Annotated in this window: 40 protein-coding genes and 1 tRNA gene; 25 read left to right on the plus strand and 16 right to left on the minus strand. The window is 55.6% G+C overall.

The annotated features are described in order from the left end of the window. Positions 1-46: 46 nt before the first annotated feature. From IQ254_RS09050 to IQ254_RS09085, 8 genes are all read right to left on the minus strand, one after another. Positions 47-2053, minus strand: a complete 2007-nt coding sequence (locus tag IQ254_RS09050; RefSeq protein ID WP_193965850.1) for a nitrate ABC transporter ATP-binding protein — start codon at positions 2051-2053, stop codon at positions 47-49. Positions 2054-2260: 207 nt separating this feature from the next. Continuing rightward, on the minus strand, positions 2261-3088 hold the full coding sequence (gene ntrB / locus IQ254_RS09055) for a nitrate ABC transporter permease (RefSeq protein WP_193965883.1): 828 nt from the start codon (positions 3086-3088) through the stop codon (positions 2261-2263). 307 nt (positions 3089-3395) lie between these two features. Continuing rightward, positions 3396-4763 (minus strand): CmpA/NrtA family ABC transporter substrate-binding protein, encoded by a 1368-nt coding sequence (locus IQ254_RS09060; RefSeq protein ID WP_193965851.1) that lies wholly within the window; start codon positions 4761-4763, stop codon positions 3396-3398. 426 nt (positions 4764-5189) lie between these two features. After that, complete coding sequence (locus tag IQ254_RS09065; RefSeq protein ID WP_228040408.1) at positions 5190-5420, minus strand: hypothetical protein; 231 nt, start codon at positions 5418-5420, stop codon at positions 5190-5192. A gap of 61 nt (positions 5421-5481) precedes the next feature. Continuing rightward, the gene (locus tag IQ254_RS09070; RefSeq protein WP_193965853.1) at positions 5482-7230 is read right to left on the minus strand and encodes a diflavin flavoprotein; all 1749 of its coding nucleotides are present in this window, start codon (positions 7228-7230) and stop codon (positions 5482-5484) included. A gap of 188 nt (positions 7231-7418) precedes the next feature. Further along, positions 7419-7943: a phosphate-starvation-inducible PsiE family protein gene (locus IQ254_RS09075; protein ID WP_193965884.1), complete on the minus strand. Its 525-nt coding sequence runs from the start codon at positions 7941-7943 to the stop codon at positions 7419-7421. 155 nt (positions 7944-8098) lie between these two features. Next, positions 8099-9829 (minus strand): diflavin flavoprotein, encoded by a 1731-nt coding sequence (locus IQ254_RS09080; RefSeq protein WP_193965854.1) that lies wholly within the window; start codon positions 9827-9829, stop codon positions 8099-8101. 287 nt (positions 9830-10116) lie between these two features. Next, the gene (locus tag IQ254_RS09085) at positions 10117-10320 is read right to left on the minus strand and encodes a hypothetical protein (protein WP_193965855.1); all 204 of its coding nucleotides are present in this window, start codon (positions 10318-10320) and stop codon (positions 10117-10119) included. A gap of 198 nt (positions 10321-10518) precedes the next feature. On the opposite strand from IQ254_RS09085, the gene IQ254_RS09090 reads away from it, so the two are divergent. Continuing rightward, positions 10519-10698 carry a hypothetical protein gene (locus IQ254_RS09090; protein ID WP_193965856.1) on the plus strand — a complete coding sequence of 60 codons (180 nt, stop codon included), beginning with the start codon at positions 10519-10521 and terminating at the stop codon, positions 10696-10698. 77 nt (positions 10699-10775) lie between these two features. Here the strand turns inward: IQ254_RS09090 and IQ254_RS09095 are convergent. Together IQ254_RS09095 and IQ254_RS09100 are read right to left on the minus strand one after the other, a co-directional pair. Next, positions 10776-10922 (minus strand) — tRNA-OTHER (locus IQ254_RS09095). Between the two features lie 261 nt (positions 10923-11183). Next, on the minus strand, positions 11184-11393 hold the full coding sequence (locus IQ254_RS09100) for a hypothetical protein (protein ID WP_193965857.1): 210 nt from the start codon (positions 11391-11393) through the stop codon (positions 11184-11186). A 296-nt stretch (positions 11394-11689) separates the two neighbouring features. On the opposite strand from IQ254_RS09100, the gene IQ254_RS09105 reads away from it, so the two are divergent. Both IQ254_RS09105 and IQ254_RS09110 read left to right on the plus strand, forming a co-directional pair. Next, positions 11690-11968 (plus strand): hypothetical protein, encoded by a 279-nt coding sequence (locus tag IQ254_RS09105; protein ID WP_228040410.1) that lies wholly within the window; start codon positions 11690-11692, stop codon positions 11966-11968. A 13-nt stretch (positions 11969-11981) separates the two neighbouring features. Continuing rightward, positions 11982-12557, plus strand: coding sequence for a hypothetical protein (locus IQ254_RS09110; RefSeq protein ID WP_193965858.1), 576 nt, complete (start codon positions 11982-11984; stop codon positions 12555-12557). On the opposite strand, the gene IQ254_RS09115 is transcribed toward IQ254_RS09110, so the two are convergent. Both IQ254_RS09115 and IQ254_RS09120 read right to left on the minus strand, forming a co-directional pair. Then, a complete protein-coding gene (locus IQ254_RS09115; protein ID WP_193965859.1) occupies positions 12535-13053 on the minus strand; it encodes a hypothetical protein in 519 nt (172 codons plus the stop codon). The genes IQ254_RS09110 and IQ254_RS09115 overlap by 23 nt on opposite strands. Next, complete coding sequence (locus tag IQ254_RS09120; RefSeq protein WP_193965860.1) at positions 13046-15121, minus strand: DNA phosphorothioation-associated putative methyltransferase; 2076 nt, start codon at positions 15119-15121, stop codon at positions 13046-13048. Before IQ254_RS09120 ends, IQ254_RS09115 begins: the two co-directional genes overlap by 8 nt. Before the next feature lie 266 nt (positions 15122-15387). On the opposite strand from IQ254_RS09120, the gene IQ254_RS09125 reads away from it, so the two are divergent. From IQ254_RS09125 to IQ254_RS09155, 7 genes are all read left to right on the plus strand, one after another. Further along, positions 15388-16320 (plus strand): DUF4007 family protein, encoded by a 933-nt coding sequence (locus tag IQ254_RS09125; RefSeq protein ID WP_193965861.1) that lies wholly within the window; start codon positions 15388-15390, stop codon positions 16318-16320. Beyond that, positions 16317-19826 (plus strand): hypothetical protein, encoded by a 3510-nt coding sequence (locus IQ254_RS09130; RefSeq protein ID WP_193965862.1) that lies wholly within the window; start codon positions 16317-16319, stop codon positions 19824-19826. Before IQ254_RS09125 ends, IQ254_RS09130 begins: the two co-directional genes overlap by 4 nt. Beyond that, entirely contained in the window at positions 19823-20626 is an 804-nt protein-coding gene (locus tag IQ254_RS09135) for a phosphoadenosine phosphosulfate reductase family protein (RefSeq protein ID WP_193965863.1), read from the plus strand. Before IQ254_RS09130 ends, IQ254_RS09135 begins: the two co-directional genes overlap by 4 nt. Before the next feature lie 180 nt (positions 20627-20806). After that, a complete protein-coding gene (locus IQ254_RS09140; protein WP_193965864.1) occupies positions 20807-22417 on the plus strand; it encodes a DEAD/DEAH box helicase in 1611 nt (536 codons plus the stop codon). A gap of 2 nt (positions 22418-22419) precedes the next feature. Further along, on the plus strand, positions 22420-24225 hold the full coding sequence (locus tag IQ254_RS09145; RefSeq protein ID WP_193965865.1) for an ATP-binding protein: 1806 nt from the start codon (positions 22420-22422) through the stop codon (positions 24223-24225). Further along, a complete protein-coding gene (locus IQ254_RS09150; protein ID WP_228040412.1) occupies positions 24212-25195 on the plus strand; it encodes a phospholipase D family protein in 984 nt (327 codons plus the stop codon). Before IQ254_RS09145 ends, IQ254_RS09150 begins: the two co-directional genes overlap by 14 nt. Before the next feature lie 39 nt (positions 25196-25234). Next, positions 25235-26410, plus strand: coding sequence for a cysteine desulfurase family protein (locus IQ254_RS09155; RefSeq protein ID WP_193965887.1), 1176 nt, complete (start codon positions 25235-25237; stop codon positions 26408-26410). A 21-nt stretch (positions 26411-26431) separates the two neighbouring features. Here the strand turns inward: IQ254_RS09155 and IQ254_RS09160 are convergent, their stop codons facing one another. Further along, complete coding sequence (locus tag IQ254_RS09160) at positions 26432-26728, minus strand: hypothetical protein (RefSeq protein WP_193965866.1); 297 nt, start codon at positions 26726-26728, stop codon at positions 26432-26434. 158 nt (positions 26729-26886) lie between these two features. On the opposite strand from IQ254_RS09160, the gene IQ254_RS09165 reads away from it, so the two are divergent. After that, positions 26887-27126, plus strand: coding sequence for a helix-turn-helix transcriptional regulator (locus IQ254_RS09165; protein ID WP_228040418.1), 240 nt, complete (start codon positions 26887-26889; stop codon positions 27124-27126). A gap of 25 nt (positions 27127-27151) precedes the next feature. Here IQ254_RS09165 and IQ254_RS09170 read toward each other — a convergent pair whose 3' ends face one another. The 3 genes from IQ254_RS09170 to IQ254_RS09180 form a co-directional block, all read right to left on the minus strand. Further along, positions 27152-28522: an IS4 family transposase gene (locus tag IQ254_RS09170; RefSeq protein WP_193965867.1), complete on the minus strand. Its 1371-nt coding sequence runs from the start codon at positions 28520-28522 to the stop codon at positions 27152-27154. Positions 28523-28626: 104 nt separating this feature from the next. Beyond that, complete coding sequence (locus IQ254_RS09175; RefSeq protein WP_193965868.1) at positions 28627-29091, minus strand: hypothetical protein; 465 nt, start codon at positions 29089-29091, stop codon at positions 28627-28629. 280 nt (positions 29092-29371) lie between these two features. Beyond that, positions 29372-29800 (minus strand): hypothetical protein, encoded by a 429-nt coding sequence (locus IQ254_RS09180; protein WP_193965869.1) that lies wholly within the window; start codon positions 29798-29800, stop codon positions 29372-29374. 490 nt (positions 29801-30290) lie between these two features. On the opposite strand from IQ254_RS09180, the gene IQ254_RS09185 reads away from it, so the two are divergent. The 14 genes from IQ254_RS09185 to IQ254_RS09250 form a co-directional block, all read left to right on the plus strand. Then, positions 30291-30731: a hypothetical protein gene (locus IQ254_RS09185; protein ID WP_193965870.1), complete on the plus strand. Its 441-nt coding sequence runs from the start codon at positions 30291-30293 to the stop codon at positions 30729-30731. 1 nt (position 30732) lies between these two features. Continuing rightward, positions 30733-31041, plus strand: a complete 309-nt coding sequence (locus IQ254_RS09190; protein WP_190707025.1) for a hypothetical protein — start codon at positions 30733-30735, stop codon at positions 31039-31041. Then, entirely contained in the window at positions 31034-33838 is a 2805-nt protein-coding gene (locus IQ254_RS09195) for a hypothetical protein (RefSeq protein ID WP_193965871.1), read from the plus strand. The genes IQ254_RS09190 and IQ254_RS09195 overlap by 8 nt, the downstream gene beginning before the upstream one ends. Further along, positions 33835-34644, plus strand: a complete 810-nt coding sequence (locus IQ254_RS09200; RefSeq protein WP_193965872.1) for a hypothetical protein — start codon at positions 33835-33837, stop codon at positions 34642-34644. The genes IQ254_RS09195 and IQ254_RS09200 overlap by 4 nt, the downstream gene beginning before the upstream one ends. A 5-nt stretch (positions 34645-34649) precedes the next feature. Continuing rightward, a complete protein-coding gene (locus IQ254_RS09205; RefSeq protein WP_193965873.1) occupies positions 34650-35768 on the plus strand; it encodes a hypothetical protein in 1119 nt (372 codons plus the stop codon). Between the two features lie 3 nt (positions 35769-35771). Continuing rightward, positions 35772-36518 carry a hypothetical protein gene (locus tag IQ254_RS09210; RefSeq protein WP_193965874.1) on the plus strand — a complete coding sequence of 249 codons (747 nt, stop codon included), beginning with the start codon at positions 35772-35774 and terminating at the stop codon, positions 36516-36518. Further along, the gene (locus IQ254_RS09215) at positions 36515-38110 is read left to right on the plus strand and encodes a TrbI/VirB10 family protein (RefSeq protein WP_193965875.1); all 1596 of its coding nucleotides are present in this window, start codon (positions 36515-36517) and stop codon (positions 38108-38110) included. The genes IQ254_RS09210 and IQ254_RS09215 overlap by 4 nt, the downstream gene beginning before the upstream one ends. A gap of 10 nt (positions 38111-38120) precedes the next feature. Continuing rightward, positions 38121-38837: a hypothetical protein gene (locus tag IQ254_RS09220; protein ID WP_193965876.1), complete on the plus strand. Its 717-nt coding sequence runs from the start codon at positions 38121-38123 to the stop codon at positions 38835-38837. A gap of 3 nt (positions 38838-38840) precedes the next feature. Then, positions 38841-40691: a hypothetical protein gene (locus tag IQ254_RS09225; RefSeq protein WP_193965877.1), complete on the plus strand. Its 1851-nt coding sequence runs from the start codon at positions 38841-38843 to the stop codon at positions 40689-40691. Beyond that, positions 40688-41209, plus strand: coding sequence for a hypothetical protein (locus IQ254_RS09230; protein WP_193965878.1), 522 nt, complete (start codon positions 40688-40690; stop codon positions 41207-41209). The genes IQ254_RS09225 and IQ254_RS09230 overlap by 4 nt, the downstream gene beginning before the upstream one ends. Beyond that, the gene (locus IQ254_RS09235) at positions 41206-42927 is read left to right on the plus strand and encodes a type IV secretory system conjugative DNA transfer family protein (RefSeq protein WP_193965879.1); all 1722 of its coding nucleotides are present in this window, start codon (positions 41206-41208) and stop codon (positions 42925-42927) included. The genes IQ254_RS09230 and IQ254_RS09235 overlap by 4 nt, the downstream gene beginning before the upstream one ends. Then, the gene (locus tag IQ254_RS09240) at positions 42924-43259 is read left to right on the plus strand and encodes a hypothetical protein (protein ID WP_193965880.1); all 336 of its coding nucleotides are present in this window, start codon (positions 42924-42926) and stop codon (positions 43257-43259) included. Before IQ254_RS09235 ends, IQ254_RS09240 begins: the two co-directional genes overlap by 4 nt. Beyond that, positions 43256-44818 carry a hypothetical protein gene (locus IQ254_RS09245; RefSeq protein ID WP_193965881.1) on the plus strand — a complete coding sequence of 521 codons (1563 nt, stop codon included), beginning with the start codon at positions 43256-43258 and terminating at the stop codon, positions 44816-44818. Before IQ254_RS09240 ends, IQ254_RS09245 begins: the two co-directional genes overlap by 4 nt. Positions 44819-44883: 65 nt before the next feature. Then, a partial coding sequence (locus tag IQ254_RS09250) for a strawberry notch C-terminal domain-containing protein (protein ID WP_193965882.1) occupies positions 44884-51739 on the plus strand: 6856 nt, incomplete at its 3' end.

A 51739-nucleotide genomic window follows, 5' to 3' on the forward strand; every position in this document is an offset into this window, starting at 1 on the left:
GGCTAACCCACCCCTGCCCCTCCCAGGAGGGGATTGGGTCTGTCTCCTATGCAGCTAAGGCTGCTACCGGCCCATCCAACAGCACCTCGGCGATGGTGATGTCGCGCTTGATAGCGAGGCCATTCAGATAGCCGATCGGGTCTTCGGCGTCGAAGTCGGTGCCGTCGAACAGGTGAATGCTGCCGCGGGTAAATTTGTCGTTGAGCAGACCCAGTTCGCGGGCGGCGGTGCTGTAGACATCGACCCGCACGATGCGCTCCAGAATCTCCACCCAGTTGCGCGGAAAGGGCACGTCGCCCCAGCGGGCCAGCTGAGCCATGTGCCACAGATGTTCGGTGCGGCTGGGCCGGTTGGCGCCGTTGCCGAAGAACATATGGTGGGCGTACTCGCGCATGGGCTGGTCGAGGGTGCAAACCTTGGTGGTAGGACTGCCCAGGTGGATGTACTCCATTGGGGTGCCCAGGTAGGTGCGCTGGGAGAGAATCTGGCGAATCTCGAGCTCGTTTTCGGGGTCGGCACAGTAGCTACAGGCGTCGAGCAGCGCCTTGGTGAGGGCGATGTGGGTGTTGGGGTAGGCGGTGGCCCAGTCTTCGCGCACGCCCAGCACTTTGCCGGGGTGACCGTCGTAGATTTCGCGATCGGTGGCGATGGTAAAACCCACCTCATCCATGGCGGCTCGCAGGTTCCAGGGCTCGCCGACGCAGAAACCGTCGATCGCATTGTTTTGTAGATCCACCACCATTTGAGCGGGGGGAATGGTTTGCAGAGCCAGATCATGGTCGGGGTCAATGCCACCTGCCGCCAGCCAGTAGCGCAGCAGCAGGTTGTGCATCGATGACGGATGCACCATGCCCATGCGGTGCTGGACCTCAGGAGTGCGGCGCAGCATTTCCCGAAAGGCATCCAGGCTGTGGACGCCCTGGTCGTAAAACCGGCGCGATAGGGTAATGGCGTTGCCATTGCGGGTCATGGTCAGGGCACTGACCACCGGTAGCGGGGTGTTTTTGTGGCCGCCGAGGGAAAACCACAGGGGCATGCCCGAGGGCATTTGGGCCGCATCCAGATACCCCCCGGCAATGCCGTCGACAATGCCGCGCCAGCTGGTTTCACGCATCAGGTTGACCTCATCCAGGCCGTGCTTGGCAAAAAAGCCCTTTTCTTTGGCGATCGCCACCGGGGCGCAGGCGGTCAGCGGTACAAAGCCAATGTCCAAATTCACTTTCTCTAAGCCGTGGCGGGCCACCACCGCCGTTTTGAGAGCGCGACGCTTTTTGATTCGCTTTTGCTGGTTGAGGAAATAGATAATCTCGCTGCGCAGGCTGTAGTAGCTGGGGTGCTCGACCACCTCCATGCGCTGACGGGGGCGAGGAATGTCAACTTCGAGAATGTTGCCGATTTCGGCCCCGGGGCCGTTGGTCATCATCACAATGCGATCGCTCAGCAGCACCGCCTCATCGACATCGTGGGTGACCATCACGGCGGTGACGTTATTTTCGTCGCAGATCCGCATCAGCTGGGTTTGCAGATTGCCTCGGGTTAACGCATCCAGGGCGCCAAAGGGTTCATCCAGCAAGAGCAATTTCGGGCGAATGGCCAGGGCGCGGGCGATCGCCACCCGCTGCTTCATGCCCCCTGAAAGCTGGTGGGGCATTTTGTCGGCGGCGGCCTGCAAGCCCACCAGGTTGATGTGCTCTTGCACAATGCCGCGCCGCTCACCCTTGGGTAGGTCGCTGCAGACACTATTGACAGCCAGGGCAATGTTTTCACGCACCGAGCGCCAGGGCAATAGCGAATAGTTTTGGAACACCACCATGCGATCGGGGCCAGGTTTCTGGATTTTTTTGCCCTCCAGGGTCAGTATCCCAGAGCTGGGTAATGACAGCCCCGCGATCATGTTTAAAAGGGTCGATTTGCCACAGCCCGAGTGGCCAATAAAGGAGACAAATTCTCCCTGCTTGATCGATAAATTAATGCCTTTGAGCGCAATATACTCTCCACCATCGGTCAGGGAAAAGACCTTATCGACCTGGTCGACTGCAACCAATAAACTCATAGTTCTATCCTCGCGATCGGTATGATAATGCCGTAAGTTCCCTCCAGGGAGGGGGGTGGGTTAGCCGCGCCCACGCAAATCCTGAGGTATCGAAATCCCAATCTTGGGAGAGGAACAGGTGGGTCAACCCAGACTCCAGAACCCATCCCGCCCTTGCCTGCGGAACGCTCCGCGAACGGGCACCCCTCCCAGGAGGGAAAAGGTTAATTACTTGCGCAGAGGTGCGATCTTCATTTGCAAAAGGGCAATCAGGCGATCGAGCAGGAGACCTACAAAACCGATGTAGATCACGGCCAGAATAATTTCGCTGATGTAGTTTTGTTGGTAGGCATCCCAAATAAAGAAGCCGATTCCCACAATCCCCGACATCACAATTTCTGCCGCAATAATTGCCAGCCAGGCCAGACCGATCGCAATCCGCAATCCGGTAAAGATATAGGGCAGCGCCGAGGGAAACAAAATATTGAAGTAGTAGTCTTTGCGCGACAGTTGCAATACCTGCGCCACGTTGTTGTAGTCTTCTGGAATTTGCCGTACCCCTTCAATGGTGTTGATCAAAATCGGCCATACGGCGGTAATGAAAATCACGAAGATAGCCGCGGGCTGGTTTTTCTGCAGTGCTACCAGGGCGATCGGTACCCAGGCCAATGGGGCGATCATCCGCAAAAACTGAAAGATCGGGTAGGTCGCCTTATTCAGCCAGGGGCTGGTGCCGACTAAAACCCCCACCGAAATGCCAACGACAGCCGCAGCGGTGTAGCCCTGGGCCACTCTCCCCAGGCTGGCCATGGTCTGCCAAAACAGCCCCTTATCTAACCCACCCAGGTCATAAAACGGGTAGAGCAACAGCTCCCGGGTGCGGGTATCGGTCCACAGACTCAGCGGCCCCGGCAGTCGGGTCATGCCCGACCACGACACCAGCTGCCATACCGTTAAGAAAACCGCAATGCCGATAATCGGCGGAATCAGATCAGCCCCGCGCTTTTGCCAAAACTGTTGAACCGAGGAAAGAACTGGGTTAGGACGCACCTGCATCCGAGATTGGGCATTGGTTACCATAGCTGTACCTGTTGTGGATTGATTAACTGGCGAACAGTTTTGAAGAGGAAACCCACCCCGGCCTTTCTTGAGGGAGACTGGCCGAGGTAGGCTTGATTCAGAGACCGAGACAAGGTTGAATGGGGCTGCTGTTGGCGATGGAGGCCGCATTCTCTCGCCTCTGGTCATCTCTCTCTGAACCAAGATTGGAGGGAGACGAGGGAAGTAACTTTGGATTTTGGATTTTGGCAGGTGGTTATCAAATCCAAAATCTAAAATCGCCAATCCAAAATTCCCTCTCTCCCTAGGCCCGCTTAATCTGGAGGCTACTCAAGTACGCCTCGGGGTTGGCGGGGTCAAACTTAATGCCGTCGAAGAAAGTCTCAATACCGCGTGAAGTGTCTTGGGGAATATCGGCGGTAAAGCCTGCCTCGGTGGCGGCTTCGCGCCAGATATCTTCGCGGTTGACCGCATCGACAATGCGCTTAACGGTGTCAAAGTCGGTGAGCTGGTCTTTGTGGAAGCCCCAGCGCATGCTCTCGGTGAGAAACCAGGTGTCATGACTCTTGTAGGGGTACGACACGCTACCCTTGGGGTCTTTCCAGTACAGCGGGCCAGCGTTGAGGTCGTTGAAGGCTTGCTTGCCGTCACCCATGGTGTACTCACCTTTGTAGGGCGGAACCAAAATTTCGGAGGGAATGTTGAAGTAGTTACGTCCAGAGACAATGGTAACCAGTTCATCCCGGTTAGCCACGTCGTCACACCACTGCTGGGCTTCCATCACGGCCTTGAGCAATGCCTTGGTGGCATTGGGGTTGGCATCCACCCAATCAGCCCGAACAGCCAAATACTCCTCCGGGTGAAAGGCCCATATTTCATGGGTCAGGGCTCCCATAAAGCCAATATCGTCGGTGACGATGCGGTAGGGCCAGGGGTCACCGGTGCTAAAGGCGTCCATGGTGCCGTTGCGCATGCCCTGCACTGTTTCTGCGGGGGGAACCGCCAGCAGGTCGATGTCGTTGTCGGGGTCAACGCCACCCGCCGCAAACCAGTAGCGAATCCAAAAGTCTTGGTTCACGTTGGGGAAAGTATGAGCCGCCTTAAACTTACGCCCGTTGGTGGATGCAAACCCTTTGACATACTCTGCTGCTGTTCCAGAAAGATCCAGCCCCAGGCCCTTGCCAGCGTGGAGGCCGGCCACGGCGATGCCGTTGCCCTGGGTGACCAACTGGGCCAGCACATACATCGGCACCTTTTGGCCGTTGGTGATGATGCCTTCGCTGATCAGGTGGGGCATGGGCATTTGCCACTGGCCACCGTCGATGCCGCCGCCGCCGGAGCCGATGGTGACATTGTCGCGGGCCGAGGCCCAGTTGGCCTGTTTCGACACCTCGACTCCGGTCATGCCGTACTTGGCAAAGAAGCCTTTTTCCTGGGCGATAATGAGGGGTGCCGACTCAACAATGGGGATATAGCCCAGTTTGATATTAGGGGTTTCGGGGCTACCGCCCTCGGCCACAGGACCGGGGGCGGCGGTTGCATCAGTGGCTTCCGTCGGGGCTGTAGCCGAGGGGGGATTTCCCCCACAACCCTTGAGCAGCAAGGCACCCGCTGCCGACACCCCAGTCGTGGCCAAAAACTTACGACGGGTGACCCTCGAAAAATCGGACATAAAACCTCCTTTCGGCACCCTCTGGCGAGGCACGCCGGTAGCTAAATGGACAGATGGTGAAAAATAGTCTGCAATTGGGCTGAGTAGCCAAGCCGTAGCCGAGGAACAGCAGGGCTGCAGTTAAGCAGCCCTGCGGAAAATATATTGACTAAAGTCAATTACAATCTCGTGTTCCATGGCAATAAGTCTATACTAATTCGCAGATCAGTGGAATGCCTGAGCGGGCGAGTTTAGAACGTAATTTTCGATTTGAAACATAAGATCAACTTATTTTTATATTTTTCTCTATACGATTGATTAATGTAAGTAGCCTGTTCTCGGCGAGCCCGAGAGCTTAGAACTCCGAGGCAAGGGGCATTCAGCAGGCCCAGCCCAATGCCCTTCCCCCTGAGGCATCGGGCTGCGATATTGAAGACGGCAAAGCGTTTAGTCGATCTGCAAGGGGGCTGTGAGATGTTCTGAGTAGGGGCGGGTAGGCTCTGTTGTCGTCGAGGACTCTGGCAGGTTGTACCCGATGACGGCTACGACTAGACCGAGGGCTAGGCCGGCCATAAACGCCCAGCCGTGGGAGGGTTCGAGGGTACAGAGCAGACGGCGATCGCAGCTGTAGATATGGATCGCCCAGCCTTCTTGGGTGGTGTGTTGGAGCCTATTCATAGCGGTTGGCTTATTCATGGCGGTTGATCGGTAGGGATGGGACAGGCGAGTGAGCGCTGAGCTAGTACTGATGGCCCGATTTCCGGTGGTTGATGGCGGGCATGCCGCTGGCGGCGAGCAGTTCACCCTGCCGCACCGTGGCGTAGACCAGCAGGTGGTCGCCTACGGGAGACTGATCTTCAACGGTGCATTCCACGTAGGCCAGGCCGTCGGTGAGAATGGCGCAGCCGTTGGTCGCTAGCGAAAAAGACAGGTGCTCAAAGGCGGCGGTAGAGCAGTGCCGGGCTGAAAAATGGCGGCGTACGGCGCGCCCCTCCTTGAGGATGTTGAGCACAAAGCCAGTGCCGGGGCGAAGCTGACTGGTTTCAGCGGCATCGGTAGGCAAGGCCAGCATCAGGCCGGGGGGGCTAAAGCTGGCCTGAGCTACCCAGGCGGTGAGTAGCCCACTGTGCATACCGTGGTTTTGGGTGGTGACGACACAGAGGGAGCCAATTACCCGCCCCAGGGCCTGGGCGGTGCGATCGCTGTGGGCTTCGGCGATCGCGGGCCGAGCCCCCTGCTGCTTCTGGCGCTTGCGCAGGCCCTGGGCAAACTGAGCCGCCGCCGTGGTGCAGCTAGCCAGGGCGGTCTGATCAGGGCTAAAGCGCACCCGCAGGGGCTCAAAGCCAAAGGAATAGTTGGCATCCTTGAGCTTGCGCTCCAGCTCATCGATCGCTTCGCCGCTCCAGCCGTAGGAGCCAAACACCCCCACCAGCTTGGTTTTGGGCACATTGGCCAGAATCAAACCCAGGGCGGTTTGAATTTGTACCGGGGCATGGCCACCCAGGGTGGGGGAGCCGATGATGAAGCCGTCGCACTGGTTGAGGGTGTCGATCAGCCCATTGGGGTCGGCCTGTTCACAGTTGATCGCCTCGACGGCAATTTGGGCGGCGTTGAGGGCTTGGGCGATCGCATCGGCCATCTGGGCCGTGTTGCCGTAGGCTGAGGCATAGAGTAGCGCCACCCGCAGCGGCTGCTGGGCCTGCTGCTGACACCACTGGCGGTAGTCTTGCCTGAGTCGGCTGAGGCTGTAGCGCACCAGCGGGCCGTGGCCGGGGGCAATGGTTTTGAGCGGCAGGGGCTCGACTAGATCGAGCGCCGTTTCCACCTGCTTGGCCTGGGGGCTGTGCAGGCAGTCGAAGTAGTAGCGGCGATCGTCCTCGAGCGATCGCCACTGCTCGTCCCAGAGGGCATCGTCGCAGAGATGAGTGCCAAACAGCTTATCGCTGAAGAGAACTTGACTGGCCGGATCGTAGGTGCAGAGCCCATCGGGCCAGCGGGGCGTAGGCACGCTCATAAACTCCAGCACATGGCCCTGGCCCAGATCCAGGGTTTCCCCAGACCGCACCGGGCAGAGGCGGTCGGCCCGATCGGCCAGGGCGATCTTGAGGGTGTTAGCCGCCGCCCGCGAACAGACAATCTGGGCCTGGGGGGCCAGATCCATGAGCTGGGTCAGCGTCGCCAGTCGATTGGCGTTGACGTGGCTGGTGACAATATAGTCAATCTGCGTGAGATCGATCTGGTGCTCTAATGCCGTCAGAAAAAGGGCCGTAAACGATTCTCCAGGGGGGTCGAGCAGGGCAGTTTGATCGGCCTGAATCAGGTAGGCATTGGCGGTGGTGCCCCGCTGGCGGCTATATTCCACCTCAAACTTGAGCCGTTCCCAGGCGCGCGATCGCAGCACCTGAGACTGAAGGCCAATGGTGGCCACTTGCACATCGCGGGGTCGAACCATGGTCGGCAGAGAGGCTGAGGGGGTCGTTAAAGTCATGGAAAAAGCGTGGGTAGGGGTGGGCTTTGTCAATGGCAGATTTTGGAGTCAATGGCAGATTTTGAACCGACGGCGATAGTAGCTAAGGCGGTTTCCGAAAAAGAAGATCCCTGCTTTGAGCTGGCAGGGGAGACTGTTTCCCAGAAGCTACCTAAGGCCAGGCCAGTAGGGCTGGGCCGGTAGGATGGTCAGTCAATCGGGGGCTGGACTGCACCCATTTCGGCGATGTCGTGGGCAAAGCGAATGCGGTGGCGGCGCGAAACCTCCTGCTCTGGGTCAACGCCGTCAAAGGTGGGCGGAATCCAGGCCCGAACGACCAATAGGCCACCCAGCACGATCAAAAACGAGCAGCTGGCCAGCACCTGGGTCCAGGGAGTTTCGAGCACGCCGCGCACAATGATTTCTCGCAGCACCGATACAATCGACACCTCAACCGCTACTCCAATGGAGACCCGGTGCTCTTTCAGATAAATAATCAGCAGCCGAAACAGCTCCACCAAAATCAGCAAAAACAGAATGTCGGAGGTCACCTGGGGAAAATTGAGCGGCGGCAGCAGCGAAAGAAACATCTCCCGCAGCTGCATCACCATAAAGCTGAACAGCCCAATACAGAGCGAGATCACGATCAGGTCTTGAACCAACTCGAGGATACGAACCACATAGTTGCCGTTTAACCAGGTGGCCCAGCGGGAGGAAGCGGGGAGGTTTTGCATGGGGATACCGGAGGTGAGGGGGCAGGGGAGCAGGAGAGTGGGGAGTGGGGAGCCGTAGGGTGCATTAGGCCGCAGATATCTTGGCGAATTGCCGTTGACTTTGGCCTTGGCCGTAATGCACCACCCAAGGATTTCGGCCATTCCAAAATTCAAAATTAATAGTGGTTACTGGCCTTGCGATGGTGCACCGCCGTCAAGCCATCGGGTTTTGCTACCCGCCCGGCCTTGGCGGTGCAGTAGATCACCCAGTGGTCTCCGGCCTCAAGGCGGTGGGTGACGGTGCATTCCAGGTAGGCTAGGGATTCGGCCAAAATGGGGGATCCGTTGGCGGCGGCATAGGTGGCCACGCCCTCGAAGCGATCGGCCCCGGGGGGAAAGCGCTTGAGAAAATGCTTCATCAGTCGCTGGTATTGGCCGTCTTCCAGCACGTTGAGCACAAAGGTGTCGCCCCCGTGTAAAAGCGATTCGATGGCGCGATCTTTGGCGACGGCAATGGCCACACCGGGCGGCTCAATGCTGGCCTGAATTACCCAGGAGGCCAGCATGGCGCTGCTGACATCACCCTTTTGGGCCGTCAATATATAGAGGCCGGTGCTGAGCCGTCCCAGGGCCTGATCTAGCCCCGAGTCGAGGGCTTGGCCTTGCTTTTGGGTGCGATCGCGGTTGACCCACTGGCCCAGGTCGGTGCCTGCTTCTTCGCAGAGTTTGTCGGTGGCCTCGGTGGGGGCCGCCTTGATCAAAATCGGCTCAAAAGCCGACTTCAGGCCCAGCTCCTGAAACCGATTGCGCAGGGGAAAGATCGGTTCATCCTGGCCGCCGCCGGTTTCAAAGAGACCGATCGCCTGCTTGGGGTGAGCGGCAGCGAGAATCGTGCTGAGCATCGGCTCTAGGCCGGGGGCAGCCTGGGGCGGCATGCCCAACACCAGGCCAGCGGCGGTGGTTACCAGTTCCCGCACCGCGTGGATATCGGTATCGAGCAAATCCACCAGCTCTACGGCGGTGGCAGTTTTGAGCAAGCCCTGGCCAATGGCGTGGGCCAGACGATCGCTGTGGCCGTACTCCCCAGCGTAGAACAGTGCCACAAAAGGCTCTGCCTGGGCCTGAGCCTCGCTCCAGGTGCGGTAGCGCCCCGTCCAGTCGGCCAGGTAATGGCGCAGTAGGGGGCCGTGGCCGGTGGCAATTTGGCCGATCGCGAAGGGTTCCATCCGTTTCAACGCCGCCAGCACCGAGCGGGCATTTGGCCTCATCAGGCAGTCGTAGTAGAGCTGAAAATCGGCCTCTAGCAGGGCTGGGGTCTCGTCGTATAGGCTGTCGTCGCAGTAGTGTAGGCCAAACACATCGCAGGTGTAGAGCACCTGGGTACCGCTGTCGTAGGTGAGCATGGTGTCGGGCCAGTGCAGGTTGGGGGCCGAGATAAAGCTCAGCTCGTGGCCGTTGCCCAGGTCGAGGCGATCGCCGCTTTTCACCATCTGGGCCGCAAAGGGGCGGTGAATCTGGTTCTGCAAAAACTGAATCGCCACCTTAGAGGCCATCACCGTAATCTGGGGGGCGAGAGCCAGCAGGTCGCCAATCAGGCCACTGTGGTCGGGCTCGGTATGGTTGACGATCAGGTAGTCGATTTCGGCTAGATTCACTAGCGCCTGCAGCTCTTCCAAATACAGGCTTGTGAATTTGCCGTGGGTGGTATCGATCAGCGCCGTTTTTTCACCCTGGATGAGGAACGAGTTATAGGTGGTGCCGTTTTGTAGCTCAAACTCAATGTCGAAGCGATCGCGATCCCAGTCGAGGCAGCGAAGGGCGGTTGAATCTGGGGCAAAGGACGCCGTTTGCAGGGTGAGTCGTGACGCCGATGGCGATACCTGGAGTGAGTAGCGAGTAGCAACCATGAGATATATCTATCCTCAGTAGAATCTGATTCGATATATTTCAATGATTAACGAAAAAATAGGTTTTGTAAAATGTCAATATTAAAACCAATTCATAAGTTATTCAAATAGATTTTTTTATATTTCATTTGCTATGCAAATGCATTGACTGCACTCAGGGGTAGCCGCACAGGCCTGGAACAGGCCAGCGTTTTCGGTTAGCAACCTCACGGTTTTGCTAGGCTGTACCCTGATTCAGGTAGGTGTCCTAATCGGGTCAAATCCCTAGACCATGCCAATTGCCCAGACTAATCCCACCAATCCCGGCTGTAGTCGATCAAGACGGATTCACTGTGTACCCAGCCAATATGACCTGAGTCGGGGAACTCAACCCGGGCCCAGGTATCGCAGCGGTTGCTAAAGGCCTGCCCAACCACCTGAATCGCATCTCCCACCAGACCGTAAGCGCTGGCGTCATATCTATCCGGTATAGATGGCTGCTGTTGCAGCACTGCTCCCTCAGACGGCCAGCCAGCCCAAGCACGGCCAGATGCATTCCTACTTGGTGGCCTTTAAGCTGCAAAAAAGGAGGCGATCGCGCTAAAACGCCCCTAGATTGTGTGAACTTATCTGGCTATTCCTCGCCCACGCTGCACGATTTTGTAAAATTGAATACACAAATCCCGTGTTTTACAATCTGGAAATCTCCTGTGGCGACGCACCTCAACGCTTCAGTCGATGCCGCAGCAGTTCCCGATGGGCTGGTGCTCCAGATGCCATCTGCAGAATGGCGCAGGGTCTGTTTGATCACCTACACCCGCGATGCCTGGGTCAAGCTGACCTTCTCCCCTCCATCTCCCCCATTCCTCCCCCAAAAAGAGTACAAATGACCTAAACTCAGCTTAATTTTTCCAAGCTGAGTGAGGCAAGGGGAACGCCGAAAATCTTTACGGGAGCTGGATTGCAACGGAGAGGGGGGGATTCGAACCCCCGTGAGGTTTGACCCCCAAACAGTTTTCGAGACAGTTTCATTCGAGCGCGAAAGCATTATTATGAAAGGCTTTTGGATGTTTGAGTTAAAGACTGCCCAAGAATTGCCCAAGCTAGATTTTCCGCATTCAGACGGCTGATGCGGAGAAGTTGCCAGTTGAAGGAGCTGCTGGCTCATCACTGGTACAGCCTGTGATACGTGTCGCCGCAGCGTACGATCAGAGAAATTGCTCACAGAGTCAATCATGATATTTAGCGGCATAAGAGCGCGATCTGGCATCGTGCCATTAACTGTGGGGGGATTGGGGTATATGACAGTAATTCCAAATGGAGTTACCCGAATAGCGATCGCCATTCGGGCAGCACAGAAAACTTGGCGACTAGGCTAGCCTTCGGCAATGCGGCCTTGGTGTTCGTTCAGTTGTAGAAAACCTGGACCATTGCCTTCAGCGTCAGACTGGGCAATGACATAGAAGGAGCGCGATTCGGTGTTCTTGGCGATGATGAGATAGGGATAGCCTTCTTGGCTGATGGCGACTTTGCAAACTTGGCCGCCAACTAGTTGACTGAGATCTTCTGAGTAGGAAAGCGTCATAGGAGTGGTTCTCTAGGTTATGGATATTGGACGTAGGACAGTTTTAAGCCCTGGATGATATCGGAGTTAGCTCTGACTGCTGCGGCATCAACAGAGTCCCTGTACTTTGTGGCTCTGGAGCCTTATTGCTCTCTCTATTCAAATTATACCCCATGTATACGCGGGTTCTTATTGTTTAAGGTGTGAGTTTTAGAGAACTTTGATGATGATTGCTGATAGATAGATGGGAAATCCTGCCTATCCCATAAGTGATGTTGATCGATGGATGTAAGGACTCAATGCCTCGTATACTTGGGATGATTCTGTCTTTCGGCAGCAGTGGAGTATTTCCGGTGATGAGTGATAAGGCTCCCCGCAGAGATTATTTGACCCGCTTTCAGCAGCAGGGGGAAATAGCGATGGCGGAGCGCCCGCTCTGTGTACGGTTGCCGGAAGATATTGACGGACTGATGAGGGAGAAAGAGAACCGCACCGCCTGGCTGCGGGATGCGATCATGGAAAAGCTCTGGCGAGAGGGACACCTGCCGGAACGATATCAGAGCTTGATGGAACAGATGGAACAGACAGCGGATTAAGGGGAGGCGGTTGATGTCAGCGCAACCCTTAGGCAAGTATCTGACGTTAGAGGAATTTTGTACCTGCACGCAGACCCACCAGCGGTTTACTGACCGGATTGACCCGTTTCCTAAGAACTTGGAAGAGACGTTGCCAGCCCTGGAGGCGCTGTGTCAGCACATCATTGACCCGGTGATTGAGGGGTTTGGGCGCGATCGCTTTCAGCTCACCTACGGCTTTTGCTCTGCCAATTTGAAGCGATGGCTGGCAAAGAAAGACCCGCTGACGGGGAAAAAGCACGGGATCGCTACCCCCGGCCTGGATCAACACATGGCTCACGAGGTAGATCGGAATGGGCGGTACTACTGCGATCGCCTCGGTGCTGCCTGTGATTTCCGCATTCTCGACCTGCCTAGCAACGCCCTAGTAGATTGGATTGTGGCTCAGGGACTACCGTTTGATTCACTCTACTTCTATGGGGCAGATCGCCCTATTCATATCAGCTACGGCCCCCAGCACAAGCGCGATATTTGGGCTTTTACCGAATGGGAGACACCAACGCGCCAGCACCCCTGGGCTTCAACGGCTAATCCCACCAATAGCAAATGAGGACGGCTTCGGATTTGTCACCCAAGGTCTCACCCCATAGGCCCCGTCTGAGGCGCATGGCAAAGTATTCACGGAACTCCCAATCTTCCTCACCTTCAGGGATGGTACCGCCATAGACATCGACCACGTCGGCCCGCCATTTCTTGCCTAAATCCATCAGCTGGGCCACGGTAACGTCTCGGTTTTCAGTCAGCAGGTAAAGCGTATCGGCTGGATAGGGTACAAAGTGCATCAGGCTGGTTTCTGGCATGGGGCGGTAGTTGGCCATGGTCAATAGCGTTTCCAACACACCATTGAGACTGAGTCCATCCCTGTCGGGAGCGTAGATAGGCTTGGTGAACAAGAAGCTTTTCCACAGATGGGGTTGTTGAGCCAGGTCGGTAATGACCTCTGGGCCATCGAATTCGTTGAAGCGGCGCTGCCACACCAGGGCCGCCATCAGCTCTTGGGGTGTATTAGCTTGGGCGATCGCCTCAATTTTGTCTATGTCAAGCATCGGTACTGCCCTTCGCTGTTTGCGACCGGAGCCTGGATTGGACTCGCTGCTTCTGAGCATCGCTGGCATCCTTCCGCCAAACCACCCTGTGCCCTTGAAGCTCGGCCCCATGCTCTAGCAAACACTGCTGCCAGCCGCGCCGATCAAAAATTGTTTTTACATCGTCGAGTAGTCCCCATTTTTGCTCTTGCTGGCTGAGCTTGGCGAACTTGGCATAGCCAGGATAGTCGGGTGCGACCACCTGCTCTTTTTGGTGCAGTAGCGGCGGGTTGTCGGGGTCATAGTCGCGGTAACGGACGTGAAGATCGCGCAGGGAGATCGCCATGCTGGTTTTCAACGCCGGGTGGGGCTCTTTGTCGAAGTGGGGAAACGCCAGGTAGGTGATTTGCGGTTTCTGGACATGGAACTTCACCACCGTGGCTTCTTCGGGTCGGCCAATGGTGCGAGAAGCACAACCTTCGTAGAGGCGTAGCAGCGGGTCAAGCTGATCTATCGCCGACACATGCACCCAGAGGGAGTTCGGGCGTTGCTGACCAATGGGGCTCTGCCGACACCGTTCTTCAATCAGCGAAGTTTGCCCTAAGCTCATCAACATCAGGTCAGCGGCGGTGCAGGCTTGCTGGTAGCTGCCGAACAGGGCTTTGATGTCTTGCTGAAGCTGGGGCGAGAGGTCTTTGAACTTGGGGCGTTTGCCGAAGTGGCTGAGGGCTAGGTAAACCAATAGGTCGTTGCGGCGCTTGTCGGCGATCGCATCCCACTCCCCCACATCAGTCGCTTGTAGAACGACCGTAAAGGCTCGCTTAATGCTGCCAAAGGTCTCTTGCAGAGATGTCAGCTCCTGCGCTCCTAGTTCTTCCACCGAGGGCAGCCGACCGCGATCGGTGTAGAAGTCCATCAGGGGTTGGAGGCGATCGCGGTATTCCTCAAACTTGCTGACCTTGAGGCAAATGCGGGGGGCGGTGGCGCGGGAACGGAACCGGGAAGCGCGGAAAGCCTCGGCCTGGGTTTCGTCGCGAAAGACAAAGTAGATGCCCAGGGCGATGGGTATAGCATCGACGCCGAGCACTTGGTCGATGTAGGCTTTGAGTTCTTCTTGCTCGTAGTATTTTTGGAACGTGTTGCGGCTGGTGATGATGCCGTCGCCGTAGGCAATGACACCTCGGGTGCGATCGTCGATTAGCACTTGGGCAGCGACGATGAGCACCTTCTGGGCCAGGCCCCAGGCGTTGATCAGGGCTTCTCGTCGCTCGGCGGTGTCTTCGATGACGTTGATGATATAGCCCAGGTTAACCACATCGGCTGGGGTGTGGGGAATGTCGGGCCGAAAGTGGGGATCCCACCCGGAGCTGGTGAGCCCCATGCGGTGGATGTACTCGATATCGGCCCCGTGGCCGCAGCCGTAGTCGAAGTAGGTGGTGTTAGGCGGGAAGAGGCCCGCTTCGACGGCGAGGCGGACGGGTTTGGATGCGGTGACGCGGGCGATCGCAGCCTTGTGCCGCTGAATCTTTGGCTTGGGCTGGGTTTGCTTAGCCTCTGAGGTCATGGGACAGGCTAGGGCGTGGCCATGAATAACCAGCTTGCACTCTTGCAGGCGCTGCTCCCAGGCATGGCGAAAGCCGATGCCACGAGGATCATCTAGCAACCCCAAGGCTTCTTCTTGCTTGGTCAGCCAGGCGAAGGTGGCGTAGAGCGGGTGGTCAGGGGCAACAAAAGTTTCTTTGCGGTGGAGGACGGGGGGATTGTCGGTGGTGCTGTAGTCGCGATCAGTGGCGGTGAGCGTGTTCAGGTTGACCTGAATGCTGCTCTGAAGGGCAGGGTGGGCCTCTGTGACAAAGTCTGGATAAAACAGATAAGCAATCTGCGACTTGTTGAAGCTGAACTTAATAATGGTCGCTTTTTCAGCTTGAGCGGTTACTGTTTTAGCGAGTCTTTCTAGCTCACACAGGGCTGGATCAAGCTGTGGGAGAGCTGAGCGATGAACATAAAGGGCATCAGGTAGCAGTTTGCCAACCTGACTACGCTGGCAGACCTTGGCTATATCAATCGTTGCGGCGGAGCTACCTGGCATGCTGAAAGGGGTGTAGCGGCGGGCTTAAAGGCTTGACAGCTATCTTATCGGCAAGCGAAGGAAAATGCGCTGGGCGGCAAGATCTCTGGCTGGCGCTACCCATAGAGCCACACAGGACAACTTACTCCACATATAGTATCTAAGCCTGTAAGATGACTCCTACACACTCTATACGCCAGCGTCTACTGCTCAACAGTTGGTTACAAAACTGATTGCATTCAAGGTAATTGACAGATAATTTAGTACAAAAGTTCTGTGCGGAATGTATGGCTAGGCGAACAAAGCGCGATATTGATGAGGTCAAAGCCCCTAGCTTGTCGGTCTTTGCCCGGCACGAGACGTTTCATCCTCGGTTTGGCTGGCTGAAGAAAGGGTTTGACGGCGCTTGCCGGAATGGCAATATCTTTCTGGATGACGACGCCACGGTGCAGCTTGGCGTTGGGAAGAACATGGTGCGCTCCATTCGCTACTGGTGCAATGCTTTTGGCTTGCTAGAAGACGATGAGCCAACTGTGTTTGGTAAGGAATTGTTGGGTAAGTCGGGATGGGATCCTTACCTGGAGGATCCGGCTTCCCTTTGGTTGCTACACTGGCAGCTGCTTCAGCCGCCCTGCTACGCCACAGCTTGGGACGTTGCCTTTAACCGCTTCAATAAGGTGGAGTTTACCTACGATGACCTGTTCCATGACCTGGGGGAGCATCGCGATCGCACCATTACCCGCATTGCCGATTCATCCCTGAAAAAAGATGTGAGCTGCATTCTGCGGATGTACACTGAGCAGCCCGCTAAGGCCTCTGCCGGGGAAGAGTCTCTAGATTGCCCCTTTACAGAGCTACGGCTAATTCAACCGGCTGGGGATACCCGTCACTATGCCTTCCGCATTGGGCCAAAACAAAACCTACCAGCGGAAGTCGTTGTCTACGCGACTTTGGTATTTGCCCATCAGACCTATCCGACGGCCCGCACTATCCCTGTTAGTAACCTGCTGTACGACCCTGGCAGTCCTGGAGTTGTCTTCAAGCTCAATGAGGCCGCTATCTGCGACGCCGTTGACCGGGTGAAATATCTATATAAGGAGCTGAGCTGGTCAGATGCGGCGGGCAAGCTGCAAATTAACTTTCGGACTACAGATGTTGAAGACCTAGCGTTAGATATCCTGGAGACCTATTACGACGAGCAGCAGGGCAAAGCGGCATGACCCAAAAACCTCTCTCCACCTACTTCAGCCTGAACCGCCGCTACTACCGCTCGGTCAACTTGGTGCGGGATCTCGATAAGCCGGACGCAGTGCAGGGCTATGTGCCGACGGAGGCAGCGGCAGGGGCACTGCGGCGTATATTACCTGCCTTTACCAACCTCAGCGCTCACCGCGCCTGGACGATTACCGGAGTCTATGGCACGGGTAAGTCGGCCTTTGCCCACTACCTTACGACTTTATGCGCGGATGATCGCACTGCCGTTAAACAAGAGGCGCTGGCGATCGCCCAACAGGCCTTTGACTCAGATAGCGCAGAATACCAGGCTATCGCCGAGCATATTCCCTCGGCAGGTCTGCTGCGGGTGGTCGCTACTGGCCAGCGAGAACCCCTAAGCTGTACGGTAGCGAGGGCATTAGTTCATACCGCTCAACGATTCTGGCGTGACCAGCCTAAACCAGATTTTTGGCCCCAAATTACTGATTGGGATGTAGAACTCAGCAGTCGGGAGCCCGACATTAGTAATCAGCAGGTGCTCTCTCTGCTCAAGGAGATAGTGCAAGCTGCGGGTGCACCGATGCTTTTGGTTGTAGATGAGCTGGGGAAGACCCTAGAATATGCCTCTCACAACCAGGGCGTCAATGATCTCTACCTGCTTCAGCAAGTCGCTGAACTAGAGCTGCCCGACAGCCAGCAGGTTTATTTTATCGGGCTGCTGCACCAGTCGTTTGCAGGCTATAGCGAGCGCTTGGCGGCGGTTGAGCAGAGCGAATGGGCCAAGGTACAGGGACGATTTGAAGATATCGCCTTTACCGAGTCACCCAGCCAGATGACCCGCCTGATTGGCCAAGCCATAGACAGCTCCCAGGCCGATCCTATCCTTTGTGCGATTCACAATGAGGCTGATGCTTGGTTTGAGGCGTTAGCTCCGGTACTGAATGAGAACGACGTTTCCAGTGAGGTGCTGGCAGCAGCCTATCCGCTTCACCCGATCGCAGCCCTGGTGCTCCCCCTTCTCTGTACCCGCTACGCCCAGAACGATCGCTCCTTATTCACGTTTTTAACCAGCGATGAACCTTACGGTCTACAGGAGTTTTTGGCCAACAACCTGGCTGAAGACGATCATGTACCGACGTTGAAGCTACATCAGCTCTACGACTACTTTGTCGAGTCGGTAACGGGGCTATCTTCTCGCATCAATCTTCAACGCTGGGTAGAGGTACAGGGGTTAATTGAAGATGCCCGCGATCGCGACCCTTTAACGCTTCAGCTCCTCAAAACTATCGGCGTCCTCAATTTAATTACAACCACTGGGGCTCTACGGGCTACCCCAGCCCTGGTGGCTCTCGCCCTATGCGACGACCCCCGAGATAAAGCTCTGAAAAGCTGGCAGAAGGCAATTCAAGACCTCCAAAAGCGCAGTTTAGTTACTTACCGCAAGCAAATGGAAGAGCTGCGGCTCTGGCAGGGGTCAGAGTTTAATGTGGAAGCTGCCATTTATGAGTATCTAGAACAAAATCGATCGCCCCTAGCTGAGCTGATGGCGCAGGCGTACCCCCTCAAGCCCTTGGTCGCCCAACGGCACTATTCGGCTACAGGCACTCTGCGCTATTTTGGGCAGCGCTATGGCGACAGCCGCCTTGATCTAGAGGAGCTAGATAGCTGCTCTGCCGACTACGATGGCACCATCATCTACTGGTTAGATCGAGTGCCCTTTGAGGGTGGCCAAGCCACTACCCGTGAGGGTAAACCGCTGATCGTGGTTGAAATTACCCAGCTAGATTTACTGGCCACCCGTGCCCGCGAGCTGCAAGCTCTTCAGGTCATTTGGAAGAGTGCCCCAGAGCTAACCCAAGACGGTGTTGCTCGAAGGGAAGTCAAACAGCGCCTAGTTGAAGCAGAACGGCTGCTAGATGACACCGTGCGGCAGACCTTTGACTGGGCAAATGGCGAAAATCGCGGCTGGGTTGAGGGGCAACAGAAGTCAATACTCAGTGCTAGGGCGTTTCAGGCCGTGCTATCTGGGGTGTGCGATCGCGCCTACCCTCAAACCCCAATTCTCGACAACGAACTTATTAACCGTCGAGTGCTCACCTCCCAAGGTTCTAAGGCCCGACGAGAACTATTGGAAGCCATGCTGGAGCGAGGCGATCAGCCTCGTCTAGGGCTGGAGGGCTATGGCCCTGAGGTAGCCGTGTACTTCTCGGTATTAGAGGCCACGGGCATCTACCGACAAGAAGAGGGGCTGTGGGGCTTTTACCCACCCAAAGAAACATCAGGAAGCTGGTCATTGTGGGATGCCATTGAATCCTTTTGCCTAAGCGCCAAGCAGCAGCAGCGTTCTCTTAGCGACCTCTACTGCCAGCTAGAGCAGCCCCCCTACGGAGTGAAGCCTGGTATGGTGCCAGTGGTCTTTGCCGCCGTACTGCTGTATCACGTTGATGATGTGGGCTTCTATAAAGACGGCATTTTTGTGCCGGTGATGGGGCCAGAGCATTTTGAGCTATTGGTCAAAGACCCTAGCCGTTTCTCGGTGAAGTATTTCGAGATGGTGGGTCTACGCTCTCAGGTATTCCAGGAACTGGAGAGCATTCTAAAGTCACCCAATGCTAAAACCCCGTCAGGGGTTCGCAATGCATCGCTGCTGGTGGTGGCTAAGCCCCTGTTTAGCTTTGTGCGTAAGCTGCCTAAGTACACGTTGGCCACTCAGCGGGTAAGTAATGAGGCCCAGCAAGTGATCGCTGTGCTGCAACAGGCTCAAGAGCCGGATGAGTTGCTGTTTGTGTCGCTTCCGCAGGCCTGTGGTTTTGAGCCAATGACGACCTCGGAGGGAGATGGAACAGTCGCTAAGGCATTTCGCAAGCAGCTTGTTCAGGCTTTGCATGAGATCCAGACGGCCTATGAGGCTCTACTGAGTTTCTGTAAGACTAGGCTCTACGAAGCGTTTGGGGTCAGACAGGAGGTGAACCTCCGGGAAGATCTGCAAGTGCAGGCAATGCCCATGGTCGGCAAGGTTATTGAGCCGGTGCTAAAACGCTTTATCTTCGCGGCAGTGGATGACAACGCTGCTGAACAAGAGTGGCTAGAAGCGTTAGTCATGATTGTGGCTGATAAACCCCCAAAATCATGGGCTGACGAGGATATCACTAGGTTTGAGCTGGCCCTTAGCGATTTAGTACGCCGATTTAGGAACCTTGAGGCGCTACAAAAAGAGGCCAACATACCTACCGAAGGCTTTGTGGCTAAGCGCATTACTCTGACAGAGTCGAATGGTAAAGAAATTCGACAGATTATTTGGGTCGATAGAGAGAATGAAGACCTTATAAACAAGATGGTTGATAAAGCTCTATCTATGCCTGAAATAAAGGATAGCCCTAAGCTACAACAGGCTTTTATCGCTAAGCTAAGCGAAAGAGTTCTGGGGATAAATGTTAAGGATTCCCGGAATGAGTTAGATGTAGCTAGGAAAGTGGGTAAGCCAAGTAAGGGGCAAGAGCTAGCGGTATGACTAAACCTGTAAGACACATTTTGGGGCTCTCTGGAGGTAAGGACAGTACGGCCCTTGCTGTTCTCATGCGGCAAAAGCATCCAGAGTTGCAGATTGAGTATTTCTTTTGCGACACCCACAAGGAGCTACCAGAGACAGAAGAATACCTTGACCGGATTGAGGCACGCTTAGGTATCACAATTGCTCGACTAGAGGCTGAGAGAGGATTCGACCACTGGTTAGATGTCTACGGCGGCACATTGCCTTCGCCCAAGATGCGCTGGTGTACTAAGCAAATGAAGATTCTCCCTTTGGAGAAGTTTATTGGAAATGACGAAGCAATTAGCTATATCGGCATTCGGGCAGACGAGAATCGGGATGGGTATATTTCAACTAAGCCGAACATTAAACCAGTTTTTCCTTTCAAGGAGCATGGCCTAGTTAAGGCAGATATTATTCGACTATTAGAAGAAAGTGGCATCGGAATGCCTGACTACTATCGCTGGCGTAGCCGCTCAGGCTGCTTCTTCTGTTTCTTTCAACGCAAATATGAGTGGGTGATGCTTGCCCAGGAGCATCCAGACTTATTTGCTGAAGCAATTCGGTATGAGCAAGAACATTCTGATGGGAGGTCATACAGTTGGACAGAAGGAGAAACCTTACTAGAATTAATAGCTCGCAAAGAAGAGATAATACTTCAGCACGAAAAAGCTATGAGTAGAGCACAATCTATCACTCCACTTCAGTCTCTATCAGAGACTTTGAGCATGGTTTTAGATGACGAGGATGAAGTCATGCCCTGTTTGACCTGTCACCTATGATAATACTAATCGCTTAAGCAAGAATCTCATGAAACCATCTTGAGAGCAGCATTTCCTTAGTTGAATGAATTAGAAGTTGAGACAAGAAGCTATGAACTTATATTTAAATCTTCGACTCTTAAACCACTGAAGAAAACACAATGATTATTACTGAATAGTGAAAAAGGTTGAGATTTTTTTGTGGATTTTGATACTTTTCTGTCACGGGCGGATGATTTAACACTTCAGACACTTGTCGGCTCTTCTGCTGTGCGTTTGTTGCGACTATTAGATCCTAGCTTAGCCACTCCATCGAACTTAAGAGAGCTCTTGGTTCAATTGCGTTCTCGCGAAGGACTTCTGCTTGCTAAAGACAGCCGTGCTTCATTAATAGATCTATTACGTCCAGAAGAAATTAAAATTTTAGCGGCTGTATTAGGGCAGCCAACTACTGGAGATTGTTATCAACGTCTAAAAGAAGTTTCAGTTTCTAGTAGCTCTGCTCGAGAACGTGCCTTGTTTGATTTCTTTGAGCTAACCATTCCTGAAAGAGAAGAAGATAATATATTGCCTTCTACCGAAGTTGTGCAATCAATTTATCCTCTCTTTTCTCATCAGCGCAGAGCAGTTAGCAAAATCAAACAACTTCTTCAACAAGAACCAATGCGTGCTTTGCTTCACATGCCTACTGGTTCTGGCAAAACTCGAACTGCCATGAACATTATTGCTGAGCACTTGCGTAACAGTGAACCAACACTTGTCATATGGTTAGCTTATAGTGAGGAACTCTGTGAACAAGCTGTAGGTGAGTTCCAAAAGGCGTGGGGCTATCTTGGCAATCGCGAAATCAATGTTTACCGCTATTGGGGAAGTCACACATTAGATCCTGAACAGACCAAAGATGGCTTCGTAGTTGCAGGGTTGTCTAAGCTCTACAGCACGCTCAAGAAAAGTTTGAAATTTCTTGGATTGCTTGGTAGCCATTGCTCCCTTGTGGTTATGGATGAGGCTCATCAAGCTGTTGCACAAACCTATAAGCTCATACTAGATGTTTTGGTTGTTCCTTTCCCACAAACATCATTACTTGGGCTCACTGCTACGCCCGGACGAACTTGGTCAGACATTGCGGCTGATGAGGAGTTGGCAGACTTCTTTGCTCGCCGCAAAGTAACTTTAGACATTCCAGGCTATAGCAACCCTGTAGATTACCTGGTAACAGAGGGCTATCTTGCGAGAGCAACCTATACACCTCTGCTTTACGAAAGTGGGCTTAGCATGACTCCTGCCGATCTGAAGTATGTTGAGGAAGTATTAGAACTACCGCCTAAAATTCTCAATCAGCTTGCTGAGGACGAGCAACGCAATCTCAGCATCATCAACACGGTAGAAACTTTAGCTAAACGTCACATCCGAATTTTGGTGTTCGCAATCACCGTGCAACACTCGCATCTGTTAGCTTCGGTATTACAGGCAAGGGGGCTGAATGCTTTCTCAATCTCAGGTGAGACTCCTGCTGCCGAGCGCAATCGGCTCATTTGCTCTTACAAGGATTCCACACTAGAAAGTAAAATTCTATGTAATTACGGTGTTTTGACCACTGGTTTTGATGCCCCTTTAACCAGTGCAGCCATCATTGCGCGTCCGACAAAGTCTCTAGTGCTCTATAGCCAAATGGTAGGCAGAGCAATTCGTGGGATTCGTGCAGGTGGTAACGAGACTGCTGAAATTGTGACAGTAGTAGATACAGGTTTACCTGGGTTCGGGGCAGTTGCTGAAGCGTTCACAAACTGGGAAGACGTCTGGAGAAATTAACTATGGCATCTAATGACTACGATATTGTGCCTGCTCATCTAGCCGTTCAGGCAATGCGTGACAATGGCTATAAGAATGCGGCTTACGCGATCGCAGAGCTTATGGATAATGCTATTCAGGCTGGTGCAACGAGTCTAGAGCTGCTTTGTGGTGAGAAAGAGCATCTAGGTGGCCAGAGAAAACGTATGCGAATTTCCGAAATTGCGGTTTTAGATAGTGGTTCAGGAATGGATCATGACACACTTAGGCTTGCTCTTCAGTTCGGCAATGGAACTTACTTAGATGAGGATAAGCATACAGGTATTGGACGTTTTGGAATGGGATTGCCCTGTTCATCTATTTCTCAATGTCAAAGAGTTGATGTTTGGACCTGGCAAGATGGAGTAGCAAATGCTCTACATAGTTTTCTGGATTTATCAGACATTAAAGCTCGTCAACAGACAGAAGTACCGGAACCGGTTCCTAAGGCTATTCCTGGCCTCTGGCTAGAAGTAGGGAAAAGCTTTGGAAACTCAGGCACTCTGGTTGTGTGGTCAAAAATTGATCGCTGCATGTGGAAAACTTCTAAGACTATTATTGACAATTCAGAGTTATTAATAGGCAGGATATATCGTAGATTTGTTGAGGGGAAAAAAGTTGCCATCAGAATGATGTCTTTTGATGTCGACAAGCCGGATCAACCATTAATAGACAAGCTGATCCAGCCTAATGATCCTGGATATTTAATGAATCAAACATCCTGTCCAGAACCATATGACGACATCCCAATGTTTGACCTTTTTGGCTCAGAGGCAAATATCGTTATTGGCTTTAGGGGACAAGAGCATACTGTTAAAATAAAGGTTTCAGTTGCTAAAGAAGAAGCACGTCAAGGTCATAATCCTGGTTCTAGGCCTTATGGGCAACATGCAAAGAAGAATATTGGGGTATCTGTAGTACGTGCAGATCGAGAACTTGAACTCGATCAGTCTTGGGTTATTCAGTATGATCCAGTAGAAAGATGGTGGGGAATAGAAGTGGATTTTCCACCTTCGCTAGATGACTTGTTTGGCGTGACGAATAACAAACAATTCGCTAGAAATTTTTCGGAGCTTGCAGATATTGATCTAGATTCTCTCACCAAAGGAAGGACGATCGTAGAAGTTAGAGAAGAGCTAGAAGATGAAGAAGATCCTAGAGCACCACTTTTAGAGTTAGCAAATCGTATTAGCAAAAATTTGAGCGTTCTCCGTAAAGCCATCAGAGATCAAACTCAAGGGAGTAAACGTCAAGAACGCCAACGACATGCTCCGCCAGTAGCTGAAGCCAAAGCAACTCAGGCAACAAAAAAACGCCAAGAGGAAGGGCATCAAGGGGAAACAGACAGGGATGAGACAAAGACTCCAGAAGAGCGTAAAAGAGTAATCGAAGAAATCTTAGAACAATCAGGAATTGCTAAGGAGGTTGCTAATACACTCGCTGCGACTACTGTTGATTCAGGACTGAAATACATCTTTGCAGAATCTTCTCTTGAAACATCGGCTTTTTTTACTGTCAAGCTCAAAGGCGGTTCAATTGAAATCCTTTTGAATACCAATCATCCTGCATATGGGAAATTGATTGAAGTTCTAGAGCAAGATGTAGAAGGGGTTGAAGCAGATGAGTTGAAGCAACGCCTTAAGAACTCTCTAGAGGGGTTAAAGTTGCTACTTATGTCTTGGGCTCGTTATGAAGATGAGCAGCCTGAAGGGAAACGCCGCACTCAGGCTCAAGATACACGTGCTGATTGGGGACGAGTTGCTCGCGAATTCTTAGATGGTGATGATTGAAATTGGTCATCAGTTACAGCAACTATGTAGATCGGCCAAAAAAGAGCTGTGGCTAGTAGCCCCTTTTATTAAGTTGGGCACGCTAACCCAACTTCTACAAGAAGTAGATGCCCATATCTGCATTAATTGTGTAACTCGTTGGCGACCTGAAGATGTTTTAGCTGGAGTAAGTGATTTAACAATATGGCCATCACTGTGTGATCGGCCCAACACTTCACTTTGGTTAAGGCAAAATTTACATGCGAAATATTATCGAGCTGATTCTCAGTGTTTAGTTGGATCCGCTAACTTAACTCAAACCGCATTAGGATGGTCCCCTAGCTCAAATCTTGAGCTGTTAATTCCTGTTTTCGCTAATGACCCAGTTTTGCAAGCCTTCGAGCAAGAACTGAACCGAAATAAAACTCAGGTTGATGATGAGCTGTATGAACAAATGCAAGTAGTAGTAGAGCAACTTCAGCAAAGTCGACCTGATGCAAATTGGATTGCTCCAGACCTACCAAGGACGCTAGCAATCCCAGAACAAGCTCTAGCAATAAAGCCTGAGACTTGGGTGCCTACGCTACGAAACCCTGAAGCCCTTTATCTTGCTTATTCAGGTCAGCAAGAGCGGCTTACATCCGCTTCACGGGAAGCAGCTCAATCTGATTTGCTACATCTATCAATTCCCCTCTCCTTAACTAAGCCTGCTTTCACTGCTTATGTCGGTTTTTTGCTTTTACAAATGCCGATTGTGCAGAGCGTTGACCAATTTGTAGAAACCCCTCAGAGATTCGGTGCTGTAACTGATTTACTTGAATCTTTACCTTGCGCGGATATCCCTGAATTCAATTCTGATCGGGTATGGCAGACATTGATGCGTTGGTTACGACACTTCCTTCCAGATCGTTACGCGCTTGCTGTGCCTAATTATTCTGAGGTGTTCTACCGTGTCAAAAAGAATTCTACTTCAGAGAACGTTATTGGGTGAGGAGACAAGAAAATGTCCATAGCTCAGCCAAACTCTTCCATGATTTATCTTGACTACCATGCGACAACCCCAGTAGACCCAAGCGTAGCGGATTACATTTACCGTTACATGGTTCATGAGTTTGGTAATGCTAGTAGCATTGATCATGAGTCTGGCGATCGCGCCGAAGCCGCCGTCAAAGCCGCCACCCGCCATGTTGCCGACCTAGTAGGCGCTACCCCCAGAGACATCCTCTTCACCTCCGGTGCTACCGAAAGCCTCAACCTCGCTATCCAAGGCACCGTTAACCATCTTGCCTCCCTCTCCCCAGGGAGAGGGGGCGGGGGTGAGGGCAAACCCCGCATCGCCATTTCTAATGTTGAGCATAAAGCCGTCCTCGACACCTGCGATGCCCTCCACAAACAAGGGCGTATCGAGCTGATCCATATTCCGGTCGATACCCAGGCCCGCCTTGACCTTGACCAGTTGGAGAAAGCCTGTGCCAGCGGCATTCACCTGCTCTGCATCATGGCGGCCAACAACGAGGTCGGCACCATTTACCCCATTGAGAAAATTGCCCACATTGCCCAGCGCTACCAAGTTCCCCTTCTCTGCGATGCCTCCCAAGCCGTAGGCAAAATCCCCATCCAGTTCAACGAATGGGGCATTACCATGCTGGCCATGTCGGCCCACAAGCTCTACGGCCCCCAAGGCGTTGGCGCACTGATCGTGCGTCGAGACCATCGGCTAGAGCCGCTGCTCTACGGCGGTGGGCAGCAAAGAGGCTTGCGCCCTGGCACCTTTAACCTGCCAGGCATTGTTGGTTTAGGTGAAGCCTGTCGGTTGCGGGCAGAAGAGATGGCTGAGGATGAGGTTGAGATTGGGCAAAAGCGCGAGCTCCTTCAGACTCTCCTCCAAGCTCAAATCCCCGACCTAGTTATCAACGGCGATCCACAAAACCGCTTGGCTGGAAACCTGCACATCTCCATCCCCGGTATTCCTAATAGCGCCATCATAGCCAGAGTGCGCTACAGCCTGGCTATTTCAACTGGCTCCGCCTGTTCTTCAGGCGTGGAAACCCCATCCCATGTGCTCAGGGCGATGGGGCTAGCCGAGTCCGTCGTCGAAGGTGCCCTCAGAATTGGCCTAGGCAAGTTTTCCACCGATGATGATATTCACCAAGCCGCAGAGATTCTAATTCAAGCAGTACAGGGAGTAAAGCAGGTGATGGCTTGAAACTGGCGGCTCGAAACCGTTTCAGCCCTCGGTGCGCGGCAAATATTTGACCAAAGCCTTCATCACTTCCCCATCCCGGAACTGAATAGGGCTTTCGCCGGCAGGGGCAGGCAAAAAATCAGTCCACTCTAGAGTCTCAGCGAACCGTAGCTGGTGCAGCGAGTTGACAATCGTATTCACTGCCTCCCGAGACCCAATCACCAAAACCTTGACGGGCTCGCGGTCAGGTTTTGGGTAGGTGTAGAGCTTAACGCAAACCTCGACGCCAACCGTTTCACCAGCGGCTTGAGATTGACCAAGAAAAGCTTGAGTTTGCATAGCTGTCGCCTTAATGGACTACAAGTATCGATAAAGCAAGCGCTCTGGTGAGCGCTACCAAACCTGTCGCCCTGCCGGACTACAGATTCTTGCGCTGATTATGACATATTTTGTAGTCCATAGGGACTCAATTCTATGCCTGCTAATAATCCTCTGACATGATTAAAGTCATGGGAAAAGCAGGACGAGTACTCCGGCAAGTGCTGGAGGATTACAGCATCAGTCAGACCAAGCTTGCCAACGAGTTAGGCATTGGTCGGTCTAACGTCTACCGCTGGGTAAACGAAGTCCGCGATCCAAATTCTGAAACAGTATTGGATATTGTAAAAGCGCTGGAAGGCATCAGCCCCGAAGCCGCAATCCAGTTTAAGCAGCTCTACATGAATAGTGAGCCTTAGTGGAATGTCACTGACGTAAGCCCTATCAAGATACCAGCTTAGCTTTCAGGACTGAGCGGGGTTCCTGCATTCTGGGGAACGGTTTGGGGCGACGTTTGACGACTCGGGGTTCTGAACGGTTGGGGCGAAACGGAACAATCAGCTCTTGCACAGCGCTTAACAAGGTCTGGTAGCCTCGCTGTTGATGGGAAGGAGCGAGATGGAGGAACTCGGGTCGGAAGTGATTGAATTGTTGCCGCGTGCCCTGAAGGGAGACCCGTAAAGCATCGACCTCGGAGTCGGCTGTCGCATCCCACATCAACGTCCGCAGCAGATTGTAGGTCAACAAATGAACCCAAACACTTTTGGTCACCATGGCGGGCGTTTTAGCGGCAATCATCTCCATGGCTAAGGTGGTTTTGAGATGCCTGAGATTGACTTCGGTGGCCTGCCAGCGGAGGTGATAGAGTTCGGCCAATTTGGCTTTGCGATACCGCTTGGGGTCCAGCAGGGTGGTCACCACCACGATGTTGGTCGGTCGAAATCCAGGCGTCTGAATGGAGAGAAAGACTTCGCGCACCTCAATCGACTCGGGTAAGGCTTCAAACTCCTCAACCGAGAGGGCGTTAGGGCATTGTTTAGGGCGCTGCCACCGGACGATGTGGTCGCCAATGCCTAATTTTTTGCCTCGACGAAAATCACAACGACGCTGATGATGCTTGCGAAAGACGGCATCGGTTCCCGTCAGGGCGACCCAGGCTAGATCCACATAGGTGCCATAGGCCGAATCGGCGACCACCACATCCTCTGGCCGCAGCGTCTGATAAAGTTGGCGGGCTAAGCGCCATTCACTGACTCGAAAGGGGGCCGTCGCCACCTCCAGCACGGCTCCGGTGGTCACGCAAAACCACACCTGAAGCTTCAATAGCGGAAAGCCACAGCCCGCCTTCTGATTGCTGTGTTGGGGATACGCCGCTTGATTGGCCTTGGTATCACTCATCAACACCGTCGTGGCATCAAAGGCCTTGACCCGACGGTCACACCACTGGTGTTCCGGGGACACTTTCCGCTGCAACGCCCTCGTCACTCGCTTTAGTAGGGGCGGAAAAATGGACTCGCTCAGGCGTTTACGCGCTTTGCTGTAGCCCCCGGTATCGGCTGACGGCGGCTCTAAGCCCGCCAGGCTCATCCAGGTCACCACCCGCTTGACCGCATGGCTGAGACTGCCATCGACATCAAGGACTTGGGAGATCCAACTCCACAGCACGACCATTGGGGTGTAGAGCACTTGGCGATAGGCGATGCCTTGTTCGTCCAGTACAGCCTGAACGTCGGCTTCCGGTAGAACCTCGGCAAAGGGTAGACCGATACTGTTTTGGTATTTCTCCTTGAGGACATCCGCACGATTCGGCATCATAGAGACATGGTTTTGGGCTTCGACGCTTCGATCTTTACAGATCAAGCGCTTGAAGCCTTTTCTGCTCTCTTATGTCAGTGCCATTCAGCCTTAGTGTCCTCAGGTTACACCTGTTCAATCTGGCATTCAAAGCCCTCGTCGTGGCCCCCGTACCAGCAATGGAGTACGCCCTCCGAACCGTCCGTAAACCGCACGGTTAATACCTCCAGGGTGACCCATTGATAAACCCCGGCACTTTCCGGTTGCGGCTGTCGCTCTCGGCTCAACACCTGCTCCACCCGCGCCAGGGTTTCCCATCCGCACTGAGGTGCTGTGGCATAGCTCTCAAACACTTCCGAAATCAGTGCTACGGCATCAGGCGCAAGACTCTGCGGGCATAGCGATGACGGCAAACTGATCGCTGTCGTCAGCTGCCCGTCCGACCACCAGGCCCACCATTCTTCCCGATGCAGGAGCTGTACATCCTCATCGTGTCGAATCTCGGCCCACGGTGTTCCATCCAACCCGGCCAGACGAATCGCCTCCGCTCCGGTCACCGCCACATAGCGGCGCGTCAAAAATCGAGCCATGATGCCCTTACCCCGTTACCGTCCCATTCAGATCAGCGGCAACGAGCTCGGGAACGTGCCCCAATGACTTGCCCCCAAAGTGTCTACGCAAATCGCGATTCATTCCAGCCCACCGACCTTGCGGATCATGAATATCTGGGGATGTCAGCAACGCCTGCCTGGGGGCAAGCAGGTCGTCACTATGCCACGCAAATGAACGCGTAGCAAAAATCACCAGTACATCAGCTGTACTAGATCGATTGGCTAAATCCGGACGAAAGATTGAAAACTGTTCTGAGCTTTACGAAATCAACTCTGAACCACCCTCAATCTCCACTTCCATGCGCGAGATGGCTCGCTCATAGACCCGTAATCCTAGCAGCACCAGGCGTACTAGCATCTGGTCGGGATTGCGTTGACTCGCCTCCGCTAACTCCACAATTCTCTCTGTTGGAATATGTTCGTTGAACAGAACCAGGTTCGCTTCCAATTCATGAATCAGAGGGCGGCGGTGCTTTTGGGCACCCTCTCGCAGGCTTTCCCCCACGTCACTGGTGAGCAGCAGTTCCATGATTTCGGCCAAAAAGGGCGATCGCTTGCGATTCCCCTCCGCCGCGCACTGGGCCTCAATTGCCTCCAGCAGTTCAGCAGTCATGTAGAACGTCGGGCGACATCCGCTCTCTGAGGCGTCGGATGGGGATTTGTCTTGGGGCACGGGCGACTTGACCATAGCGGATAAAGGCGAGACCAACTGCCGCTATCCTAGCCTCCTACTCAGGTCGTCGAAAGTCAGCGCACTCTAGGTTTACAGAACCCTAAGACAGACGAATTAGATCCTATCTCTGCTTCATATCACCTTTATCATGAATTCCTCATACTTCTACCAACTACTTCAATCACGGCAAAACATTCTGAACAAGGCCCAAAAGCCCAATTTACATAGAGCTCAAGGTATTCCTTTCAAACCTTTACGTTTCAGAATGTAAACAAAATCTAAAACCTGCTTTACTTTTCAAGAAGACTAGACCAGTATCACTAAGTAATACTTTTACTTAAAAAGTACGATAAAGATTGAGCTGCCAGCCTTAAGTTCCTGATAAAGATCCATCTCTGACCTGCGGGTGGCGAGACCAACGATCTGTCACCCCTGCCAAAAATCGTCCTACTCAATCTGCACAGGGAGCCATCTACCTACGTCCGCATCGCTTGGAGTAGGAGATATGAATGTTGTATCTAACCGCGTGAGGCATTTGATGCCTCTGTTTCAGCGCAGCCGTAAAGCTCTTTCTAGAGCTGGAAGGCAACTTGACCACATCAAATTCCGTGGCCTCAGCGGCTGGACGTTGCTAGGCATCGTGACTGGCATCCTGCTATTCATCAGCATCACCAGCCACGCCAATCCGGCCATGGCCCAGCTCTTCGACACCGTTGAGGATCAGGCCCAGGGCATCTTCGGGCAATACCTGGACGGCGACATCATCAGCTTCATGTTCGGCATCCTGCGCCTGGTGGTGTGGGTCTCGGCGGTCGGCTTTGTGTTCTTCGCCGTGTATCAAGCCCAACGGGGCGAACAGTGGCAACCGCTGTTGCAAAACGCCTTCATCATCATTGCCGCCGTCGTCATTGTTGAAGGGTTGAGCCGCCTATTCTTCGGAGCCTGACATGAGCGACGACTCTCGTCTGTACTGCCCGGTCAACCCCAGCCTAGGCCGTCAGCCTTCGCTTGGCCCCATTCCGGCTAACCTGCTGGCCCCCTCGGGCGGCATCTTTGTCGGTTTCTACATCTTGATTGAAGTGCTGCTGGGGCTGGGGTTTGTCCCATTTCTGCTGCTCAGCACCTGGGGTATTTCCACCTGGTGGGTGGTGGTCGGCGAAAAGACCTGGCTTTTTACCCACAAGTTCGTACCCGTACCCGATTGGAAACGGGGCCATGTGCCCTATCAGCGTCATTTATCCAACCACCATGAGTAAACCAAGGCTTGGAACGCAACGCTATCGCTTTCGCCCCTTTGAAGATGAATCGCACCTGGAATGCCTCTGCCGCCTAAACCTGCGGGAACGCAATGTCGGAGCCTATCTGCTCAAGCACCAGAGGCAATACAGCCTGGTGTTTGGATTTCGCAGTCGCGGCATCCATACCCAGCTGCAGCCGGGGCAGGCAGAACCCACGTTGAAGCGACTGGAAGATGGCCTCAAGGGATTTCGACCGGGCGATCGGCTGCGGATTCACTGGCGATCGTTTGCCGATGACAGGGAGCGCCAACAGTCACTCGAAACCCTGATTCAAACCACCACCACCCTGGAAAGCCAGTTCCTTTTGCTGGCTCAACAACGCGCCACCCGCGATTTAACCACCGAGAAGCAGCGACAACCCAAGCAGCTGTACCTCTTCGCCACCTACCCACTCGGGTCGGGGCAAGAGCAAAGTGCCGACCACGTTGAAAAGCTGCTGGCCTGGGTCGTGTCCCAGTACGACACCGTTAAGGGGTTGAAAGAACAGAACGAACAGCAGTCCTACGTGCAGCTTCTGACCCAGGGCTTTACCGATGGCTACCTGCACTGGGAGCAGCAGCTCAATGCCCGCATGGGGCTTCAGGTTACCCCGATGGGAACCGAGGATCTGTGGCATTACCTCTGGACTCAATTCAACTCCAGCTCTACGCCCGAAGTTCCACAATGTCTGGAGTTGAGTGATGCCAATGGCGACGCCAAGCTCAACGAAATCATCCATGACTCTCTACACGCTACCTCCCGCCTGATTCGCGGGGAGAACGGTCAACCCAGCCATCCCAAGGCCGACCGCCAGTGGGTGCAGGTCAAGGGGAAATTCGTGGGAGCTGTGGTGCTGGAGTCCAAACCCGCCGGATTCACCACTCCTGATCATCAGCTCTACTACCTCTGGCAAGCCTTGGCCCAGTTCCCCGACTGCGAATGCATTTGCGAACTCGCCGCTGCCGACCGCATGATGACCCGCGTCACCCTGCAACGGCTGACCAAACAAAGTGTCACCGCCACGTTCCGTGCCAACCTCCTGAGGGATGTGGATGTGGCCTCTCAAATGCGAGTCAAGCAGGGGGTCGAAGCTCAAGAGCGAATTTACGAGGGAGCCTTGCCTATCTGGGTCAGTGGTCTGGTGCTGCTGCATCGGGATACTCCAGAGTCCCTGGCCGAAGCCTACCAAAAGTTGACCAACGCCTTCCACCAGGGCGATTTCATTCGCGAGACCGAGATTGCCTGGCAACTGTGGCTCAGATCGCTGCCAATTGTCGGAGATCGCCTGATCGATGATGGCCGCAGACAGATGTATCTGACCAACGAAGCCCCTGGGCTGATGCCGGTAGCCTGTCCCCGGACTATCGACAATCGGGGCATTGAGCTGATCACCCGCGAGGGCCAGATGCCGGTCTACCTGGACTTTGTGAATCAGCACCGGGGGATGCTGATTTTCGGGGAGACCCGCAGCGGGAAGTCGGTGCTGGCGGCGGAGATCTTCGTGTGGGCGATCGCCAACGGCATGAACGTCATCTCCCTCGACTATCCCAAACCCGATGGCACCACCACCTACACTGACCTGGTGAAGTTCTTCGGCGACCAGGGAGCCTATTTCGACATCGGTTCTGAGAGCAACAATCTGTTTCAGATCCCCGATCTAAAAGACTTGCCCGATGCCCAACGGCAAGAGCGCCTGGACGACTACAAGGAGTTCCTGGTTAAAGCCCTCGACACGATGGTGATGGGGACCGAGACCGATAACCAACTGGGTAAGCGGGTTCACACTGTGCTCTGGCAAGCCTTATCCACCTTCTTTGAGACTCCCCAAATCCTGGCTCGCTATGACGCGGCCTTTGAGGATGGCTTTGGAAGTTCTGCCTGGCAGCAAATGCCAACTCTGGCCGATTTTGTGGAGACCGTCGCCAACCTGGATTTGGAGGTCGAGTCTGCTCTCCTCAATGAAGCCGTCGCCACCATTCTGCTGGAACTGCGAGGCTGGCTCTCCAGCCGGGTGGGCAAAGCTATCTCCCAACCCTCCACCATCCGCACCGATGCCCGGCTCACCGTCTTCGCCCTCCGCAATGTTGGCGACAACATCGAAGCGGCCGTGCTGGCGCTTTCGGCGCAATCCATGGCTTTCCGCCGGGCGCTGGAAGTCTCTGACTCCCTGCTGGCCATTGATGAAAGCCCGATTCTGTTTAAGTACAACGGCATCGCCCAGATCATCGGCCAGGTCTGCGCCAACGGAGCCAAGTCCGGCATTCGCCCCCTGATTATTGGCCAGGACCCTGATACCATCGCCCAATCGGTGGCCGGGTCGCAGATCCTGCAAAACCTCAACACCCGCCTGGTCGGAGCGATTCAGCCCAACGCCCTGCCGTCCTACCAGCGGCTTTTCGGCTACGACCCCAGCCTGCTGCGGCCCAACACCGAAGAATCCTTTCGCATCAGCCCCGGTCGGCTCTGCTCCCACTGGCTGCTTGATGCCGATGCCAGGCTCACCCCCTGCGCCCACTACCCGTCTCCCGAATTGCTCGGGGCGGTGGCCAATAACCCAAAAGAGCAACGCGCTCGCCAGCGGGTATTGGCCCAGCATCCCAACAAGTTTGCCGGGTATGCCGCTTTTGCCAAAGCCTACGTCCAGGCGCTGCGCAGTGGTCAATCCCTCGACACCATCGCGGTGAGTACCCCTCAGTTTGAACTGATTCATTCAGCGGCTGAACTGGCTCCAAGCGGTCATCAGCCCCAATCTACAACCCCTCGGAGGTCATCATGACGACTCAATCAAAACGCAAACGCATCCGGTATCGCCTTATCCTTGGCACCAGCCTCAGTCTGGGCCTCCTCGGCATTGGCACCGCTCGTGCCTCTCTCCAGCCCGGTGGCTGGGGCCAGCAGTGGCAAGACTGGGCAATAGAAAACCTGTCCAATCCTTTAGAAGACATCCTGGCCCAAATCGAAGAGACGACGGCCTTAGCTGAAGAGACACTTCAGAATGTTTTGGGCGACCAGTGGGAAGCGCTGAAGACGGCCTTAGGTAGTAACCTGCCCGACCCGACCCGAGTACGAATGGACGAGGTGGTACCGATTCAAAGCATCCTCGGAACTGACCCCACCACTCAACAACGCGAGCTAGCCAACCGCTACGACCAGGAGGTGGCCCGCTCAATGGCCTCGCCTTGGCTGGGTGATCAGGGCCAGACTCGACTCTCGACCCAAGCCGAGCAAACGTCAGCTCTGCTCGAAGACAGTCAGGCCCGCACCCAGCAGGTGCAATCCATGGCCGAAGCGGCCCAGGGCATGAACGTCACCCAGGACGTGATGAAGCAAAATGCCCAGATTCAAGCGTCCGTGGCAGCCCTGCTTCACGAGCAAACCCAGCTCACGGCTGAAAACAACACGACACTGACGCAGCTCCATCAGCTCCAGGGGATGCTCACCCAACTCGCCGCCAACACCAGTGAAGGCATCGACGAGACTAACCGCCGTGAACGGGTGGAGCGACAGATTTCGATCTCCGGCTCTGCTCAGGCTCCGATCTACATCCCCGGTGCCCTGGGGACTGATACCTCTGGAAACTGAGACCAATGCTCAACGCTCTCCTACCATCAAGCATCCTCCCTCTGGCCCAGGTCACAGGCGGAGTCGGCATCATTGACGACAGCGTGCAGCAGCTAGAAGCTGTGCAGCAGGCCTGGGATGCCCGCTGGCAAGACATCTTCGCTTCCTCAAGTGGGCTGTATCTCGGCATCAACCAGTTTGCCTCCATCATTCTGGTCGGTGCCTTCCTCTTCTTTGCCGTCGGCTGGGTTAAAGAAGCCATCGAGCGAGGCATTTTCCCGGCACTACCCAATGTGCTCTGGGTGCTGACCATTGCCGTACTGCTCTTTAACAACGGCGCTTTGCTCGGTTCAGCGACTCTCGGCATCCGCAACCTGATCAACGCCCAAACCCAAACGGTGCTTCAGGTGCAGGTGGGCGAAGTGTCGATGCTCGAAGCCCTCAACGACGTGATTCTGTCTCAGCAGGCCAAAGCCGTCATCCAGCAAGAGTACGCCGCCTGCGATGCCCAAACGGGTCAGGCTCAGGTGGACTGTTTTGTTCGAGCGGGAGAACGTGCCCAGCAACGGCTGGAGCAGGAGTACCGTTCCCGAGGCTTCTGGAGTGCGGGCTTGCAACGGCTCTGGGGTCGAGTGCAGCAGATTAGCCAGCAGGTCGAGCAGGTTTACCAGTCCGGCGAAGCGCCTATCGGGGGCAATCCCCTGGCGGACATCCTGGTGGGAACTGTGCTGCAAACCAGCAGTCAAGCCCTGGCGGAGCAGTTCCTCAAGGGCTGGCAATGGGCCTTTGCCAATCTGCTGGAAATGGCGATGCTGCTGACCGGGCTGATTGGCCCGATTGCGGTCGCCGGTTCCGTCGTGCCGCTCCAGGGTCGTCCGCTGTGGTCCTGGCTGGTGGGCTTTTTCAGCCTGGGGATGGCCAAGTTTTCCTACAACGTCATCGTCGGTCTGGCGGCAACGGTAGTCGTCGCTGCCGAGGCTCAAACCTCCAGCGACTTTGGTTTTCTGCTGTTGATTAGCATCCTGGCTCCAGTGCTGGCTCTAGCCATTGCTGGGGGTGCCGGGATGGCGGTCTTTCGCGGTGTTTCTGGTGGGGTGACGCGACTGATCGCGGTCGGCACCTCTGCAATTCCCATTCCGAGGTAAGTCATGGAACTGCTTCAACTCAGTCGTAAGGTGAAACGGCCTCGTATCCATTCCAGCGACATCTTGCCCTTGGCCTTTGCCGGGCTGTCGGTGGGGGTAATGATCTTCGCGTTGTCCTTACTCTGGCTCGCAGTCTCAGTGTCGCGGCTGGCCAATCAGAAGCCGCCGACTCTGGTGCAGCAGGTCGATGGTCGCGCCTTCTCTGTGCGACCGGCAGACTACCGCCACCGGGAACCGGAGGTGATCCGCCAAGTGGTCTCAACCTGGGCGGTAATGACCTTTACCTGGGGCAAACTGCCAGGTGAGGGCGAGAAAGCCGTTGATGAGGGGGTTCAGGTTGCGGGGCGCGATCGGGTGTCTAAAGCGGCCTGGGAAGCCTCGTTCCTGCTCGCCCCTGACTTCCGCGATGCCTTCCTCCAAACCCTGGCCACTGAGGTGATTCCTGAGGGCGTCTTTGACGGGCAGGTGTCAGCGGTCTTGATTCCCCAGCACATCTCCCCACCCCAGGCGATTGGCGAGGGCCGCTGGCAGGTGGATTTAGTGGCCACCCGCGTAGTGTTTGAAGCCAGCAACCCGGCTGGGACAACGTTGACCTTTAACCGACGCATTACGGTGCGAGCCGTCGAGCCCACTGGCAAGCCGCTGATTCCCGACGCCTCGGAGTACCAGACCGTGGCCTACCGATTGCTGGAAAGCGGGGTGCAGATTGAAGCGATTCGACCCATTCAACCGGAGGATGTCAGCCGATGAGTTCCCTCCCAGAACCCAACCTGGACACCCTGCGCGAGATGATGGGCGCACCGGATCTCGCGGAGCCACTGGTAGCTGAAGAAGCATTTAATTCAGAGCCCGTGCAATCTGAGCGTCCCTTCTGGAAGCTGCCGGTGCCTAAGCTGGTGTTGATTGGGTCGGCTCTGGTGCCGGTCTTTGCCCTAGCCGGAGTTTTTATAGTAGGCAGTCGCCAGGGCGATGCGCCGGGCACGGCGACAACTACGCCAGAAGCCGATCCAACGGAAGCCCAGCCTCAGACGGTAGAAGCCGAGTTGGAGCAAGCCAGGGCGGAGATTGCCGCTCTGAAAGCTCAAATGGCCCTGGAAGATCAGTCGGTGGCGCAGACAACGGCCTCAGGCGCACCGCCTCGTCCGACTACGACGCCTTCATCACCCCCTGCGCCCGTGGCAACGCCACCCAGGCCAACCCCCCAACCCGTCGCATCGGCTCCCCCACCTACCATCTCAGCAAGACCGGCTTCTCCAGCCGTCAGCTACCCAGCACCGACACGCCGCCTGCAACCAGCGGCGACAACTACCGCTTTCGTCTCTCGCCCTTCGGCGATTCCTGCGGTCTCAACTCCAGCGGCTGTGCCTGCGATTGATCCGGCAGAACGCTGGCAGCAGCTGGCTCAGGTTGGCAGCTATGGGAGTTTGCCGTTGCCCGAAGAGACGGCTGAATCTGTCCCGATGCCTGAAACCGTGGCTCAAGCGCAATTTGCCTATGCCACTACCCTCCCTCCAGCACCTGCTCCTGTCAGTATTCCAGAATCTACAGCAGCAGAGGGAACGCCAGAATTTTCAACCTCTGAACCTCCCGAAATACAGGAGATAGATGAGCTTGATGGGTTCCCCGTAGCAGCCTCTGAAGCAGACGCCTCATCCCCTGCCATTTTGACCGCCGATGAAGCCCGCATTCTTCAGCCACCGGCAACACCTGCATCTCTGGTGGCAGGGACTCAATCCAGCGGTTCTCTGACAACACCGGTCATCCTCGATAGCGCCACTGACGGCAACAATCTACTGGTCGTGCTCTCAGAACCCTTAGTCGATAGCCAGGGGCAGGTGGCGATTCCCGCGGGTGGAGAACTGGTTGTACAGGTAGAAGCCGTTTCAGACAACGGCCTGGTGCAGCTCTCCGCTACCCAGGCGATTTGGCATGATCAGGGCCAGTCTCGGGCACTGGTCTTACCCCAAGGCGTGATCCAGATTCGGGGCCAGGACGGGACACCGCTCCAGGCCGAAGCCTATGACGACATTGGCCCCGGCATTGCCGCCATGGATGCCGGACAGTTTGCCCTGGGTTCGATTCGTCGGGCCAGTGAACTCTACACCCGCCCCAATACTCGGGTTGAAACCGGTAACGGCACGACCGTTGCGACCACCGAAAATCCGGCTCCAAATGTATTGGCCGGGGTATTGGAGGGAGGTACCGACGCCATCCTCGACACGATTACTGAGCGCAATCAGCGGGCCATTGAAGAGTTAGAGCAGCAACCCCGCATTGCCTACATCGAGGCCGGTCGGCCTGTGCAAGTGTTCGTGAATCAGTCGATGCAGATGCCGATTTGAGGGTAGTCCGATGATGCAATCTTGGAAAACACTGACCCTATCTCTGGTCTTGGCAGGAATCTCTAACCCAGCCTGGGCACAGGCGACCCGTACCATTTCCAACCGGGCGGCTCGCGGCGATCATGCTCCAGTCACGGTTGAAGTTCATCCAGGTCACGGGGTCACGCTCAACTTTCGCCCGGTGGGAGCCGTTGTCCGCCGCGCCTGGCTGGATGATCCGTCTCAGGTGACGCTGGATTTTGACGATACTCGCTGCGCGGCAGTCTCTGCGCCGGGGGAATGCGCCGCCACGGTGATTCATCTACGGCGGATTTACCCTCTGTCGTTTCCAGGGTTGCCCACGACAGAAATGACGACACTGACGATCGTTACCGACCGAGAGCTTTACACCTTTCAACTGTCCTTCCCAAAGTCTGGGGCACCTGCTTACAGGATTCTGGCGATTCAACCCGACACTCAATCGCCCTATACCACCGCTATTTTGACGACACAGATCTCAAGTCCGACTGGGGTGCGGTGGGTGGAACAGGGACTACTCGAAGCTCAACAGCGAAACCTGGTAGCTAGTGGCGATCCGCTCTGGGAGAGGCTTCAAGCCCTACTCGACCAGCTCAAGCAGGGAACACCCCTAACTGAAGCCACGCGGGAAGCCGGAGTGTCTGAAGCGCTAGTAGTGCGCCTGGCGCAGATGGGCCGATCTGGTTCTGGAATCACCCAAGGGAGATAACCCATGAATATTCAATTTCGACGACGCATCAAACGCCTAAGCATTCTGGCTTTGGAATTGATCGTAGCAAGTCTTATCTGGTTCAACTCCGCCCCGCAAGCCGCGACAGAACCCTGGATTCCGACCGTGCCCGTGCAGTGGGATGAGCAATATGCGCGGGTACCCGACTGGTCGCAGTTGACCTTTGCCAACCTGCCGCCGCTGCTCTCTGGCGGGGCCGTTGATATACCCAGCGATCTGGTCAGCAGTCTGGGCTACGACCCATCTCGAATCTGGCAGACCGGGCAATCAGTGGCTGAAGTGTTGAAGCTGGGCGATTTTCAGACCAGTCTGTATCCTCAATTGTTCAATCTCCAGACGCTGTCTCAGTTTGCTCAGATTGATCTGAACCAGGTGGCGTTAGGGGCTTTAGAACTGGTGGGCTGGCAGCGGGTTGAAGATTTAGTTGCTGCGATTCCAGGGCTAGGCAACCTACGGTTGGAGCAGGTACCACCCCTGGAAACCCTCATTTCTGAAGCACTGCCGGTATCGAGTCTCCAGGGACTCAACGGGAATGATCTCACCCTTGCCAACCTGCTGGCGGAGTTTCCAGATCTGGGCCAACTGAGCCTGGGTCAACTGGGCGAGCAGATCAATGCGTTTGCTCTGACTGATATCCCTGGACTAACCGATATCTCATTGCAAAACTTTCAGGACTGGGGCAACAGCACCATCAGCGGTGTGCCAGGGCTGACCTCGGTGCCGCTAGATCAGATGCCCAATCCGCTTTCAGGGGTCGGGGCGATTGGTCAAATCGATATGGTCTACGGCCAGGCCGAAACCCAACGGCAGTCAACTATTTCAGGCAGCAAGCAGGCGGGCTTTCAAGTCCCCTGCGAGGAATCATGCGCCCATGTAGAGTTTGCCGGTACTCCAGGTCTGCACGGCAAGCAGTGGATTTCGGGGCAGGTGCAGCAGGTGCCGGGAGGCGAAGGGTTTCTGTCATTTGCCAATGGCGGTCAGGAACCCACGGGACGGCATCCTTTCGGCGATGCGTTCAAGGTGACCCTTTGGGATATCGATGAATCCTCGGGCACGGTTAGCACCGCGCTGTTTTTCCGTATGTGTCAGCGGGGGGGCTTCTTGAGTCCGGATCTGGGTTGTACGCCCTACTTCATTGGCCCGGTTCCATTCATGACTTACCGGGAAACGGACTTCATGTTGGTGGGAGTGTTGGAGGGTGGTAGTGGTGGCCAGGCGACTTCGAATCTGCCCGTAGTATCGGCTTCTTCGGGCGGGTTGGGGCATCCAGCTTCGCAAAGAGCGCAACCACAAGCCGCTGATCTGAGCAGTTTACAGCCCTGTGAGCCTAGCGAGGACGGGCTTGACCTGGGGTCACTCTCAACCGCTATTTCTACTTTCAGCCGTTATCCCACGGCCATTGGCCCCTATGGCTGTGATGCCCAGGGCCACTGCGGTCGCCGGTTGGGACAGTACCCCTTGATGAGCTACCAGCCTGAAGTGCAGGTCATGATTGCGGCTCAGCCTGGAGGGCAAGAGTTTCTTGAGCGGATTGAGTCTGGAGCTGAGGTTAGCGCCGACGAGGTAGAGCGATTCTTGCCAACAGCCACCCAAGCCCATCTAGTGAAGGAATCCTTGCAGGCTATTGCTGAACAGACCCAGGTGGAAGGGCTATCCGATGCTGCCCTGATTGAGCGCATTGGCCAGTACTACTTCGGCGGGCCAGGAGTGCCAGTTGAGGGCACGGTGGCTGACATTCAAGGCCAGGTCTTTCTCAATTCCAAAACGGCTTCGCTGAGACAGGCCTACGCCCAGACTCAAGGCTGTGTCGCCCAGAGAGGTGGCCAGGGATGAAACGATTTAAGCCCCTTTTATTCAGCCTGGTGGTCGTGCTGATTCTGGCTATTTGGCTTTGGCCAAGGCCCTCTCAAACTAGCTGGCGCTTAGCCCAGGAGGTGGCTCCTTTGCCACTTCTGAGCCAACTGATGCAGGACAACCTCAGCCCTACTTTCCCGGTCGATCCGGGGCAGATGCAAATTTGGAAGGTACAGGTTGCAGGGCAACGCCAGCCGCTGTACCTGGTGGATTCTCGGGTTAAAAACAGTGAGACGCAGCCGCTCTGTGGGGCGATTGGTTGTGCATTTTTTGGCTACACCCCTAAGGACACTGGCTTTCAGCGGGTGCTGGCCACCTATCTCAATCCCCATGTACCCCCAGGTCGCGACCTGATTGAGCCAACGGCAGCGGTTGAGAACGGGCTACCCCAGCTGGTTGTGAATCAGCTGGGCGCTGAAGGCTTTCAGCAATACACCCTGGGCTTCAACGGTGAAGTCTACGAGATTCAGCAAATCGATACTTTGGCCAGATTATGACGACATCCTCTCAACCCCAACGCCCTCTGGATTTCAGTATCCTGCGGGACACGGCCCAACCCTTCCTGGACTCCGGCATGGGTATCTTGCTGCTCGGCCTGGTGGTGCTGTGGGTGGGGATGAGCCTGTTTGGCAACAGCACCAACAAGAACAAGCTGGCGACGGGGCGCTTTGCGGGGAAGGCAGAACGGCGACGGGCCAAGGCTCTGGGGCGCAAGCAGCAACAGCAGAAGCATCCGGCCAAGGTGCCGCTTAAAGCTGGGGATCTCGATATTCCTCAGGCCCAGCAGAGCATTGTGGTCGCCGGAGCCCCGGACTCGGGGAAGACCTACAGCATCATTGACCCGGCGATTCGCTCGGCGATCGCCCAGGGATTTTCCATCGTGGTCTACGATTTCAAAGGCAGTCAGCTTGCCGCCCATGCCGCCTGGGCTGCCAGCCAGGGTTATCAAGTCGATGTCTTCGCTCCCGGCCAACCCTACACCGGCATCTGCAACCCGCTCGATTTTCTGGAAGATGAAACCGATGCCCTGATGGCCTCACAGCTCGCAGCGGTGCTGCAAAAGAATACCCAGCGGGACGGCGGCTATCGGGATAACGACTTCTTCAATAGTGCCGGTACCAATCTGGTTGAGGCGGTGATGCTGCTCGCCAAGCGCACCCCCTACCCAGACCTGCTGATGGCAAACAAGATTTTGAATCTTTCCAACCTGCCAGGGCGCATCCGGCAGGCGGGGGAGTCGGGATGGATTCCGCCCTGGACGATGGAAAGTTTTAGCCAGCTGATTGCTTCCGAGGACGCTGACAAGCAGATTGCCGGGATTGTCGCCACCGCCCAGCGCACCTTCAAAACCTTTACCGGCAAGCAATTGGTCTCCAGCTTCTGCGGCCAGACCACCATTCCGCTGGATATGACGGGCAAACGCATTCTGTTCTTGCAGGTGGACATCCAGAAGCGCGATGCCGTGAGCCCTCTCTTGGCTGCCATCCTCCACCTGATCGTCACCCGCAACTTTGCCCGACCTCGATCTGAACCGCTGGTGATCGCCCTCGATGAGTTGCCGACGCTCTACCTGCCGGATCTGCCCAAGTGGATCAACGAGTTTCGCTCCTACGGGTTTGTGGGGCTGCTGGGCTACCAGAACTTTGCCCAACTCCAGCACATCTATGGGCGCGATCTCTCCAGAGCGCTGTTTGCCGCCTGTGGTACCAAGGTGTTCTTCAACCCCAAAGACCGAGAGACGGCCCAGGAGTTCTCGGGTTATCTAGGTGAAAAAGACGTGCGCATCTACACTCGCTCCCGCAGCCAGGGCCGCTACGGCAGCAACAGTCGTTCTGAACAGTGCCAGCGGGTGCCGCTGATGACAGCGGATCAGATCCTCAAGCTGGATCAGGGGGAGTGTGTGTTTATCAATCCGGCTTACCGGGGTGGGGGCGAGGCCTCGGTGCCGCTGCGGGTGCGGGTGAAGGTGTCTAAGCAGGAACAGAAAATCCAGGAGCGCAGTGAAGCGCTGTGGCACAGCACGGTGCAGCCAAAACTCATTGCCCGTTGCCAAAAGCAACAGACGCTGAGCGATCTGGATGCGGAGAACCAGTCACGCAAGGAGATGGCTGAACGACTGTTTCCAGTACCGCTCAATCAAGAGAAAGCCTTTTTAGGGTCATTTGCCGATTCCGATATTACCGACGAAGAATTTGATGAGGCGTATCGACAATGAAGCACGATTTAACGACCTGGGATTTATCTCCAAAAACAGCTATTTTCCTGGAACGGCATCCTGAACAACTCCCAGCTCTAGCTGAGGCTAAAGCCCTACCGCCTTTGCCCCCAGGCTACGTACCACAGGTGATAGAGGTCTTGTTTGACGATGTGCCCTATCTCCGATCAGTCGGCGGAGTGTTGATCTTCTCCAGAGACTGCCTGCCCGATTATCAGCCTGGCTGCGTGGAATATCGCCTGGATGACCAACTGGCCTTTTTTCAAATCGGCGGTGAGGTGGTGGTTGATCGGTTGGGCGGTCTGGCGCTGGTGCAGGGGAGGGTCGCATGAATCCCTTTGTGATTAGCCCTCAAGAGGCTCAGGCCATTCAAGAAGATGAAGTGCAGCTGGTGATGGCCTTGACGCAGGTGGGTCAGCGGCTAGCGATGACATTCCAGCAGTCGCCACCACTGCCCCAAGCAGGGCAAGATGAATTGCGGATTCAGCTGGGTCAGCGGGTGGTGTATGGGCAACTAGCCGATGGCACGATTCGGCGAGAGCTGAACCCCAACAGCCTGAAGGTGATTCTCGATGCCATTCAGCAGCCGGTCACCCCAGGCGTTGATCCAGCTGCGTACCGAGGCAAAGTCCCGGCGATTGAGATCCGAGATCGCGGCACGGTGCTATTTCGCGAGGAGCGCGATGGGGTCATTACCGTTAACCAAATTCAGATGCAGATTGGGGAGGCTACCGAACAAGCCCAGACTGCTACTCCCGGCCCAATCATGAATGGCCAAAATGGCCACAACGGGAAAACCCCTGAAGCCCCATCGCCCGATTTGACGGTCACCCCAGATGTTGCGGCTCAGGTTGACCCAGAGGGTGTAGCTCAGATCGCAGCCCGGATGATCAACCCGCTCAACGAATCGAAACCTATTTACGATGCTGTAGCCGTAGGCGACTACCAAATCAAACAGAGTGGTCACCACCTAAGCATTAGTCGCGACAACCAGATAATTTTGGTGGTGCGCGATGGGGCGGTAGTGTCCAATCAATTGCAGGACAATGATCGGGCCGCATTTCTGGAACTGGAGACGCGGCTTTCTCCAGCGGTAGCAGCAGAGGTGGCTTCGCCAGAACTATCCCGCAATGGTTCAACCCCACCAGCGATCGCCGTACTGAACCAGGAAGTGGAGCGGTTAGGGAATAACCCAACCAAGACCCTGTTGAAAGCGACGACAGAGCCCTGGCAATCATCAACGCTGGATGTTCGCGTGACCCAATGGCTCAGCCAAAACCTGGAGAACCGGCGCAATCAACAGATGGCGCGGGCGGTGGTGGAGCTGTTTCAGAGGGGACACGAGCGTACCGGAGAAAACCTTTACCAGATCGGCGACTACAACCTTAGCCACAAAGGGGCTGGTGACTACAGCCTACGCGACCAGCGGGGAGAGCTGATGCAGGTGCGGGTGACGAGGTCTGCCGGGCTGGGCCAGAGCATCGAGGTGGTATCAGTGGCCGAGCGGCTTAGTGACTTTCAACGGCAGGAGTTAAGCCGCCTGCGCCACAACCGGGCCGCTATGCCACAGGGCAAGCTGGACGTGGAAGCCGTCTATGCGGATCGCACACGCCGGGTCGAACATACCGTTCGGGGCTTCCTTCAAAGCCACGTCTACGCCAACACCTGGAACAAGGAAGGGGGCCAGTTCAAGCTGGAAGTGGGCACCGACGACCTGCTGCGGATTACCGACAAGTGGGGGCGCGGGGTGGTGTTTGAACGCCACCATAGCAACGTCGTCTCGCGACTGAACCAGCAGGATTTGCTGCACTTTGAGCGATTGGAGCAGCGGATGCAGCTGGTTCAGCAGCAAACCCAGCGTCAGCCCAAAGCCCAGATGGAGCTGGGCTGAACCACCACCGCAATCAGGGATTCTCCGGCATCTACCTCAATCGTCTATTCCCGGAGACCATCACCATGGGTCATCCTCAGCTGGCTGAGGTCTATGCGTCTTACTTTTTGTCGGGGCAGGGCTTTGGCTCCATTGTTGAAGCTCGACGGTTTGCGGCGACTGTTCTTGGGGAGTCTGTCCAGCCGGGCACTGCCTTGGCCAAAACCGTGGATGAGTCCGTTGAAGCCGCAGTAGTGCGGGCTGGGCGGCAAGTGGTGGAGAACTCAGCCACGACTCACGACGCCTATGATCAGCTGGTGGAGTTGCTCCAGCGACAGCCCAATTTAAGCGTGCGGTCATCCACCTCGGTGCTGCAACAAGCCTACAGTACACCGATTCCGATCGCCTATCTGGCCTCTGTGCTCGGGAGCATCAATGCTGAAACCACCGTGTACGAGCCTACGGCAGGGAATGGAGCGCTGCTGATTGGGGCCAATCCAGCCGGGGTGATCGCCAATGAGCTAAATCCAGATCGCTACGGTGAACTTCAAACCCGTGGCTTTCGCCAGCTTACCCAGGCTGATGCCCTGATCTACAAGCCTGAGACCCAGGTGGATGTCGTCATCTGCAACCCGCCCTTTGGGGTGGTCAAAGACGAGCAGCGCCACACCCGGCGCTTTCCCATCGCTGATACCTGGACAACCCAGATCGATCAGGTGATCGCCCTGAAAGCGCTGACGGTAATGAGGGATGACGGTCGAGCCGTACTAATTTTAGGAGGCAAGCAAGGTCGTGAAGACGAACTCCGCTCGGAGCGCTACAACAGCCGTGAGAGTCGTGCCTTTTACTATTTGCTTTATGCGAATTATCGGGTCACTCAGCATGTCTCGATCTGGGGTGACCTATACCGCAAGCAGGGAGCCGGTTTTCCCATTGACGTGATTGTGATTGAGGGGCGGGGGCAATCAGAACGTCCGCTGCCTGCCGCTGAAGTGCCTGCTATCTACAAGTCGTTTACTGAATTAAAGGAGCTACTTCCCCATGAACCTATCCACCCGGCCCGTATCCCCCTGGACATACCCGTTCATGAGTCATCGGTACCCCAGCTTTCCCAACCTTTGGACACTGGAGGGACTGGGGCTACTATTCATCGTCAAGGTGCCACTAGCGCTAGAGCAGCTGAGCAAATCGACTTACCTGCAGCTGATGCAAACTCGGCTGGACATAATGATTCAGGATTCCGTCTTAGAAACCTCCCAGATCGAGACGCAACAACTGCTGGCCACCATCCTCAGCGAATTGGACTGGGCTCAGGAGATTCCGATCCTGGAGCCGGACGACGACCCGGACTTCGCCCTGGAGTATTGGCGGCAGCAGTGGGCGGAGACCTTGATTCGGAGCAACTGGCGGTTTCGGGAACGACTCGGCTATTACGGGGGGATCTTTCCGGTAACGCCCGTAACCCCCAGCTATCCGGATTACCTGGACTGGTTGAGCCTCCACGACGAGACCACGCTAGAGGCGTGGCTGAACGAACTGAGTCTGTAGCCCTTCACCCAGAACTCATCATGAATACTCCTGTTTCAACCGGCGAGGCTATGGCACCGTCGGCAGACACGTATGATGTCCAGCCCCGGCAGGTGGCCTATGTGCCCAAAAGCAAGGGCTTTTCGACTCAGACCTTGATTCCCTTCAATATGGCCAGTGCGGCCCAGCAGGCGCTGGAGCGCTTTGAGCAGCAGCACGGCGACATTGATACATACCTGGCTACCCGCCTGGGATACGGTTCTGTGGCTGAACTCCACACCTATTTCAGCGCTGAACAGGTCGATGCTTCAGCTCTGGCGATTAGCAACATTGAGAAGGGGGCCGGGTTCATCACGGGCGACCAGACCGGCATTGGCAAGGGCCGCATCTGCGCCAGCATCATGCGCTACGCCCAGCAGCAGGGTAAGTTTGCCCTGTTCATCACCAAGGACAAACCGCTCTACGCCGACATGATGCGCGACGTGGGGGATATTGGGATGCGGCGGTTTTCGCCCTTCATTACCGATACCGGCACCGAGATTCCATTGGCCAATGGCGCGGCGCTGAAGACGGCAGGGGCGGCGAAGCAGCAGGCGGAAATGCAGGCGATGATTCAACAGGGCAACCTGGGACGCTATAGCGCGGTGTTTACGACCTACAGCCAGCTTCAGAGAGTGGGGAAGAAGGAACCCCTGCGGCGCACGTTCCTCAGACGCATGGCTCCAAACGCCATCTTGATCCTTGACGAAGCCCACCAGGCCGGGGGCAGCAAGGGCGGATGGAAAGAAGCCGGGCCACCCAACCGGGCCGACTTTGTGCGGGAGTTGATTGACCTGTCCTCAGGGGTGTTTTATTCCTCAGCGACCTATGCCAAGCGGGCTGATGTGATGGATCTCTATGCCCGGCGCACCGACCTGAGGCTAGGCGTCAGCAGTATGACGGCACTGGAGAACATCTTGACGCGAGGTGGGGTGCCGCTTCAGCAGATTGTTGCCAGTAAGTTTGTCGCCTCGGGGCAAATGCTCAGGCGGGAGCGCTCCTATGAGGGCATTTCCTTTCAGGCCAAGACGGTGCCGGTGGATCGGGAGGTCGCGGACGACTTCTCGGCAGCGATGCGAGCCATTAAGGATTTTGACCGGGCCAAGCAGAAGGCGGTGAAGGCGATTGGTAATGAGGCGAAGGCGGAGGCAAAAGCCTTGGGCGAGGATGGAGCGATTGGCGAGGTGGGAGCCAGGAGTACCAACTTCACCTCGTTAATGCACAACTGCATTGAGCAAGGGCTGCTGGCCCAGAAGGCGGATGCGACGGTAGAAGAGGCCATTGCGGCCCTGAATCGGGGTGAAAAGCCCGTGATTACCGTGGCCAACACCATGGGCAGCTTCATCGAGGCCTATGCGGAGTCCCAAGATTTGAGCCCTGGGGATGCGATGAGCCTCTCCTTTGGGGATCTGCTGGAGCGGTATCTGGAGCGCTCCAGAGACGTGGTGGTGACAGACTACCGGGGCCACTCCACTCGGCTACGCCTCAGTGATGACCAACTCGGAGCCGATGCCGTTCTGGCCTACAAGGAAGCGCTGGATTGTATTCGCGAGAGTGATTTCACCGGCATTCCCATTAGTCCGATTGACTACATCGAGCAGCAGTTGGAGCGCTCTGGCTACCGGGTTACCGAAGTCACCGGGCGGACGGCGGGCATCGAGTATGGGGCCGATGGCACTATGGCCTACAAAGTGCGACTGGGGGAGGAAACCACCGCTAAGGGCAGGATCGATGCCGTGGCCCGGTTTAATGCCGGAGATGCCGATGTCATTCTGCTCAACTGCTCGGGCTCCACCGGCATCTCGCTCCACGCCTCGGAGAAGTTTGCCGACCAGCGGCCTCGACACATGATTGTGGCCCAGGCGGAGCGGGACATCAACGTGTTCATGCAGATGCTAGGCCGGGTGCATCGTACCGGGCAGGTGGCGCTGCCTGCTTATACGCTATTAATGGGAGATCTTCCAGCGGAAAAGCGACCGGGGGCAATCCTCTGTCGCAAGATGGCGAGTCTCAATGCCAACACGACGGCGGCACGGGAGACCGATATCTCGCTCAACACCGTCGTAGATTTCATGAACCCCTACGGCGAGCAAGTGGTGACGGAGCTGTTGGCGGATGACCCCGAACTCAACGCCAAGCTAGATTTTCCTGCTGCCAAGGCCGAAAACGATGCCTCCGATATCGCCCTGATTAAGAGGGTGACGGGTCGGATTCCGCTACTGCCCATTGCTGAACAAGAAGCCGTCTATAGCCTGATTGAGTCGGAGTACCGCGACCTGGTGGAGCAGGCGCGGGCGATGGGGGAGAACATTCTGGAGGCGGATCAGCTGGATTTGGAGGCCAGGCCCCTAGCAAGGATGGAGGTGATGGCCGATGACAGCGAGACGGCCAGCGAGTTTACGGGGCCGGTGTATCTGGAGCTGGTGGAGGCCAAGAGTGAGAGTAAGCCGCTGACCCAGCTTCAGGCGATTAATGTGGTGCGGGAGTCGGTAGGGTTGGCGGAGGTGGGGGCGGTGGAGGCCCACGACCCGGATGATTTGGCTGTACGGGCCAGGCAACAGGTGACGGCGACAATTACCGAGTTGGAAGCGGAGACCAATCGCTACCGGCAGGCGGCGATCGCCCAAAAGCAAGACAGCAAAACGATTGAAAAGCTGAACGACCGCATTGAGCAGCAGCTTATGCATGTCTCTGGCGTCCTGGAACAGTTCGTACCGGGCACACCGCTGCGGTTGGTGACGCCTGCCAGTAAGACCATTCTCTATGGCGTAGTGGCGGGGGCGGATGCGAAGAAGCGATCCGGGAGTCCGGCAGCACCGAACCGCTGGAAGCTGAGAATTCTCGTCGCCGATTCCGCTCGACAAATTACGGTGCCGTTGTCGAAGTTCAACACCGGGCGGTCGGGGGCGATCGATGCCACGGTGCAAACGGAGGACTGGTTTGGCAATAGTGTCTATTCCCTGTTCGACATGCAGCAGGAAGCAGGGCGGGTCAACCGGCAGATCTTCACGGGGAACCTGATCAAGGCGTTTGAGAAATACTCCAACGGCAAGCTGGTGAATTACACCGACTACCGAGGAGAGGTGTGCCAGGGGCTGATTATGCCCAAGGGCTTCGATATTGAGTCAGAGCTGACGAAGGAGCCGGTGGCCTTTAAAGAGCCGCAGCAGGTGTTTCGGTTCTTGACGGAGCTGACGAATCGGCAGGGGGCGGTGAAGACTCTCGATGAGTTGCTGTTGTTAAAGCCGCAGCAGGCGGGGGACGGGTTCATCCTGCAAGCGCCGAAGTCGAAGGAGTCGGGCGGGCGGTATTACCTCGATGAAGACTTGATTGCGGCGGCGGGGTCGGATTTTTATTCGGTGGCCGATCGCATGGAAGTCGTCATTCCTCCAGAACGACTGGAGCGGGTGCTGGGGGTGGTGATGCACCAGCGGAACTATACCCTGGCGGCGTTTGAGTTTAAGGAGGTGGCGCGACAGTTGATGGGAGTGTCGCTGCCAACACTGGAGAAGGTGGAGATACAGAAGGTGAAGCCCCCGGTTGTTTCTCAGCCGGTTGTGTCTGCGATCGCCAGTCAACCCAGTCCAGAACCAGCAGAAAATCTGGCGTCACCAGTTGTCCCCGATCTGCCCCCAATGGGCCAGCTAGAGAAGCGGATTCTGCGGTTTTTGAGGAATGCGGGGATTGAGCAGGAGGTGATGAACTCCCAGGAGTTTCACCTGCGGATCGAGAACGAGCCGTTCATTCCGCTGGTGGTGGAGCGGCAGGGCAATGAGTTGTATCTGACCCACTACCTGACCCAGAACGGCGATATGTTCATCGACTCGGAGATGGTGTTTCGGGTGCGCGGCGAGGGTCAGATCGAGTTTAAGGAGACGGCGGTGCAAAGTCTGCGGGGTGGGGAGTCGAGGCTGCCCGATCGCGCCTTTGCCCAAATTTTCTCCAAGAATATTGTGCAGCAAGGGTTTGCTGAAGCAGCCCAGGCTCAGCTTCAAGCCCAGGCAGAGCCCGCAGTGGAGCCGGAACCGGAGGATGGGCGATCGCGGATGCCCAGCGATATGCGCCAATACCTGGAGGTCAAAGACCAGTATCCTGATGCGATCGTGCTGGTGAAGTCGCCGGATCAGCGGTTCTATGAAGCGTTTTTTGAGGGTGCTCGGCCATTGATCGAACACCTGGAGATGATCGGCACCAGCATGGAATCTGGGGTGAAGGAACTGGGGCGGGTGCGGGTGGCAGGGTTTCCGGTGGAAAGTCTACACAAGTATCTGGACAAGTTGGCCCAGCAGGGGGAGGTGGTAATTGCGGACTTAGAGGGGGCGATCGCCGTCTATCCCCATCAACCGCCTGCCCTTGCTCTAGAAGAACCACCGCAGCCTGAGCCTGAACCTGAACCTGTGGTTAACGCTCCAGGCGTTAAGGAACCTGAATTTCAGGTGCAGAGCTTGTTTGATGTGGAACCCTTTCGGACGGGCCACTCCATGGGCCAAGCGCTACGACCTACCCCCGATCCGCGGTGGCAGCAGGAGCAGGCGACAACAGTATCCGCGCAGGAGTCACCATCCCCCCGTCTGCCCCAACCCAAGTCCGTAAAACCTGTTCAAGGGCCAACGCTTCAAGAAGGTGCTGACGAGGTGCGAGGAGCGGATTTAGAGGATGTGGCGGCGCATCTGGGGTTGGAGTGCGATCGCCACGATAAGCACAAGTGGCGCAATGGCGATCACATCATCAGCATCAGCGGGCCTCTATTTATGGATTGGCTTGAAGATTCGGGGGGGCGGGGTGCCATCGACCTGGTAATGCATGTGCAGCAAATGGAGTTCAAAGAGGCAGTTGAATGGCTGTCGGGCCGGGACTTTTCTCAGCGACCGGCACGGGTGAGTAGCACTGCTCAGGTGAAAGACCTGGATCCTCGGACGTTAGAGATACCGGAAAACTGCTCACAGCGATGGGATGCAGTGCGGGAGTATTTGGTGGAAGGGCGAAAGCTACCAGCTGTGCTGGTGGATCGGCTCCATGAGCGGAGGTTAGTCTATGCCGATCAGTACCAAAACGCAGTGTTTGTGCGGCACAGTCTGCAAGCGCAATCGTGGCAGCGGGGGGAGGTTGTGGGGGCGAGCCTGCGGGGTACTTGGGGAGAAGATAACCATTTCCACGGGTTAGCGCCAGGTTCAGCTAGAGACCAGGGATGGTTTTGGATTGGCACGGGGCAGGGGCCAGTGAACCGGGTGCTGCTGGTGGAATCGCCGATTGATGCGATGTCGCTAGCGGTGCTGGATCGAGCGCAGCGAGGGCCAGAGGGGGTGTCGATTTACCTCTCAACGGATGGCTCGGGTGGGGTGCCGGGGGAGGCACTGAAGACGGTGCTGCGGAGTG

Source organism: Nodosilinea sp. LEGE 07088 (assembly GCF_015207395.1).
Taxonomy (GTDB): Bacteria; Cyanobacteriota; Cyanobacteriia; order Phormidesmidales; family Phormidesmidaceae; genus Nodosilinea.

What these genes read in the sequence shown, in the direction of transcription:
- IQ254_RS09050 (WP_193965850.1), bottom strand. Translation starts at nt 2,053, where the DNA reads ATGAGTTTATTGGTTGCAGTCGACCAGGTCGATAAGGTCTTTTCCCTG.
- ntrB (WP_193965883.1), bottom strand. Translation starts at nt 3,088, where the DNA reads ATGCAGGTGCGTCCTAACCCAGTTCTTTCCTCGGTTCAACAGTTTTGG.
- IQ254_RS09060 (WP_193965851.1), bottom strand. Translation starts at nt 4,763, where the DNA reads ATGTCCGATTTTTCGAGGGTCACCCGTCGTAAGTTTTTGGCCACGACT.
- IQ254_RS09065 (WP_228040408.1), bottom strand. Translation starts at nt 5,420, where the DNA reads ATGAATAGGCTCCAACACACCACCCAAGAAGGCTGGGCGATCCATATC.
- IQ254_RS09070 (WP_193965853.1), bottom strand. Translation starts at nt 7,230, where the DNA reads ATGACTTTAACGACCCCCTCAGCCTCTCTGCCGACCATGGTTCGACCC.
- IQ254_RS09075 (WP_193965884.1), bottom strand. Translation starts at nt 7,943, where the DNA reads ATGCAAAACCTCCCCGCTTCCTCCCGCTGGGCCACCTGGTTAAACGGC.
- IQ254_RS09080 (WP_193965854.1), bottom strand. Translation starts at nt 9,829, where the DNA reads ATGGTTGCTACTCGCTACTCACTCCAGGTATCGCCATCGGCGTCACGA.
- IQ254_RS09100 (WP_193965857.1), bottom strand. Translation starts at nt 11,393, where the DNA reads ATGACGCTTTCCTACTCAGAAGATCTCAGTCAACTAGTTGGCGGCCAA.
- IQ254_RS09105 (WP_228040410.1), top strand. Translation starts at nt 11,690, where the DNA reads ATGATTCTGTCTTTCGGCAGCAGTGGAGTATTTCCGGTGATGAGTGAT.
- IQ254_RS09110 (WP_193965858.1), top strand. Translation starts at nt 11,982, where the DNA reads ATGTCAGCGCAACCCTTAGGCAAGTATCTGACGTTAGAGGAATTTTGT.
- IQ254_RS09115 (WP_193965859.1), bottom strand. Translation starts at nt 13,053, where the DNA reads ATGCTTGACATAGACAAAATTGAGGCGATCGCCCAAGCTAATACACCC.
- IQ254_RS09120 (WP_193965860.1), bottom strand. Translation starts at nt 15,121, where the DNA reads ATGCCAGGTAGCTCCGCCGCAACGATTGATATAGCCAAGGTCTGCCAG.
- IQ254_RS09125 (WP_193965861.1), top strand. Translation starts at nt 15,388, where the DNA reads ATGGCTAGGCGAACAAAGCGCGATATTGATGAGGTCAAAGCCCCTAGC.
- IQ254_RS09130 (WP_193965862.1), top strand. Translation starts at nt 16,317, where the DNA reads ATGACCCAAAAACCTCTCTCCACCTACTTCAGCCTGAACCGCCGCTAC.
- IQ254_RS09135 (WP_193965863.1), top strand. Translation starts at nt 19,823, where the DNA reads ATGACTAAACCTGTAAGACACATTTTGGGGCTCTCTGGAGGTAAGGAC.
- IQ254_RS09145 (WP_193965865.1), top strand. Translation starts at nt 22,420, where the DNA reads ATGGCATCTAATGACTACGATATTGTGCCTGCTCATCTAGCCGTTCAG.
- IQ254_RS09150 (WP_228040412.1), top strand. Translation starts at nt 24,212, where the DNA reads ATGGTGATGATTGAAATTGGTCATCAGTTACAGCAACTATGTAGATCG.
- IQ254_RS09155 (WP_193965887.1), top strand. Translation starts at nt 25,235, where the DNA reads ATGATTTATCTTGACTACCATGCGACAACCCCAGTAGACCCAAGCGTA.
- IQ254_RS09160 (WP_193965866.1), bottom strand. Translation starts at nt 26,728, where the DNA reads ATGCAAACTCAAGCTTTTCTTGGTCAATCTCAAGCCGCTGGTGAAACG.
- IQ254_RS09165 (WP_228040418.1), top strand. Translation starts at nt 26,887, where the DNA reads ATGATTAAAGTCATGGGAAAAGCAGGACGAGTACTCCGGCAAGTGCTG.
- IQ254_RS09170 (WP_193965867.1), bottom strand. Translation starts at nt 28,522, where the DNA reads ATGATGCCGAATCGTGCGGATGTCCTCAAGGAGAAATACCAAAACAGT.
- IQ254_RS09175 (WP_193965868.1), bottom strand. Translation starts at nt 29,091, where the DNA reads ATGGCTCGATTTTTGACGCGCCGCTATGTGGCGGTGACCGGAGCGGAG.
- IQ254_RS09180 (WP_193965869.1), bottom strand. Translation starts at nt 29,800, where the DNA reads ATGGTCAAGTCGCCCGTGCCCCAAGACAAATCCCCATCCGACGCCTCA.
- IQ254_RS09185 (WP_193965870.1), top strand. Translation starts at nt 30,291, where the DNA reads ATGAATGTTGTATCTAACCGCGTGAGGCATTTGATGCCTCTGTTTCAG.
- IQ254_RS09190 (WP_190707025.1), top strand. Translation starts at nt 30,733, where the DNA reads ATGAGCGACGACTCTCGTCTGTACTGCCCGGTCAACCCCAGCCTAGGC.
- IQ254_RS09195 (WP_193965871.1), top strand. Translation starts at nt 31,034, where the DNA reads ATGAGTAAACCAAGGCTTGGAACGCAACGCTATCGCTTTCGCCCCTTT.
- IQ254_RS09200 (WP_193965872.1), top strand. Translation starts at nt 33,835, where the DNA reads ATGACGACTCAATCAAAACGCAAACGCATCCGGTATCGCCTTATCCTT.
- IQ254_RS09205 (WP_193965873.1), top strand. Translation starts at nt 34,650, where the DNA reads ATGCTCAACGCTCTCCTACCATCAAGCATCCTCCCTCTGGCCCAGGTC.
- IQ254_RS09210 (WP_193965874.1), top strand. Translation starts at nt 35,772, where the DNA reads ATGGAACTGCTTCAACTCAGTCGTAAGGTGAAACGGCCTCGTATCCAT.
- IQ254_RS09215 (WP_193965875.1), top strand. Translation starts at nt 36,515, where the DNA reads ATGAGTTCCCTCCCAGAACCCAACCTGGACACCCTGCGCGAGATGATG.
- IQ254_RS09220 (WP_193965876.1), top strand. Translation starts at nt 38,121, where the DNA reads ATGATGCAATCTTGGAAAACACTGACCCTATCTCTGGTCTTGGCAGGA.
- IQ254_RS09225 (WP_193965877.1), top strand. Translation starts at nt 38,841, where the DNA reads ATGAATATTCAATTTCGACGACGCATCAAACGCCTAAGCATTCTGGCT.
- IQ254_RS09230 (WP_193965878.1), top strand. Translation starts at nt 40,688, where the DNA reads ATGAAACGATTTAAGCCCCTTTTATTCAGCCTGGTGGTCGTGCTGATT.
- IQ254_RS09235 (WP_193965879.1), top strand. Translation starts at nt 41,206, where the DNA reads ATGACGACATCCTCTCAACCCCAACGCCCTCTGGATTTCAGTATCCTG.
- IQ254_RS09240 (WP_193965880.1), top strand. Translation starts at nt 42,924, where the DNA reads ATGAAGCACGATTTAACGACCTGGGATTTATCTCCAAAAACAGCTATT.
- IQ254_RS09245 (WP_193965881.1), top strand. Translation starts at nt 43,256, where the DNA reads ATGAATCCCTTTGTGATTAGCCCTCAAGAGGCTCAGGCCATTCAAGAA.